The organism is Pandoraea thiooxydans, from assembly GCF_001931675.1.
Taxonomy (GTDB): Bacteria; Pseudomonadota; Gammaproteobacteria; order Burkholderiales; family Burkholderiaceae; genus Pandoraea; species Pandoraea thiooxydans.
Map to the genome: position 1 here is coordinate 1822182 of NZ_CP014839.1, position 56940 is coordinate 1879121.

Annotated in this window: 52 protein-coding genes (2 of these 52 running past the window's edge); 27 read left to right on the plus strand and 25 right to left on the minus strand. The window is 64.6% G+C overall.

Annotation, left to right across the window (positions count from 1 at the left end):
- A protein-coding gene (locus PATSB16_RS08400) for a hypothetical protein (RefSeq protein ID WP_062551263.1) crosses the window boundary here: on the plus strand, positions 1-58 show its 3' end. The gene continues 602 nt to the left of window position 1, outside the view; 58 of the gene's 660 nt are visible here — the last part of the coding sequence; its start codon lies beyond the left edge, outside the window; it ends in the stop codon at positions 56-58.
- 105 nt (positions 59-163) lie between these two features.
- A complete protein-coding gene (locus PATSB16_RS08405; protein WP_047213742.1) occupies positions 164-400 on the plus strand; it encodes an Hpt domain-containing protein in 237 nt (78 codons plus the stop codon).
- A gap of 48 nt (positions 401-448) precedes the next feature.
- On the opposite strand, the gene PATSB16_RS08410 is transcribed toward PATSB16_RS08405, so the two are convergent.
- On the minus strand, positions 449-1018 hold the full coding sequence (locus PATSB16_RS08410) for a peroxiredoxin (protein WP_047213743.1): 570 nt from the start codon (positions 1016-1018) through the stop codon (positions 449-451).
- Between the two features lie 91 nt (positions 1019-1109).
- Positions 1110-1583 carry an Lrp/AsnC family transcriptional regulator gene (locus PATSB16_RS08415; protein ID WP_047213744.1) on the minus strand — a complete coding sequence of 158 codons (474 nt, stop codon included), beginning with the start codon at positions 1581-1583 and terminating at the stop codon, positions 1110-1112.
- Positions 1584-1743: 160 nt separating this feature from the next.
- Here PATSB16_RS08415 and ilvB point away from each other — a divergent pair, with 160 nt between their 5' ends.
- Positions 1744-3504, plus strand: a complete 1761-nt coding sequence (gene ilvB, locus PATSB16_RS08420) for a biosynthetic-type acetolactate synthase large subunit (protein ID WP_052892627.1) — start codon at positions 1744-1746, stop codon at positions 3502-3504.
- Positions 3505-3724: 220 nt separating this feature from the next.
- Entirely contained in the window at positions 3725-4138 is a 414-nt protein-coding gene (locus PATSB16_RS08425) for a type II secretion system protein (RefSeq protein ID WP_047213745.1), read from the plus strand.
- 82 nt (positions 4139-4220) lie between these two features.
- Here the strand turns inward: PATSB16_RS08425 and PATSB16_RS08430 are convergent, their stop codons facing one another.
- The 7 genes from PATSB16_RS08430 to PATSB16_RS08460 form a co-directional block, all read right to left on the minus strand.
- Entirely contained in the window at positions 4221-4943 is a 723-nt protein-coding gene (locus tag PATSB16_RS08430) for an SDR family NAD(P)-dependent oxidoreductase (RefSeq protein ID WP_047213746.1), read from the minus strand.
- 34 nt (positions 4944-4977) lie between these two features.
- Complete coding sequence (locus PATSB16_RS08435) at positions 4978-5460, minus strand: aromatic-ring-hydroxylating dioxygenase subunit beta (RefSeq protein WP_047213747.1); 483 nt, start codon at positions 5458-5460, stop codon at positions 4978-4980.
- Complete coding sequence (locus tag PATSB16_RS08440; protein WP_047213748.1) at positions 5457-6791, minus strand: aromatic ring-hydroxylating dioxygenase subunit alpha; 1335 nt, start codon at positions 6789-6791, stop codon at positions 5457-5459. Before PATSB16_RS08440 ends, PATSB16_RS08435 begins: the two co-directional genes overlap by 4 nt.
- A gap of 40 nt (positions 6792-6831) precedes the next feature.
- Complete coding sequence (locus PATSB16_RS08445) at positions 6832-7821, minus strand: PDR/VanB family oxidoreductase (RefSeq protein ID WP_047213749.1); 990 nt, start codon at positions 7819-7821, stop codon at positions 6832-6834.
- A gap of 149 nt (positions 7822-7970) precedes the next feature.
- Positions 7971-9293: an aromatic ring-hydroxylating oxygenase subunit alpha gene (locus PATSB16_RS08450; protein ID WP_047213750.1), complete on the minus strand. Its 1323-nt coding sequence runs from the start codon at positions 9291-9293 to the stop codon at positions 7971-7973.
- Positions 9290-9808 (minus strand): V4R domain-containing protein, encoded by a 519-nt coding sequence (locus PATSB16_RS08455; RefSeq protein WP_052892628.1) that lies wholly within the window; start codon positions 9806-9808, stop codon positions 9290-9292. The genes PATSB16_RS08450 and PATSB16_RS08455 overlap by 4 nt, the downstream gene beginning before the upstream one ends.
- Entirely contained in the window at positions 9805-11139 is a 1335-nt protein-coding gene (locus PATSB16_RS08460) for an MFS transporter (RefSeq protein WP_047213751.1), read from the minus strand. Before PATSB16_RS08460 ends, PATSB16_RS08455 begins: the two co-directional genes overlap by 4 nt.
- A gap of 156 nt (positions 11140-11295) precedes the next feature.
- Between PATSB16_RS08460 and PATSB16_RS08465 the strand changes: the two genes are divergently transcribed.
- The 4 genes from PATSB16_RS08465 to PATSB16_RS08480 all read left to right on the plus strand — a co-directional run bounded on the left by PATSB16_RS08465 (position 11296) and on the right by PATSB16_RS08480 (position 16691).
- The gene (locus PATSB16_RS08465; RefSeq protein ID WP_047216397.1) at positions 11296-12207 is read left to right on the plus strand and encodes a LysR family transcriptional regulator; all 912 of its coding nucleotides are present in this window, start codon (positions 11296-11298) and stop codon (positions 12205-12207) included.
- 239 nt (positions 12208-12446) lie between these two features.
- Positions 12447-12932, plus strand: a complete 486-nt coding sequence (dps, locus tag PATSB16_RS08470) for a DNA starvation/stationary phase protection protein Dps (RefSeq protein WP_047213752.1) — start codon at positions 12447-12449, stop codon at positions 12930-12932.
- Positions 12933-12986: 54 nt separating this feature from the next.
- A complete protein-coding gene (locus tag PATSB16_RS08475) occupies positions 12987-15671 on the plus strand; it encodes a bifunctional acetate--CoA ligase family protein/GNAT family N-acetyltransferase (RefSeq protein ID WP_047213753.1) in 2685 nt (894 codons plus the stop codon).
- 42 nt (positions 15672-15713) lie between these two features.
- A complete protein-coding gene (locus tag PATSB16_RS08480) occupies positions 15714-16691 on the plus strand; it encodes a magnesium and cobalt transport protein CorA (RefSeq protein ID WP_047213754.1) in 978 nt (325 codons plus the stop codon).
- A gap of 32 nt (positions 16692-16723) precedes the next feature.
- On the opposite strand, the gene PATSB16_RS08485 is transcribed toward PATSB16_RS08480, so the two are convergent.
- From PATSB16_RS08485 to PATSB16_RS08500, 4 genes are read right to left on the minus strand one after another with little or no spacing between them, the layout of a single operon-like run.
- Positions 16724-17515 carry a metal ABC transporter permease gene (locus PATSB16_RS08485; RefSeq protein ID WP_047216398.1) on the minus strand — a complete coding sequence of 264 codons (792 nt, stop codon included), beginning with the start codon at positions 17513-17515 and terminating at the stop codon, positions 16724-16726.
- A gap of 17 nt (positions 17516-17532) precedes the next feature.
- Complete coding sequence (locus PATSB16_RS08490) at positions 17533-18396, minus strand: metal ABC transporter ATP-binding protein (protein ID WP_047213755.1); 864 nt, start codon at positions 18394-18396, stop codon at positions 17533-17535.
- Complete coding sequence (locus PATSB16_RS08495; protein WP_047213756.1) at positions 18393-19292, minus strand: metal ABC transporter solute-binding protein; 900 nt, start codon at positions 19290-19292, stop codon at positions 18393-18395. The genes PATSB16_RS08490 and PATSB16_RS08495 overlap by 4 nt, the downstream gene beginning before the upstream one ends.
- A gap of 18 nt (positions 19293-19310) precedes the next feature.
- Positions 19311-19772, minus strand: a complete 462-nt coding sequence (locus PATSB16_RS08500; protein ID WP_047213757.1) for a Fur family transcriptional regulator — start codon at positions 19770-19772, stop codon at positions 19311-19313.
- Positions 19773-20053: 281 nt separating this feature from the next.
- Here PATSB16_RS08500 and PATSB16_RS08505 point away from each other — a divergent pair, with 281 nt between their 5' ends.
- Entirely contained in the window at positions 20054-20902 is an 849-nt protein-coding gene (locus PATSB16_RS08505; protein WP_047213758.1) for an N-acetylmuramoyl-L-alanine amidase, read from the plus strand.
- Here PATSB16_RS08505 and PATSB16_RS08510 read toward each other — a convergent pair.
- The gene (locus PATSB16_RS08510; protein ID WP_072628625.1) at positions 20835-23780 is read right to left on the minus strand and encodes a transglycosylase domain-containing protein; all 2946 of its coding nucleotides are present in this window, start codon (positions 23778-23780) and stop codon (positions 20835-20837) included. The two genes, PATSB16_RS08505 and PATSB16_RS08510, sit on opposite strands and share 68 nt — an antisense overlap.
- 373 nt (positions 23781-24153) lie before the next feature.
- On the opposite strand from PATSB16_RS08510, the gene pip reads away from it, so the two are divergent.
- Positions 24154-25146 (plus strand): prolyl aminopeptidase, encoded by a 993-nt coding sequence (pip, locus tag PATSB16_RS08515; protein WP_047213759.1) that lies wholly within the window; start codon positions 24154-24156, stop codon positions 25144-25146.
- Positions 25147-25171: 25 nt separating this feature from the next.
- On the opposite strand, the gene PATSB16_RS08520 is transcribed toward pip, so the two are convergent.
- Positions 25172-25573, minus strand: a complete 402-nt coding sequence (locus PATSB16_RS08520; RefSeq protein ID WP_047213760.1) for an SRPBCC family protein — start codon at positions 25571-25573, stop codon at positions 25172-25174.
- 101 nt (positions 25574-25674) lie between these two features.
- Here PATSB16_RS08520 and PATSB16_RS08525 point away from each other — a divergent pair, with 101 nt between their 5' ends.
- Positions 25675-26571 (plus strand): LysR family transcriptional regulator, encoded by an 897-nt coding sequence (locus PATSB16_RS08525; RefSeq protein WP_047213761.1) that lies wholly within the window; start codon positions 25675-25677, stop codon positions 26569-26571.
- On the opposite strand, the gene PATSB16_RS08530 is transcribed toward PATSB16_RS08525, so the two are convergent.
- The 5 genes from PATSB16_RS08530 to PATSB16_RS08550 form a co-directional block, all read right to left on the minus strand.
- Positions 26568-27536, minus strand: a complete 969-nt coding sequence (locus PATSB16_RS08530; protein ID WP_083566734.1) for an alpha/beta fold hydrolase — start codon at positions 27534-27536, stop codon at positions 26568-26570. The genes PATSB16_RS08525 and PATSB16_RS08530 overlap by 4 nt on opposite strands.
- Positions 27537-27663: 127 nt before the next feature.
- The gene (locus tag PATSB16_RS08535; RefSeq protein ID WP_047213762.1) at positions 27664-29403 is read right to left on the minus strand and encodes a ClcB-like voltage-gated chloride channel protein; all 1740 of its coding nucleotides are present in this window, start codon (positions 29401-29403) and stop codon (positions 27664-27666) included.
- Positions 29404-29423: 20 nt separating this feature from the next.
- Positions 29424-30362 (minus strand): dimethyl sulfoxide reductase anchor subunit family protein, encoded by a 939-nt coding sequence (locus PATSB16_RS21005; protein WP_047213763.1) that lies wholly within the window; start codon positions 30360-30362, stop codon positions 29424-29426.
- A gap of 32 nt (positions 30363-30394) precedes the next feature.
- The gene (locus PATSB16_RS08545; RefSeq protein ID WP_047213764.1) at positions 30395-31117 is read right to left on the minus strand and encodes a 4Fe-4S dicluster domain-containing protein; all 723 of its coding nucleotides are present in this window, start codon (positions 31115-31117) and stop codon (positions 30395-30397) included.
- Positions 31114-34032 (minus strand): molybdopterin oxidoreductase family protein, encoded by a 2919-nt coding sequence (locus tag PATSB16_RS08550; protein WP_047213765.1) that lies wholly within the window; start codon positions 34030-34032, stop codon positions 31114-31116. The genes PATSB16_RS08545 and PATSB16_RS08550 overlap by 4 nt, the downstream gene beginning before the upstream one ends.
- A gap of 347 nt (positions 34033-34379) precedes the next feature.
- On the opposite strand from PATSB16_RS08550, the gene PATSB16_RS08555 reads away from it, so the two are divergent.
- Positions 34380-34586, plus strand: a complete 207-nt coding sequence (locus PATSB16_RS08555) for a DUF3955 domain-containing protein (RefSeq protein ID WP_047213766.1) — start codon at positions 34380-34382, stop codon at positions 34584-34586.
- A gap of 64 nt (positions 34587-34650) precedes the next feature.
- Here the strand turns inward: PATSB16_RS08555 and PATSB16_RS08560 are convergent, their stop codons facing one another.
- From PATSB16_RS08560 to PATSB16_RS08570, 3 genes are all read right to left on the minus strand, one after another.
- A complete protein-coding gene (locus PATSB16_RS08560) occupies positions 34651-36033 on the minus strand; it encodes an FAD-binding oxidoreductase (protein ID WP_047213767.1) in 1383 nt (460 codons plus the stop codon).
- Positions 36034-36115: 82 nt separating this feature from the next.
- Positions 36116-37087: an isopenicillin N synthase family dioxygenase gene (locus tag PATSB16_RS08565; protein WP_047216401.1), complete on the minus strand. Its 972-nt coding sequence runs from the start codon at positions 37085-37087 to the stop codon at positions 36116-36118.
- Between the two features lie 103 nt (positions 37088-37190).
- Positions 37191-38147, minus strand: coding sequence for a LysR family transcriptional regulator (locus PATSB16_RS08570; protein ID WP_047213768.1), 957 nt, complete (start codon positions 38145-38147; stop codon positions 37191-37193).
- Between the two features lie 169 nt (positions 38148-38316).
- Between PATSB16_RS08570 and PATSB16_RS08575 the strand changes: the two genes are divergently transcribed.
- The 15 genes from PATSB16_RS08575 (at position 38317) to PATSB16_RS08645 (ending at position 54014) form a co-directional block, all read left to right on the plus strand.
- Complete coding sequence (locus tag PATSB16_RS08575) at positions 38317-39543, plus strand: CaiB/BaiF CoA transferase family protein (RefSeq protein ID WP_047213769.1); 1227 nt, start codon at positions 38317-38319, stop codon at positions 39541-39543.
- Position 39544: 1 nt separating this feature from the next.
- Positions 39545-40759: an acyl-CoA dehydrogenase family protein gene (locus PATSB16_RS08580; protein WP_083566735.1), complete on the plus strand. Its 1215-nt coding sequence runs from the start codon at positions 39545-39547 to the stop codon at positions 40757-40759.
- A 140-nt stretch (positions 40760-40899) separates the two neighbouring features.
- Positions 40900-41742, plus strand: coding sequence for a transporter substrate-binding domain-containing protein (locus tag PATSB16_RS08585; protein WP_047213770.1), 843 nt, complete (start codon positions 40900-40902; stop codon positions 41740-41742).
- A 79-nt stretch (positions 41743-41821) separates the two neighbouring features.
- Positions 41822-42472 (plus strand): amino acid ABC transporter permease, encoded by a 651-nt coding sequence (locus PATSB16_RS08590; protein WP_047213771.1) that lies wholly within the window; start codon positions 41822-41824, stop codon positions 42470-42472.
- A 13-nt stretch (positions 42473-42485) separates the two neighbouring features.
- Positions 42486-43148 carry an amino acid ABC transporter permease gene (locus PATSB16_RS08595; protein ID WP_047213772.1) on the plus strand — a complete coding sequence of 221 codons (663 nt, stop codon included), beginning with the start codon at positions 42486-42488 and terminating at the stop codon, positions 43146-43148.
- Between the two features lie 19 nt (positions 43149-43167).
- Positions 43168-44019 (plus strand): amino acid ABC transporter ATP-binding protein, encoded by an 852-nt coding sequence (locus tag PATSB16_RS08600; protein ID WP_047213773.1) that lies wholly within the window; start codon positions 43168-43170, stop codon positions 44017-44019.
- Positions 44016-45185, plus strand: a complete 1170-nt coding sequence (gene hisC / locus PATSB16_RS08605; RefSeq protein ID WP_047213774.1) for a histidinol-phosphate transaminase — start codon at positions 44016-44018, stop codon at positions 45183-45185. Before PATSB16_RS08600 ends, hisC begins: the two co-directional genes overlap by 4 nt.
- A complete protein-coding gene (gene hutC, locus PATSB16_RS08610) occupies positions 45182-45952 on the plus strand; it encodes a histidine utilization repressor (protein WP_047213775.1) in 771 nt (256 codons plus the stop codon). Before hisC ends, hutC begins: the two co-directional genes overlap by 4 nt.
- A gap of 32 nt (positions 45953-45984) precedes the next feature.
- Positions 45985-47529 (plus strand): histidine ammonia-lyase, encoded by a 1545-nt coding sequence (gene hutH, locus PATSB16_RS08615; protein WP_047213776.1) that lies wholly within the window; start codon positions 45985-45987, stop codon positions 47527-47529.
- A 40-nt stretch (positions 47530-47569) separates the two neighbouring features.
- Positions 47570-49279, plus strand: coding sequence for a urocanate hydratase (gene hutU, locus PATSB16_RS08620; protein WP_047213777.1), 1710 nt, complete (start codon positions 47570-47572; stop codon positions 49277-49279).
- Positions 49280-49294: 15 nt separating this feature from the next.
- Entirely contained in the window at positions 49295-49906 is a 612-nt protein-coding gene (locus tag PATSB16_RS08625) for a HutD/Ves family protein (RefSeq protein ID WP_047213778.1), read from the plus strand.
- The gene (gene hutI / locus PATSB16_RS08630) at positions 49903-51141 is read left to right on the plus strand and encodes an imidazolonepropionase (RefSeq protein ID WP_083566736.1); all 1239 of its coding nucleotides are present in this window, start codon (positions 49903-49905) and stop codon (positions 51139-51141) included. Before PATSB16_RS08625 ends, hutI begins: the two co-directional genes overlap by 4 nt.
- Positions 51138-52523 carry a formimidoylglutamate deiminase gene (locus tag PATSB16_RS08635; protein ID WP_047213779.1) on the plus strand — a complete coding sequence of 462 codons (1386 nt, stop codon included), beginning with the start codon at positions 51138-51140 and terminating at the stop codon, positions 52521-52523. The genes hutI and PATSB16_RS08635 overlap by 4 nt, the downstream gene beginning before the upstream one ends.
- A gap of 56 nt (positions 52524-52579) precedes the next feature.
- Complete coding sequence (gene hutG / locus PATSB16_RS08640; protein ID WP_047213780.1) at positions 52580-53374, plus strand: N-formylglutamate deformylase; 795 nt, start codon at positions 52580-52582, stop codon at positions 53372-53374.
- Positions 53375-53480: 106 nt separating this feature from the next.
- Positions 53481-54014: a cytochrome b gene (locus PATSB16_RS08645; RefSeq protein ID WP_047213781.1), complete on the plus strand. Its 534-nt coding sequence runs from the start codon at positions 53481-53483 to the stop codon at positions 54012-54014.
- A 20-nt stretch (positions 54015-54034) separates the two neighbouring features.
- Here the strand turns inward: PATSB16_RS08645 and PATSB16_RS08650 are convergent, their stop codons facing one another.
- Together PATSB16_RS08650 and PATSB16_RS08655 are read right to left on the minus strand one after the other, a co-directional pair.
- Entirely contained in the window at positions 54035-55363 is a 1329-nt protein-coding gene (locus tag PATSB16_RS08650; RefSeq protein ID WP_047213782.1) for an MFS transporter, read from the minus strand.
- 99 nt (positions 55364-55462) lie between these two features.
- On the minus strand, positions 55463-56940 hold the 3' portion of the coding sequence (locus PATSB16_RS08655; protein ID WP_047213783.1) for a sulfatase-like hydrolase/transferase. 88 nt of this gene lie beyond the right edge of the window; only the last 1478 of its 1566 coding nucleotides appear in the window; its start codon lies off the right edge, out of view — the gene reads right to left on this strand; it ends in the stop codon at positions 55463-55465.

Here is a 56940-nt window from a genome sequence, read left to right on the forward strand (position 1 = left end):
TAGATTGCTGCCGGGCCAACGGCATCGACGAGGTGATCGTCAAGCCGGTGTCGCTTGAGCAACTGCGTCGGGTTTTGAACAAATGGCTGGCGCCGGCCCGGCCTTGGGCGGGGTCCCCGAGCAAGGTGGAGCGCCTGCTGGACGGTGACGGCCGGGCGATACCATGCAAGCTGATCTGCGTGCACTCGAGGCGGCCTTGTCGCAGGGCGATCGCTGCGCGCTGCTCACCAGGCTGCACCGCATGAAGGGTGCGTTCGCCGCGTTGGGCGAGCGTACGCTGGCAGATCGCTGCCATGCCTTCGAGACGCTTGCGCAGCAAGCTTCAACCGCGCAGTGGCCCGCAGCCTATGAAGCCTTTAGCGCACAGGTGCGGGGTTTTCTGAAGCAGTGGCAATCGTGATGCTACCGTCATCCCGCTGGTTGTCGGCAGGTTCGCGAGGTGCTTGCTTCATTGGGCGCCGCCGGCTTTTTGCGTGGCGTGCCACTTCTGCAGCGCCGTGAGGGTGTTGGCAACGTGCTGGTCGGGATTCAGACTGCTGTATTCATACAGCACCCTATCGTCAGGGGTGATGACGTATGACACGCGATTGGCGTATTTCGTCTGCATCGGCAACACCGCATGATAGGACTTCATGATCTGTCCATCGGTGTCTGCGGCCACCGGAAACTTGCTGCGGCATTCGCTGACGGAAAAACGCTTGAGCGTCGCTATGTCATCGTGCGATACACCGATGACCGTGGCGCCCAGTGCATGGTACCGCTCGATGGCCTCGGCGAAGTCGTGCGCCTCGATGGTGCACCCCTTGGTGAATGCCGCCGGATAAAAGTAGAGCACGACCGGCCCGCGTTTGAGAGCGTCGGCGAGCGAGAAAGTGAAGACCTTGCCGCCGAGTGACGCCTGGGCAGTAAATTCCGGCGCTTTGTCGCCGGGTTTGAGGGCGGCATGGGCGGGAATGAAGAACCAGACGCCTATCAGCACGGCGAGCAGCGTGCCTGCGCCAAGGAAAATTCGCTTCATGGATCGTTTCATGTTGGCTCCCGTAGGGTGGTCGAGCGCTGCGCCAGACAGGGTAAGCATAGCGGCTGCCTGGCGTCGTGTCAGTGGCCGGTTATCGCTCGGTCGTTTCGATGGGTAATACTGTTGACGCCTTGATTTGCGAGAGCGCGATCATCGAATTGACTTCCTGGATCATCGGCAACTGCGAGAGCCGCTCGAAAAAGAACCTCTCATATGCCTCGACATCGCGCGCCACGATGCGCAGGAGAAAATCGACGTTCCCCATCAGTACATGACACTCCATGACTTCCGGGAACGCCTGGATCGCACGCGAGAACTCGGGCAGCGCATTGCGGCTGTGGGCGGCCAGCTTGACATGGGCGAAGAGCATGACGTTAAGACCGGCCTTTTTGCGGTCGACTACCGCGACCTGCCTGGTGATAACTCCCTCCTGATGAAGGCGGTCGATACGCCGCCAACATTGCGATTGCGACAGACCCACGCGCTCGCCGACTTCCGCCGCCGAAAGCGAGGCGTCCTCCTGCAACAGCAGTAGAATTTTTTTATCGAATTCGTCTATTTGCATAATTTATTCGTCAAAAACTTGTTTTACGAATCGATCATGTATTTACGGCGTGTATTCGTCAAGCAAAAGCGAAGCAATTGCAGCGGTGCGCGCCTACACTGAGGGTTCCCTGCACAAGGCCGGCCGTTAGCCGGCCGTCATTCCAAGAAGGCGTCCCCCCATGAATTCCGTACTCGAACTGGACTCGCTGTCCGCGAATTGCGCTCCCTCCGACGCGTCGCGAGGCGCCGATGTGATTGCACGCACGCTGTGCGAGATCGGAGTTTCCACGGTGTTTTGCTACCCCGGCGGTGCGAATCTGGAGATGCTGGACGCGCTATCGCGTGTCGATATTGTGCTGATCCGCACCGAGCATGAACAGGGCGCGGTATTCGCCGCGCAAGGCTACGCCCGTGCCACCGGGCGGCTCGGGGTGTGTCTGGCGACGTCTGGCCCCGGCGCAACGAATCTGGTGACCGGCATTGCCGACGCCAATAGCGATTCGATTCCGATAATGGCCATTACCGGCAATGTGGCAACGCATTGGCTCGGCAAAAATGCATTTCAAGAGGTCGACATCGTTGCCGTGACCCGGCCGATTACCAAGCAAGCCCGACAAGTGCGGCAGTTGGCGGAGATTGGTCCGGCCTTGCGCGACGCCGCGACCTTGGCGTTGGCCGGCCGGCCAGGCCCGGTCTTGCTGGATTTTCCCAAGGATGTTCAGCAGGGCCGCACACTCGCCGTCGAGCCGGTGCGAGCCCGAGACGCCGAGCCTGTGGCCATGGCGCTGAGGCCCGAGCAGGCTGAGCGGATCGCCCGACTGCTGGCTGCGAGCCGCCGGCCGGTTATCTATGCCGGCGGCGGCATTGTGGCGTCAGGCACCGGCGCGCTGCTCTCGCAGCTTGCGGAGCAGTTGCAATGCCCGGTGGCGCTCACCATGATGGGGCTGGGGGCCCTGCCGGACGGGCACTCGCTGTTACTCGGGCCGCTCGGTATGCATGGCGCGTACTGCGCCAATGTGGCCGTCAATGAGGCCGATGTCGTGCTGGCGCTGGGCGTGCGTTTCGACGACCGTGTTATCGGCGATCCGGCGTCTTTCGCGCAGGGCGCAGCGATCGTTCACATCGACGTCGACGCTGCGGAAATCGGCAAGAACAAGCCCGTGCACGTCGGCGCGCAAGCCGATTTGCGCGCCGCGCTGCCTCAGTTGCTGGCGTTGGCGAAGCCGCTCGAGACGGCACCGTGGCTGCGCTATCTGCGCTCGGTTGCGGAGGCTCGCCCACTCCAGGCCGTGAAAGCAGGGGAGCGGCTTAGCGGCCCTCAGGCGATTGCCATGCTGGCCGAGCGCCTGCCGGCCGAGGCGGTCGTCGCCACCGGCGTGGGTCAGCATCAGATGTGGGCCATGCAGTATCTCAGGGCGCGCCAGGCACGGACTTTTCTGTCGAGCGCCGGGTTCGGCACGATGGGCTTCGGCCTGCCCGCCGCGCTGGGCGCAAAAGCTGCGCTGCCGCAAGTGCCCGTGATCGATATCGACGGCGACGGCAGTCTGAACATGACGATCAATGAACTCAGTACGTGCCGCCGCTACCGTTTGGGCGTCAAGATCTTCGTCGTGAATAACCAGTGGTTGGGCATGGTGCGGCAGTGGCAGGACATGATCTATCAGGGCAACCGGGTGCTCAGTGCACTGGGTGACGACGAGCGGGGCGCCAGATCGCTGGGCAGTGCGCCGTATCCCGATTTTCTGGCGATCGCTGCAGGCTATGGGGTAGCGGCCGAGCGCGTCGAGCGTGCCGAAGATTTGCCGGCAGCGCTTGAGCGCATGTTGGCAGACCCGAATCAGCCGTACCTGCTCGACGTGATGGTTGAGCGGGAAGATAACGTGTTTCCGATGATTCCGGCCGGCAAAAGTTATCGAGACGTGATTTTCGCGCCAGTGTGACCGTCAGGTGCCGCGCTCTGCCTGGCCGAGTTCATCGCGATAGCGTTGAGCCAGCGCTCTTACGCGGCTGAGAAAATCTGCCTATACATCGCTCGCGCGAGCGAGTCCGGCGTCGTCGACACCGGACTGTAGAACGCCGAGGGTCTCGACCTGCGCGTTTTCGCCGAGCATCGGCAAGGCTCCTTTGATTTTGTGCGGGCGCCGCGTTGGCAGAGCCGGCATGGTACACGTGGGGGTGCTCGTAGCACTCGCTATCGTCGGCGTCTGGCTCTACCAGGTGGCCGGCGCGAAGACGGTTGGCGTGCAACGCGAGAAAGAGGCGCAATTGCTGTTTGCCGGCGATCAGATCGCCCGTGCCATTGGACGCTATTATGCGGGCGAGCCAGTGCCGGGCTGCTATCCATCGGACCTGCAGGCGCTGCTCGACGATCACCGCCTGGGCGGTGTCACGCAACGGCATTTGCGCCATGTCTATGCCGATCCGATGACCGGTAAAACGGCCTGGGGCGAACTGCGCGACGAGTTGGGGAATCTGCGCGGGGTCTGCAGCACGAGCGATGCCTCGCCGCACCGGCAAGCCGACTTTCCCGCCGCGTACCGAGCCTTTGCGGGCAAGCGACATTATCGGGAATGACATTTCATGCCGGCCGACACGCACGTGCAGCCGGCGCCGCCCGAGGCATGCCTGAACCGGTTGCGTTGAGTGCCGCTGGCGCTCAGAGCGCCAGGCTGCCGACGCTCGTGCCGCCGCACACGTAAAGCACCTGTCCGGTAACGAAGCTGTTTTCCGGCGCGGCGAAGAACATCACCGCACGGGCCACGTCGTCGGCTTGCCCGAGGCGCTTGACAGGGATGCCGGCCGCGATTTGCGCGACTTTCGGGCTGCCCTCCGGGATCACTTCGTGAAACATGTCGGTCTGGATCGGCCCCGGAGCCACCACGTTCGACGTGATGCCGTAGGGTCCCAATTCGAGGGCCCAGGTGCGCGCCATGCCCAGCATGCCTGCCTTGGTGGCGGAATAGGCGGTGCGCGTGGCCAGCCCGAGCGCGGCGCGCGACGAAATCAGCACGATGCGCCCGAATCCCTGCGCTTTCATGGCCGGCAGTGCCGCTTGCGCGAGCGTGACGGCCGCGCCCAGATGCAAGCGATTGAGGGCGGCAAGATCGTCTTGCGACACCTCCGGCAGCAAGGCCGGGCGGATCACGCCGGCGTTGTGCACGAGCGTCGAGACGTCGAAGCGTTGCGTGACGTGCTCGGCCGCCTCGCGTGTGGCGGCCGCGTCGCTCAGGTCGACCTCGATCGAAAGCAGCTTCGGATGAGAAAAGTCGGTGCCGCGGCGCGCCAGCGAAACCACTTGGTAGCCGGCGTCGAGCAAGTGGTGGCAGATCGCTTTGCCGATGCCGGCGCTGCCGCCGGTGACGATGGCAACGCGGCTCATGAGTGGAATCCTGTCGATGACATAACGGTTGGTCTCACATGAAAAGCTGGATGGAGGGCAGGGCGGCGTCCGCGTTGAGCAGGTTGACGCGCTTGCAGCGCATCATCAGCTTGCCCTCGCGCTCGACGATTTCGTGCAGCACCGTCGCGGCGAACATCAACTGTTCGTCACCGCGCGTCTCGGTGTAGATCATCGGCGTGCGCAGTCGATAGCAACCGGGTTCGGCGCCGTCGAGGTGGGGGCGCTGCAGCACATGCAGGCTGCGGCTGGGCGGCTGTTGCGAAAATGCGCGCGGCTGCTTGAGCCGTTCGATGCGCAGTTTCAGCAACAGCCGATCCTCGTACATCAGCGACACGTGATTCAAGCCGTCCTGCTGCTCGGCGGACAGCGGAATCCAGTACAGCCCGTCGTCGGTGAACAGCTCGTACCAGGCATCGAAATGCTTTTCGTCGAGCAGGCGCGCTTCGTCGTAGACGAAATCGACCAATGCGTCGCGCATGGAAGCGGTGATATTCATGCGGATTTTTCTCCGGAAACAGCACCCGGCGCCATATAGCGGGCCCAGGCGCGGAACTGGTTGCGCATCGAAAGTTCGCTGGTGCCGTTGACCGTGCATGGCATTTCCCGAGTCTCGTCGGCCCGGAAATCGCGGTGCAGGCTGACCCACTCGTTGCCGTCGGCGTGCAGGCCTTCCTGGATCGCACGGTACGCATGCAGATCGTCGTGTCCGACCACCGACATCGGCGAATTGATCAGGCGCGAGTAGTTGACGGTGCGCTGCAGCAGTTGCTCGGGAGCCCCCTTGAGGCGGAACGTCCATGATTCGATCAGCGTCTGTTCGGGGCCGAGCGGGCGCACCACGCGAATCGCCTGGATCGCGCCCTTGATGGTCAGGCTCGGGTAATAGACGGTGTTATGCCGCGCGGTGCCGAGCACTTCGCGCGCCTTGGCCTCGCCCCAGGCCCGCGTGAGCTGGTCTTCATAGCCCGGCATTGCCGCGTAGTTGGAATGAATCGAGAAGTTCACGCCGGTGTAGCTGTGCCCGTTGTCGAACACGCGCAGACCCATGCCGTCGAAGAACTGGTAGTCGGACACGAACGGCACGAATTGCTCGATGGCCATCGGCTTGGGCGCATCCGGCGGCTGGCCGTCCCACAGCTGTTTGGCGGTGCCGGCCGACGACTCGTGCGCGACCATCGGATGCATCGTGTCGTTGAGATTTTCGACGAACATCTTCCAGTTGCAGTTGTGCATATAACGCAGGCAACCGCCCGCGATTTCAAGTTCACCCTCGGGCGAACGATCGGCCATGTTGTCGATCGAGGAAAGCGACTCGCCGAAATATTCGCTGAACGCCGGACCGTCGTCGGACAGCCGGGCGAACACGAACCCTCGGTAGACCTCGACGTGCTCGAGCGCCGTGAGCCCCTTGCCCGACGGGCAGGCCGACAGGCGCGTGCCCTCGTAGCCCGCCTTGAGGGGAATCGCCAGCGGTTTGCCGTCGGTCTTGTAGGTCCAGGCATGATAAGGGCACCGAAAGAACTTGCCGGTATTGCCGCTGGGGCTCGACACCAGTTTGGCGCCCTTGTGCGCGCACCGGTTCATCAGCACCCGAACACCGCCGTCGGGCTGACGTACCATCAACAGCGGCCGGCGCGCGATGTCCACGCTCAGATAGTCGCCGGCACTCGGGATCTGACTCGTGTGGCCGAGGTAAATCCAGGTGCGCGCCCACAGGCGCTCCATTTCAAGATCGAAAATCTCCTGATCGATATAGACGTCGCGATGCACTTGATCGGGCTCCACCAGTGCGGCAAGCGCGCGATCGTCGTCTCGGTAATGCGGCATGACTGTCACCTCGTGGTTCGGTTCGGAATGGGGCAGTGGCTCACGCGTCAAGCACCAGGCGTGCCCCGCGTGCTCGCGAGACGCAGATCTGCATCACTTGCCCGGACTGTTTCTCGCGCTCGCTCAGGCAGTAATCGCGATGCTCGACCGCACCCTCGAGCACGCTTGTCTGGCATACGCCGCATTCGCCGCGCTTGCAGTCGTAGAGCGGGTCGAGCCCGGCATCGAGCATGGCGTCGAGAATGGTTTGTTCGGGCCGCACCGACAGGACCACACCGGATTGACGCAGCTCCACCTCGAAGCCGGTGTCGCCGGCCTGGGGTTCGGCCGCAGTGAACAGCTCGACATGAACGTCCTCGCGCGCCCAGCCGAGCGCGCACGCCTGGCCGATTGCCGCATCGATCATCCCCTTCGGGCCGCAAACATAAAGCGGTTGCGTGGGGCGCAGGGTAGCGAGCAAGCGCGCCAAATCGAGGCGATGCGCAGGGTCGTCGTCACCGTATAGATGCAGCCGGTGTGCGGCCAGGGCGCGCAATTCGGCCGTGAAGGCCAACTGCGCGATGCTGCGCCCGCTATAGTGCAGCGCGAAATTGTGCCCGTCGGCCACTAGCGCCGCGGTCATCGAGGCCAGTGGCGTAATGCCGATGCCGCCGGCGATCAGTACCGCATCGTGGCAGTCCGTCAGGGCAAAGTCATTGTGCGGCGGGCGCACGCGCAGGATGTCGCCGGCGCGCACGTTGGCGTGCAGCCAGGACGATCCGCCACGGCCCTGGTCCTCGCGCCGCACGGCGATCAGATAGGTCCCGGGCGCCTGCGTGACATGCGCGGCGGTGTCGAAATTGACCAGCGAATAATGCCGCCATTGCGGCACGCCGCCAGGAGCGACCTCGACCTGTACATGGGCGCCTGGGGTGAACCCGGGCAGGGCGGCGCCATCGGCCGCGCGAAGTTCAAAGGCGGTGATCTGCGGACTCAGCGCGCGGACCCGGTCCACGCGTAACTCGAGCGGGTTCTCAGGATTGGTCGTCATCAAACTGCTCCATCTTTGTCTCCGGGCGATGTGCTCGACGCCGCTGAATAAATGTTTATGTCAATATATATGAATATTCATGCAAACATTCAACAGCAAATGCCTGCGCCTGTCAAGCTGCGGTAATTACGAGGCGGCTGGCGAAGCGCCTAGGCGTCGGTGCTCGAGACCAACGCATCGAGCCAGGCGCGGAACTGATTGCGCATGAGCCCTTCACTCGTGCCGCTGATGTCTGGGCAGGCCGCTTCGGTTTGCTCCGCCCGATGCTCGCGATGCAGGCTGACCCACGGATTGCCGTTGCCGGCCAGGGACTTTTGCAGGGTCTCGAACACGTGGATGTCATCGTGGGCGACCATCGACATCGGCGAAAACGTCAAGCGGTTGTAGGTAAGCGTACGGTGCAGCAGTTCCGCAGGCGCGTCGCGCGGCGCCAGCGCCCAGATTTCCACCAACGTCCTGTCGACCGCGAGCGGCCGGATCACACGCAGTGTCTGAGGCGAACTCTTGAGCGCCAGGGTCGGGAACAGCACGGCGTTTTGCGGCGTGAAGCTCAACACTTCGTGCGTGCGCTGCCGGCCATGTGCCTGGCGCAATGCATCTTCGTAGCCGGGCAATGCGTCATACCCTGAATGGATGCTGGCCTGGGTGCCGAGAATGCAGTGCCCTTGCGGGTAGACGCGCGCGCCAGCCTGCTGGAAAAAATCGTAGCCGGCGCCGAATGGCAGCAATTGCTCGAGTGCCATGGGACGTGGCAGGTGTGCCGGCCACTCGCTGGCGGCGTCGCGCGCCGGCTGCCAGGCCGACTCGTGGGTCGAGACCGGGTGCACGGCATCGATGACGTTTTCAAGGTAGATCTTCCAGTTGCACTGCATCACGCTGCGCAGGCAGCCGCCGCTCACGCGCAATTCACCGGCCGGCGAGCGATCGGCCAGGTTGTCGAAAACGGGCAGCATGGCGCCAGCGTAGTCTTCGAAAGAGCGGCCCTCGGGCGCCAGGCGCGCAAATACAAAACCCCGATAGACGGCGGTGGCGACGTTGGTCAGCCCGGCACCGGCCTCGCACTCGTGCAGCCGCGTGCCTTCATAGCCGTTGCGCAACGGCACGCCCAAGGGCTTGCCGTCGATCTTGTAAGTCCAGGCGTGATAAGGGCAGCGCAGAAATTTTCCGGCGTTGCCCGAGGCGCACGAGAGCACCATCGCCCCCTTGTGCGCGCAGCGGTTGAGCAGCACGCGCACCGTGCCGTCCGCCTGCCGGATCAGGATGACTGGCTGATCGGCCAGCGTGGTGCTCAGATAGTCTCCGGCCTCCGGAATCTGGCTGATATGCCCCACGTATAGCCAGGCGCGGGCGAACAATCGTTCGTTTTCCAGCGCGAACAACTCGGCGTCGAGATAGACGTCGCGATGCACGCGGTCGACGTCGATCAGGGCCCGAATGGCGTCGGGGCGGTCGCGATACGAGATTGAATTCATGATTGCGTTGGGAGTGAGGCGCCGCTTTGCGCGCGCGCGACGAAGCGGCAAACAGGGCCGGCGACATGCGCCGCGCAGCCGGTTTCTTCGACCCGTACAGGACCTTCGAAAAGCATGGCGGCGACGCTGCCGAGCATGCCGGCAATAGGAGCGCACACCGCACGCGCGGCCTTGCCGTGCCCGTGCGCGAAGGGACTGTTGTGCACGGTCAGGTCCAGCCGGTCTGCACCGAGGCTCATGTGCCAACGCCCCCAGCCCAGACCGGCGGCCGTGTCGCATATCGTGTCGAGCAAGGCTGTGCCTCGGTCGATGCTTGCATAGGCGTGCACGCTTCGCCCGCCGTTGCGTTCGGTGGAGGCCGCAAGGGCCTCCAGCACGCGTTGCCGGGTCGCGCCGTCGAGCTCGTGCAGCGCGCCCATCAGAACATCGGGACGGATCAGGACGTAGCGTCGCTGGCCATCGCGAATTTCGCCTGCCGCGACGTCGAACACCAGCCGTTGCACGATGGCGCTCATGCAACCTGCTCCACGATGCGCTGTTTGCGGGGCAGGGTCTCGGGCGTGAAACATAGCGACAACGCCGTGATGCCGCCGAGCAGCAGCAGATAAACGGCCACCGGCCAGGCGTGACGATAATGGGCGAGTAGCGCGGTAGCCACCACCGGAGACAGGCCGCCGCCCAGCACGGACGACACTTCGCGCCCGAGTCCGAGGCCGGAATAACGCACGCCGGTCGGGAACAGTTCGCTCATATAGGCCGGCTGTGCGCCCTCGAGCGCGCCAAGCACGACGCCGTTGGCCAGCACGAACGCCAGCACGATCAGCCACGGATGGCCAGTGTGAATCAGCCGGAAAAATGGAAAGGCCACGGCCATGATGCCAAGCGCGCCGAACGCATAAACCGGGCGCCGGCCGATGCGGTCCGACAGATGGCCGAACCACAGCGCGGCAGGTATCAGCAGCACCATGGAGGCAGTCACTGCGCCGAGCAGCAAGGTGTTGGGCAGACCGAGGAATTTGCCGTAGGCCAGTGAAAACGCAAAGAAAACATACGACGCGCCGCCTTCACCGAAGCGCAAACCCATCACCATCAGCAGTTGCCTGGGGTGCCGCCGGATCACTTCGAGCAGCGGTGTGCGCACGCGCTCGCCCGCGTCGGCGACCTTGACGAATTCCGCGCTCTCGGGAATCCGCTTGCGCACGTAGATACCGAGCACGATGATCAGCACACTGGCCAGGAACGGCAGGCGCCAGCCCCACGCCATGAAGGCCTCGTGCGACAGCGACTGGGTCAATAGAAAGGCAAACGACGACAGCACGAACCCCAGCGTGGCACCGGCCGGACTCCAGGCGGAGAGAAAGCCGCGCCGCGCGGGCGGGGCGTTCTCGCTGATCACCAGGATGCTGCCGCTCCATTCGCCCCCGGCGGCCAGACCCTGCACGACTCTCAATGCAATCAGCAGGGCCGGCGCCCAGAGCCCGATGCGCGCATAGGTGGGCAGCAGGCCCATGGCGAAGGTGGCGCAGCCCATCGCAATGAAAGTCAGCATCAGCACACGCTTGCGGCCGATGCGGTCGCCCAGGTGCCCGCACACGACGCCGCCGATGGGGCGGGCAATGAAGCCCACGGTGAATCCCCCAAACGCGAGGATGGTGCCGATCAGCGGATCGGCGCCGAGCGGAAAGAAAAGCTTGCCGAACACCAGCGCGGCGGCCGTGCCGTAAAGGAAAAAGTCGTACCACTCGAGCGCCTGGCCTACCACCGAGGTGAGCACGGTTCGCCGCAATGCGGCGCCGGGCACGGGGACGGGGGTCGGGACGGATGCAACCGCTGTTTCAAAACCCATCTTTGTCTCCTTGAGAAAGGGCAATGCTGAAAATGCACGGCAGATCACTGAGTCCGGTATGCCTGGCCGACGGCCGGCATCGGTTGTCTGTTTTATTGATGGCGACGATAAATTTGGCGTGGTACATTTGTCAAATGAATGTTAAAAATGATGAACATGAACGAAAAGAATCTGAATTCAGTCGATTTGAATCTGCTTCGCGTGTTCCTCGCGATCTGGGAGTCGGGCAGCCTCACCGTCGCCGGCGAGCATTTGGGCCTGACCCAGCCGGCCATGAGCCATGCGCTGGCGCGTTTGCGCCGCTTGCTCGACGATCCGCTGTTCGTGCGCACGCCCGCCGGCATGGAGCCGACAGCCACCGCCGAGCGGCTGTTCGAGCCGATCGACACGGCGCTGGCCTTGATTCGCACGACGCTGCATGCCCAGGAACATTTCGATCCGGGCACGGCTGAGCGCACTTTCCGCCTGGCGATGTCCGATATGTCGGAGTTCTTCTTTTTGCCGCCGTTGCTGGCACGGCTGGAGCGGGAAGCGCCGGGCGTGAAGCTGGAGGTCGTGCAAGTGCCGGTGGACAAACTGGCCGACGCGCTGCGCTCGCGCGAGATCGATCTGGCGATCGGCTACTTGCCGGGGCTCGAGCGCGATTGCTCAACCCAGCATCTGTTCAGCGACAGCCATGTTTGCCTGGTGCGGGCGCGCCATCCGCAAGCGGGCCGCAAACTGACATTGGCTGCGTTATTGACAATGAAGCACGTATTCGTGCCCTCGAATGCGACCGGCCATCGCATGGTCGAGCAGTGGCTCACGGAAAGCGGCGTGCATCGCCATATCGTGTTGCGCCTGCCGCACTTCACCGTCGCGCCGGAAATCGTCCGCGGCACCGATCTGGCGGTGCTCCTGCCGCGCAGCATTGCCGAGCGCTTCAATCGGGGGCGCGCCTATCGCTTGCTGGAAATCCCGGTGGCGCTGCCCAGCATCGACGTCAACGTGTATTGGCATGCGCGCTTCGATGCCGATCAGGCCGTGCGATGGCTGCGCGATATGTTGCTCGGGATGTTTGGCAAGTGATTGGCGGGGCTCGCTGGCATCGCCTGGCGCGATTGCCGCGCCCGGAGTGTTGGCGTTCTTCCCGTGAAGATGTTCTGGCGGCCTGATCGGCCTGCTAGAATGATCCATCGCCCGTCGGGATCGGCTCGCTGGAGCCACCGATCCCGCACCTGTGACTTACCGCTCGGCGGCGCTGCTCAATGGCGCCCGCCAGGTTTGCCGCCGGCACATCGCCGGCGTTCTTTATCAGGAGAGACAGCATGGCGCTTTATCCCACCCGCAACACTCTGCCCGAAGAAATTCGCGTGCAATCCATCAATTTGCTGGGCCAATCGCTGGCCACCGCGATCGATGTGCAACGGCATGCCAAACAAGCTCATTGGAACGTGCACGGGCCAAACTTCATCGCCTTGCATCTGCTGTTCGACGAAGTGCATGGCGCGTCGCTCGAGTGGGCCGATCTGTGTGCCGAGCGCATCGTCGCGCTGGGCGGCACGGCCGATGGACGCGTCGAGCAAGTGGCCAGGACGACCCCGCTCAACCCGTATCCGCTGCAAGTCAAGGACGGTGCCGAGCACGTATTTGCGCTGGCCGCCGCGCTGGCCGCCTTTGGTGAACAGGTGCGCATCGCCATCAAGGCATCGGCCGATTTCGACGACCCGACGACTTCCGATTTGTTCACCGAAATCTCGCGCGGCGTAGACGAGTATTTGTGGAAAGTCGAAGCGCATCACCGCTCCAATTGATCCATCGCTGCCGGGTCGACACCCGGCGGCTGACTCGCCGGCGAGGAAACCGCAATGACCGTCCGGAATCTCGATATTCTGTTCAAACCGCGCTCGGTGGCTGTGATCGGGGCGTCCAGGCGAGCGCAAAGCGTGGGCGCAACGGTGCTGCACAACGTGTTGCATGGCGGCTATACCGGAATGGTCTATCCGGTCAATCCAAAATACGACCGTCTGGCAGAGCAGAAAAACTACCGCAGTGTCGCCGCGCTGCCCGAAGCTCCCGATCTGGCGGTCATCTGTACGCCGCCGGCGACAATCCCGGGCCTGATCGCCGAGCTGGGCCGGCGCGGCACGCGCTCGGCGGTGGTGCTCACCACGGGCCTGGCGCGCAACAAGGACGGTCCCGAGCGCGAGCTCCAAACGGCGATGCTGGCGGCGGCCAAACCTCATCTGCTGCGCATTCTCGGGCCGAACTCGGTGGGCATGCTGGTGCCCGGCATCGGCTTGAACGCCAGCTTTGCTCACACCAATGCGTTGCCCGGCAAGCTGGCATTTCTTTCGCAATCCGGTGCATTGACTACGGCGATGCTGGACTGGGCTCGCACCAAGGGCATCGGCTTTTCGCATTTCGTCTCGCTGGGCGATCTGGCCGACATCGATTTCGGCGACATGCTCGACTATCTCGCCAACGACGCCGGCACCAGCGCGATTCTGCTGTATATCGAGTCGATCCGCGACGCGCGCAAATTCATGTCGGCTGCGCGGGCCGCCTCGCGCAACAAACCGGTCGTGGTGGTCAAGTCGGGCCGCGGGCCGGAGGCGGCTCACGCGGTCGCTTCGCACACCGGAGCCTTGACGGCCAGCGACGACGTCTACGACGCGGCATTCCGGCGCGCCGGTATGCTGCGCGCCAATACGCTCGAAGAATTGTTCTCCGCGGCGGAAATGCTCGCGCGTCTCAAGCCGCTGGCGGGCGAGGGGTTGGGCATCATGGCCAACGGCGGCGGACCGGGCGTGCTGGCCACCGATGCGCTGGTGCTCGGCGGCGGCAAGCTGGCCGCTTTCGATGCGTCCACGCTGGCGCGCATCGACGCGCTGCTGCCGCGATCGCTGGCACGCGCCAACCCGATCGACATGGGCGGCGACGCTTCCGTGGCCCGGTTTTCGGGGGTACTGGAGGCACTCTCGCAAGACCCGAACACCGGCGCGGTGCTGCTGATTCATGCGCCTTCGGCGCTGCTCGACAGCGATGCGCTGGCCCAGTCCCTCGCGCCGATCATTCGCAACGCACGCCGCAATATCTTTACCAATTGGCTGGGCGGCGAAGCTGCCGAGACGGCCCGAAGAATCTCGCGCGACGCAGGCGCCCTGACATTCGATACGCCGGAGCGGGCGGTACAGGCGTTCCAGGCCGCCGTCGATTATCGGCGTAACCAGCAGATGCTGATGGAAGTGCCGCCGTCGGTCGCGCAATCCTTCGTGCCGGATACCGAAACCGTTCGCAAGCTGGTCGGGCAGGCGCTGGCCGACGGTCGCGAGGCGCTGGGCGAGCCCGAAGCGATGGCGGTGCTGGCCGCCTATGACATCCCGGTGGTAGAGGCGCGTGTGGCCCGCACGCCGGAGCAGGTTGCGGAGCTCGCGCAGATGATTGGCTTTCCGGTCGCGGTCAAGCTGATCTCGCCAGACCTGGCACACAAATCCGATGTCGGCGGCGTGGTGCTGGATATCCGTTCGCCCGCGCAGGCCAGCATGGCGGCGCGGCAGATTGCCGAGCGCGTGCACCTGCATCGCCCGGGTGCGCGGCTGGCCGGCTTCAGCGTGCAGCGCATGGCCGGCAGCGAGAGCGGGGTCGAATTGATCTTGGGCATGGCAACCGATCCGGTATTCGGGCCGGTGATTCTGTTCGGGCAGGGCGGCGTGGCGGTCGAAGCGATCGGCGATCGTGCCATCGGCCTGCCGCCGCTCAATCTGCCGCTGGCGCGCGAACTGGTCTCGCGCGCGCGTATCAGCAAGTTGCTCGCCGGCTATCGCCACTGGCCGGCGGCCGATCACGAGGCGATCTACCTGACGCTGGTCAAACTCTCGCAACTGGTGTGCGATGTGCCGGAGATCGTCGAGCTCGATATCAATCCGTTGCGAGCCGACGCGCATGGCGTGCTGGCGCTCGACGCGCGCATCGTCGTGCGCGAGGCGCCCGCGCCCGCTCAGGCGCGTCTGGCGATCCGGCCCTACCCGAAGCAATTGGAGAGTCGCCTCGAGTCGAATGGGCAAACCATTGTTTTTCGGCCGATCCGCCCGGAAGATACCCAGGCCTATAACGATCTGTTCTCGTCGATGACGGCCGAAGACGTGCATTTCCGCTATTTCGGGCTGATCCGCTCGCTGTCGCGCTCCCAACTGGCGCGCACCACGCAGATCGATTACGATCGCGCGATGTCGTTTGTCGCCATGACGCCCGGCGACACCCCGGGCACGGAGGAGCGCATGCTGGGCATCGCGCAGGCCATCGTGGACCCCGATAATTTCTGCGCCGAATATGCGATCACGGTGCGCTCCGACCTGCAGGGCAAGGGCCTGGGGCGCATTCTGACGACCAAGATGATCGACTATTGCCGCCAGCGCGGCACGGCGGAAATGGTCGTATACATCCTCTCCGACAATCGGCGCATGCTCACGCTGGCACGTCACCTCGGGTTCGGCGAGGCCGAAAGCGAAGGCGATGGCGTCTTGCGGCTTACGCTGAGACTGCAGCATTGATATGCCGCGGATAATGAACCGCCCCCCAAGGAGAATCCGACAATGCTGGTGAATTGCGCGGCCTATCAAGACGGCCGCAAGCTCGCTGATATTCAGCCCGATGACATCAACACCTATCTGACCCGGCCCGGCTGCTTCGTCTGGGTCGCACTATGCGACATCGAGCCCGGCGAGCTGACACATATGCAGCGGCAATTCGGATTGCACGACCTGGCGGTCGAAGACGCCACGCATGGCCATCAGCGCGCCAAGATCGATGAATACGGCGAATCGCTGTTTACCGTGCTGCACGTGATCGACCGGCAGGACAACGGCGATCTGACGCAAGGCGAAATCGACATTTTCACCGGACCCAACTACGTGCTGACGGTGCGCCACGGCACCCGGCAAAGCTTCAAGGACGTACGCGCGCGTTGCGAGCACGATCCCGAGTTGCTGAAGCAGGGCCCGAGTTTCGTGCTGTATGCGCTGATGGACAGCGTGGTCGATCGATACTTTCCATTGCTCGAAGATCTCGGCGCCGAAGTCGACGACATCGAGGACCGCCTGTTCGTCAAGTCGGACACGCGCGCCTCGCGTGCCATGATCGAAGACATGTATGCGATCAAGCGCCGGCTGATGATCCTGCAACATACCTGCGCGCCGCTGCTCGACGCCGTCGCCAAGCTGTGCGGCGGCCGCGTGCCGGCGATCTGTCATGGCATGCAGGATTACTTTCGCGATGTGCAGGATCACCTGCAACGCATCAGCAAGGTCGTCGAGGGGCGGCGCGATATGCTGACCACGGGGTTGCAGGTCAATCTGGGCATGATCTCGCTGGCCGAGAGCGAAATCACCAAGCGGCTGGGCGCGTTCGCCGCGTTGTTTGCCGTGCCGACCATGATCGCCGGCATCTACGGCATGAATTTCCGGGACATCCCGGAGCTCCACGCGAGGTACGGGTATCCGTTATGCCTCGTGGCAATGCTGGGAATCGATTTGTTCCTGTGGTGGCGTTTCAAGAAGGTGGGCTGGCTGTAGCGGCGGCGCCGTGCCGGCCCAATGGCTTGGCGTCAGTGTGCGCCACGCCGCCAGGCCACGCTCAGGCCGTAGACGAGGGCCGAGAGCAGGGTGATCCAGAAGCTGCTCGGCCAGTCGGTGTAGAAGGCGAACGTGATGCCCAGCCAGGCCTCGAACACGGCCAGCAACGCCGCGCAGGCGACACCGCTGCCCAGACGGGTGGTGAAGTTCTGAGCCGCCGCGGCCGGCCCGACCATCAGCGTGAACACCAGCAGCACGCCGACGATCTGCGTGCACTCGGCTACCGCCAGGGCGACGATCGCCAGGAACAGCACCGACACCAGACGCAGCGACACGCCCTTGGCCTCGGCCAGTTCCGGCTGCAGCGAAGCAAACACCAACGGCCGCGCAATCACCGCAAGCGCCAGCAGGCTCACGATACCGAGCAGTGTCAGGATGCGCAGCGTCGATGCGCTCACGCCAAGCACGTTCCCGAACAGCAAGCTGGTGACCTGGGTCGCGTAAGACGTAAAGAAATGCAGAAACAGCAGCCCGAAACCAAGCGAGAGCGAGAGTATCAGCCCGATCGCGACGTCCCTGCCGACCAGCCGCTCGCCAAGCAGCCCCATGCCGACGCCGGCCGCGAGCGTAAAACCGATCAGGCCCCAGATCGGTGAGACGCCGATGAGCACCGCACCGGTGGCGCCAGTGAATCCGACATGCGAGAGTGCGTGCCCGGCAAAGGTCTGCCCGCGCATGACCAGGAAGAAGCCGACCGTGCCGGCGACCAGCGCGACGATGCCCGCCGCGGCAAACGCGCTGATCATGAAGTCATACTGAAAGATGCTGGGCATGGCGCGTGTCAACCTGCTTCGTGATGGTGATGGGCGTGAGCGCCTGATTCGTCATGCGCGTGGCCGTTTTCATGCTGATGATCGTGCTTTTCGATCTCGACGCCGCCGGACATGACAAAAATCCGGCCGTTGACCCGCATCACGTCGATCGGTGCGCCATACAGGCGCGACAGCACGGCAGGCGTAATGACTTCGGCCACCGGGCCGAGTGCGGCGTCGCCATTGCCCAGATACAGCACCCGGTCCAGCGCACCGAGCAGCGGGTTGAGTTCATGCGCGCTGAACAGCACGGTGATATTCAGCTCACGCTGGATGCGCCGCACCAGCTCGACCACGCTGGCCTGATGGTTCGGGTCCAGGCTGATGAGCGGCTCGTCGAGCAGCAGCAGCTTCGGTTCGCCGAGCAAGCACTGCGCCAGCAACAGACGCTGCCGCTCGCCGCCCGAGAGTTCGGCCAGCGGCCGGTCGGCCAGATGCTGCGCGCCCACGATTGTCAGCGCATGCTCGATCGCTGCATGTGCGGCGCGGTCCAGATGCGGCACGCCCCAGCGGTGACCGTCTGCCGCGCAGGCGACAAAATCGCGCCCGCGCAGCCGGCGCCCGGCCAGCGTGCTGCGCACCTGGGGCATGTAGCCGATGTCCGGGTTGCCTCGCGCAACCGGCTTGCCCAGCACCCGAATCTGGCCTGCGTCCGGCACTATCAGACCCAGCAATGCGCGCATCAGGGTCGTCTTGCCGGCGCCGTTGGGCCCCAGCACGCCAATGAATTCGCCCTGGCCGATCGACAGACTCACGTCGCGCAAAATGATGCGCCGGCCATGCGCCAACGTGACGTGCGTCAGCTCGATCGCAGCGGGTTTGCCCTGGCTCACCGCGCCGCTCCGTGCAGCGCCGCGTCGAGTTCATTCAGCTGCTGCAGCATCCATTGCTGGTAGGACAGGCCGGCCGGCTGAGTCTCGGTGACATGCACCGCCGGCACGCCGCTTTGCTCGGCCAGACTCAGCATGCGGCGAGTCAGGTCGTCGCTTGCCTGGCTGTTGTAGATAAGCGCTTTGACACGCCGCTGGCGCAGATCCTGTTCGAACGCCGCGATGTCGGCCGCGCTGGCCTCGGTTCCGTTCATCGCCGCCATCTGGAAACGCATATTGCGCATCGTCAGGCCCAAGGCGCCGGCCATGTAGCCGAATACCGGCTCGGTCGCGGTAATCGGCGTGCCACGATAGCGGGCCCGCATCGCGGCGATCTTCGCATCGAGCGGCTTGAGCGAATCAAGGAACGCGCCCAGGCGCTGATCGTAATCGCTCGCATGCGCCGGATCGGCTTGCCTGAGGTAAGCGGTAATGGCCTTGGCCACGGCCGGCATGGTCTCGGGCGAGTACCACAAATGCGGGTTGTCGCCGGGCTTTTTGCCGAGCAGAGCGGCGGCCACGATGCTCACACGCCGCGGCGCCTTCGAGGCGGCCAGCAGCTTTTTCATCCAGGGGTCGTAAGCCGCTCCGTTGTACACCACGAGCCTGGCTTGCGACAGCGCACGTGCGGTTTTCGGGCTGGCCTCGAACAGGTGCGGGTCTTGATCCGGGTTGCGCAAAATGCTGGTCACGGTCACATGAGTGCCGCCCAACTGCTGCACGACGTCGCCGTAGAAATTCTCGGCGGCGACCACCGGCAAGGGGCTCGGCGCATCGTTTGCACGGCCGGGACCGGGCGCACAGATCAGTAGCGTGGCGAAGAGCGCGGCAAATATTTGTTTCAGGTGAATTCTTTGCATCGGAGAAGATCCGGACGATCAGGGTTTGTGATGCGCGTGGCTGTGCTTGCAGTCGCCGCAGATGCCGCTCAACTCGACCACCTGGCGATGGACCTCGAAGCCGTGAGCGGGTTGGCTGTGCGAAAGTTTGTCGGCCAGTTCGGTGCCGGGTATCTCCAGCGCGTGCCCGCATTCCTCGCAAATCAGGAATTGCCCCTCATGCGGCTCGCCCAGCTCGCAGCAGGCGAAAAACGCGTTTTTGGACTCGATTCGATGAATAAATCCGTTCTCGACCAGGAAATCGAGCGCGCGGTACACCGTGGTCGGCGGGACCGGGCCGCGCTGCGGCGCAAGCGCCGCCAGCAATTCATAGGCGCCGATCGGCCGCTCGGCGGCCAGCACCAGTTCATAGACTTGCCGGCGCAATGTGGTAAAGGCAAGCCCGCGCTGCGCGGCGATGGCTTCGGCGCGGGCAAGACGATCCTCGATATTCGCGGGCATGGCGACTCCCAGGAAGACATGACGACAAGAATCGACATGATATAACGTATCAAATGGAATCGCAAAACTTGTTTTCCTCGCCAAGGCGAGGTCCCGCGATTTTTCCGAAATCGGGCTGGAATTCGCGAATTGGATGTGCGGATATTTCCAACCAGAACTCGTCGCCATCTGAAAATCACGCTCAGCGCGTATCGGCGCCCCCAAAGCCCCGCATTGACACAACCAAAGCGCAGCCAATTCCGTCGAACGGCGCTCGTCAATTCGCATGCCAAGGGGCTGCCATGAAGAAATCAATCGCCGTATCCGCAGGACTGGGAATCATGTTGAGCGGATGCGCCGGGCTCGCGCCTGAAATCGTCTGTGTCGAGGACCGGGGGCAATACAAGGCTGACACCGCCTCCTATCGGTCCGTGGGTCAAAACGAAAGAATCCGCTACCTCGTTTTGCATTACACCGCCGTCGACGATGAGGAGTCGCTCCGGTTGTTGACCGCCGGCGGCGCCAGCGCCCATTATCTCGTCACCTCGAATCCAGGCGCGCACGGCGGCAAGCCGGTCGCGCTGCAACTGGTCGACGACGACAAGCGCGCGTGGCATGCCGGCGTGAGCTATTGGAATGGACGCCACAATCTGAACGACACGTCGCTGGGCATCGAGATCGTCAATCTTGGCTATACCGACGAAACATCGGGGCGCCGCTGGCATCCCTATCAGCCCGCGCAGCTCGACCTGATCGAGCGTCTGGCCGCTGACCTCGTCAAGCGCTACGGCATCAGCCCCGACAATGTCGTCGGCCACAGCGATATCGCGCCGCTGCGCAAGTCCGCCCCAGGCCCGCTGTTTCCGTGGCAAGCGCTGGCGCAGCGCGGGATCGGCGCCTGGCCCGACGCCGGCACCGTCGACAAATATCTCGCCGGCAGAACCCCCACCGAGCCAGCCTCGGTCGCACGTATCCAGCAGGCCTTGGCCAAGTACGGTTACCGGGTCGAGCAAACCGGCACGCTCGACGAGGCCACGCGCCAGGTCATCAGGGCGTTTCAGATGCACTTCCGGCCGGACGATATCAGGGGCGAGCCGGATGCCCAGACCGAAGCGATCGCACTTGCGCTGGTCGACAAGTATCGGTCTTGATGCCTGCCGCTGACTCAGCCCCATGGCAGGCCAATGGCGTGGGCGCGTCAGGCGGCCCCGCCATGGTCTTGATGATCGGCGCGAGAGCTCGCAGCAGTTGCACCGCCATCGCGCTGGTGAAGGTGTAGCGCGACGCATATGGCTCGTGCACATAGGCAGTGATGCTGCCAAACATACGATGGCCGACGAAAAACACGAAGGTCGCGCTGCGATTGATGTCGTGCGTGGCGATCAAGCGGCCGCCGGGCGCGTAAACCGAGAAAGTCTGCGTGCCCGTGCCGGTCTTGCCGCCGGCGGCCTGGAACACACCCTTTAGCCCGTCGGCGGTGCCGCTATCGACGACTCGCACCAGCGCGCGCTGCAACGTGTCGGCGACGGCAGCCGGCAACAGGCGCGCGCCCTGGGTCGGGCGCCGCGCAAAATCCGTCTCGTAGGGCGTGCCGCGGGCAAAATTCAGGGCACGCACCGACCCGGCCGGCCATTGCACGCCATCGTCGAGAATCAGCCCGATCAGCTTTGCCAGCGCGGCTGGCCGATCGCCCGAGGCGCCGATCGCGGTAGCCAGCGAGGGCGTCAGCGTGCCGAATGGATATCCCAGCCGCCGCCAGTCCCGATCGATGCGCTGGAACGCCGCGATTTCTAGCAGGTGCCGGATCCGGTTCGTCTGACCGGCACGGCTGCGCGGTCTGAAGAGCCATGCGTAGGCTTCTTCACGCTGCGCATGGCTAACCTGCAATACCTGCGCCAGACCGGCCGCCGGATGCGCGCGCAGGTAAGCGGCCAGCCACAGCTCGAGCGGATGCACCCCGACCAGATAACCGCGGTCGTTCAGGGAAAAGCGGTCGACGCCATATTTGGTGTAAAGCGTTTGCAGATCGCGATCGGACAGTCCGCGATAGGTCGCCGGCAAGCGGCGTCGCATGGCTCGCGCGAACTGCGCCTCGCTGGCCGACGGCTCGACGGTGCGCAGCGCCGTCGCCAGGCGCACCGGGGTGATCCATTTGTTTTGCAGCAGCAGATCGAGCATCTGAGCCGGCGTCTTGCCATGGTATGCGTGGTAGAAGCGCCGCAGGAATTCGCTGCCCTCCATATCGGCGAAGCGAGCCAGATAGGCTTGCCGCTGCGGCGACTGACGGGCCGCCAGCCACTGGTCGACCGTCGGGTCGATCCGCAGAATTTCGTAGCGCACGATATCGCGCATCAGCCGCACGAACACCAGATTCACCGAGTTCTGGAATGCCGCCTGAACCGTGAACCTTTGCGAGTTCTCCCACTTGGCGAAGTTGTGAAAGCGCTGCAGGCCGCCGCCAGTGGCGAACGCTTCTCCCGGGTCGGCGGAATACTTGCGTTGCATCGCGGCGCGCAGCATCTGCGGCAAACCGGCATTGGGGGTGTGCATCAGATAATCGACTGCCCAGCGGCTCAAGGCATCTTCGGGCGCCAACTTCAAGTGGCGCAGCGCGGCTGGCGAAAGACCGGCGTAGCGCCGATGCAGCGCGGTGACGATTTCCAGATAGGTCGTCAGCGTGCGTAGTTTGGCGGTCGAACCGAGGTTCAGGCGAGCGTCCCGATTCAGGTCGAACGGCTCGTCCACGGTATCGGCCTGCACACGCAGCCAATTGGTGTCGCCGCGATGCTCGTACAGCATAAAGCTGATCCGGAGCCGGCCGGGATCATCGCCCGAGCGCAGCATTTGTACGCCATACATGCCGGCCGCCCTGGCGCCCGCTGGCGTGCGCACGCGCATCAGCGCGGCGGTGATGGCCTTTTGCGCCGCACGATCGATACTGGACGCGGCGCTCAGATCGAGCCGATCGAGGTCGTATAGCGAATCGACGCCCAGCAAGGCCGACAGCCGGGTCCGCAAGTCGCTGACCGCCTTGCGCGTCACGTACGATGGGGTGGGGCGCCGAGGCACTGCCGGCGCCAATCGCAATGGCACCGCCAGTGCCGCATCGCGCAGTTGCGGCGCAATCACGCCAGCCTTGGCCAGTCGTTTGAGATACTGGTCGGTCAGCTCGCCCAGCGCCGACAGATTGTGCTGCAGGTAGAACGATGGCCCGCGCTGCGCGATGATCAGCGATAGCGCTTCCTTATAGACGCGCGCCTGCGCGACGGTTGGCCGCTGCGTCGCGGACGACATGCCAGGCACGCGGCGCAGCAACTGATTGGCGCGATGAAAATCCTCCCCGTACCAGAGCGCCAGGCCGTCGCCGATTCCTTCTACCGCGCCATGACCGGCGCGCGCGGCCAACGGGACCGTATCGAAATAGGTCAGCACGATGTGCCGGCGGTAGGGCAGCGTGTTTTCTCCGTCGAGATAGGCGCGCACCGAGGCGCTGGCCATTTGGCGCAGCTTTTCCATTCGGGAAACGGTCCGCCCGCCGGGCGAATGGCGATATTTCTCGATCTGGGTTGCCAGCGTGCTACCGCCCGGCGTCGGATGGTCCCGGTCGAACAGATGCAGGCCCTGGTCGAGCACTGCGTGCGAGAAGCGCCGCCAATCGATGGCGGGATTAAGCATGGGATGCGCCGCATCGAGCAGGTCACGGTCTTCGATAAACAGCAGGCTGCCGACCAGCACGGGTGGAATGGCCTGGAAATCGGCGTAGGCAAAGTGCGGAAAGTGCTGGCGATACAAATCGAACCCGTCGCAATCGAGCAAGCGCAGGCCGGCCTGGTTTTTTTCGCGATATGGCGTGAACAGACCCTGGTCGATCAGGCGGGCCATCTCGGGCGAGATGCGTGCTTGCGAGGCAATCCTGAAACCCTCGCTGGCAAGTCGGTGAGCGAAACCCGGCAATTCGACATAACCGAGACGCATGTCGTACGGACCATGGCTCGGAAAGCGGATCGCGCCGCTCGGGCTGGCACTCACCCGATACGCCAACTGCCTGTCGAGCCTTGCGAGGTAGACAGCCTGGAAGCGCGAGGACCGAATTTCCGAGGCGACCAGAGCGACAGCAAGGCAGACCGCCCCACCCACGGTGGCGAATAAAAAGTATTTACCCCAAGGACGTCGCGACACTTTTTCGGATCGATCAGTGAAACGTCTGGGCGGTCTCGCTCGGCGGTGCTTGCATCGCGCGAAATCGTCAACAGTTGGATAAAGCAACCGATGCTTTAGTTTCGCTCCAATCGCATCTGCCGCGGGCACTTGGTGCAAAATGACGCATGGAGGCGGCGAGCCCGGAACTTCGGCCGAGCTCGTCTTGCCGCTGTTTTCCGCAAGATCATGCCAAGGATGAACGATGACCGAGCGCACCGACGCAAAATCCGCGGGCAGCACCGCGCCAAGAGGTTTTTATCCGCCGCTGGAGCCATTCAAGACCGGTTTTCTCGACGTCGGAGACGGGCACCGGGTCTATTGGGAGTTATGTGGTAATCCTAATGGCAAGCCGGCGGTGTTCCTGCATGGCGGGCCCGGCGGCGGATGTTCGGCGGATCATCGGCGCCTGTTCAATCCGCAGCGCTACTGCGTGCTGTTGTTCGACCAGCGCGGCTGCGGCCGCTCGACGCCGCACGCCTGTCTCGAGGCGAACACCACCTGGCATCTGGTGGCCGATATCGAGCGGCTGCGCGCCATGCTGGGCGTCGAGCGCTGGCTGGTGTTCGGCGGCTCGTGGGGCAGCACGCTGGCCCTGGCCTATGCGCAGAAGCATCCGGAGCACGTCAGCGAACTGATCGTGCGCGGCATCTTCACGGTGCGCCGAGAGGAGCTTCACTGGTACTACCAGGAGGGCGCCTCCTGGCTGTTCCCGGATAAATGGGAGCAGTTCATCGCGCCGATTCCGCCGGCCGAGCGGCACGATCTGATCGCCGCCTATCGGCGCCGCCTCACGGGCGAAGACGAAGCGCAAAAAATGGCTGCCGCCAAGGCCTGGAGCGTGTGGGAGGGCAGCACCATCACGCTGCTGCCGGACGACGCGCTGGCCGCCGCGTTTGGCAACGACGAATATGCGCTGGCCTTCGCACGGATCGAAAACCACTACTTCACGCACGGCGGATTTCTCGAAGCGGGGCAATTGTTACGCGACGCGCCGCGCCTGGCCGGCATTCCGGGCGTGATCGTGCAAGGCCGCTATGACGTCGCCACCCCGGCGCGCACCGCGTGGGACTTGCATCGCGCCTGGCCCGAGGCACAATTTCATCTCGTCAGGGATGCCGGACACGCCTACGACGAACCCGGCATTCTCGACCGGCTGATTCGGGCCACTGATGAATTCGCGGGGATCGCAGGCTGATCGGAAATTGCGCCGGCAATCCGGATCAATCCGTGAACAGCCGCTTGAGCGCCTGCAAATCGCGCTCGACCCATTGGGCGTCGCGGGCGAACGTTGCCTCGCTCATGCCAGGCGAGCGCAATAGCGTGAACATCACTGTGCAGCCGTCGCCGTTGGCGACGACGCGCATTGGCACGTAGATTTCCTCGCCCGAGGCGAGCCTCACGTAATGATCGAGCACACCGAAATCGTTGCGCTCGGCAAAACGTATCGTCACGCGACCCTCGGGGCCGTCCGCGAACCACTGTTGCCCGACGCGCTGCAACGACTGTCCCAGGCCCGACGCCCATCGCTTGAAACTTTGCGGGTCGGCGGCAAAATCGTAGACTTCACGCCAGGGACGATCGATCGAAACGGTGAGCGTGCGTAACTCGGCGGTGGGTTGCATTTCAGCTCCTCGGCAGGGACGCCGACCAACGGGGTCGGGCATCATTGTGGCACGCGGCGCAGGCAGCCGCGTCGCCGGTATCGCAAACAAGGGGCTTTCGTATGCTTGATGACTATCGCGCCTATGTGGCGATTGTCGACCAGGGCAGTCTATCCAAGGCGGCACGCGTGCTGGGCCGCTCGCTGTCATCGGTGAGCCGTTCGCTGATCGCCGTCGAGCAGTCGCTGGGGGTTTCGCTGGTGCGCCGCAGCACCCGCAGCCTGGTGCCCACCGACGCCGGCCTGCGCTTTCACGCGCAGCTCAAGGCCGTGCTCGACGCGCTCGACCAGGCAACCGCCGAGCTCGCCCAGGACGCGGCGGCCGTCTCGGGCCTGGTGCGCATCGGCGCTTCGCCGCTATTTGCCGCATCGCATATCGTGCCATTGTTGGCCGCCTGCCAGGTGCGGTACCCGCAACTGAGCATCGATCTCGACGTGTCCGATCGGCATACCGATTTGTTCGCGACCGGGCTCGATTTCGCCATCCGCATCGGAGACTTGCCAGATTCGACGTTGCGGGCCCGCGCGCTCGGGTCACTGCGCCGCGTGGCGTTCGCCGCACCAAGTTATCTCGCCCGGCACGGCACGCCGGCGGCGCCGGCCGAATTGCGCGAGCATGCCTGCGTGATCCGCGCCGTCGACACCGATGGAGGCTCGGTCTGGACATTTCGTCATGCCGACGGCAGCACCGAAAAAGTCACTGTCGAAGGGCGCTTCCGTTCCGGCAGCGCGCTCGCGTGCAACGCCGCGGTGCTGCACGGCGCGGGCATCGGCCAAGCATTTCTCTGGCAAATACGCGAGTGGGTCGAGCGTGACCAGGTACGCCTGGTGTTGACCGATTTTGAAATGCCGCCGGTTGCCGTGCAAGCGGTGTGGCCGGGTAGCGCGGTGCTGCCGGCCCGTGCCCGGGCGCTGGTCGATTTTCTGGCCGAGCATATGGCGCTCGATCCAGCCGATTAGTCCAGGATATTCACCCGCTCGGCCGCCACGGTGCCTCGCACAAACCCTGGCGCCCGGCGTAAGAGAAAATCGTTGATCAGACCGGCAATTTCCGCGCCGCGATCTTCGAGAGCGAAGTGCCCGGCCTCCAGCAAATGCAATTCCGCCCCCGGCGCTTCATTTGCGATGGCATGCGCGCCGTCGAGCGTAAAGATCGGATCGTGCCTGCCCCAGGTCACCAGCACGGGCGGACGATGTTCTCGCAAATAGCCCTGCCAGGCAGGATATGCAGCGACGTTGGACTGATAGTCGTAGGCCAGGTCGAGTTGAATTGCCGCCTGCTCGGGCCGCCGCAGGAACGCGATCTCGTCCATCCACGCGTCGGGGTTGAAGGCCTCGAGCGGCTCACGGCCGCCCACGTGGCGCGCGATGCCGGCGGCCTCCGACAGCAGTGCCGATCGCATCGCCGGCTCGTGATCGGCCCGCTGCGCCCAGTAGGCACGCCGCTTTTCCCACACCGCCGATAACCCGGCCTCGTGAATCACCGCGTTCTGAATCACCAGCGCCGCCACGCGTTCAGGATGCGCCTGGGCCAGCCTGAAGCCGATCGGGCCGCCGTAATCCTGCAGGTAAAGCGCATACTCGCGCAAACCGAGCGCCTGGGTGAATGCGTCGACGATCTGCGCCAGATGCGCGAAGGTATAGTCGAAACGGTCCGCCGGCGGCGCATCGGAATAGCCGAAGCCAGGGTAGTCCGGCGCGATCAGCCGATAGCGCTCGCTCAGATGCGCGAACAGCGGCTCGAACATGCGTGACGAGGACGGGTAGCCATGCAGCAGCAACAGCACCGGCCCATCCTTGGGGCCGGCCTCCCGGTAAAAAATCTTGAGGCCTTCGACGGCAATCGTGTGATAAGTCGTGCCGGCGCGCGGTGCTGCGGCGGCACCAGAGCTGGCGCAGTGGATGGTTGGCGAGAGGGATTTCATCGGCGTGCATTCGGTGAGTTGAAGACACGCCCAGTATAGGTTTGAGGCCCACGCGCCGGTAGCCGGGCGCGGTGGCAAGGAGATTCCCGCGGCGCGCAAGAATCGGCCGCGTGGCCCCGAAACCCGCCTAGCCGCCCGCTTTGTTCAGCTTGAAATAGGCGTCGAGCAACGACGACTTATAGACGACTCCGAGCAGCGCGCGCGTTTCTCCGGTCTCGTCCACCGTCGGCAGCCGCTCGCCCTGATGGCCGAGGAAGTGCTGCAGCGCCTGTCCAAGCGACATCCCCGGCGTGATCACCGGCAGCGCGTCGCGGCGCAGGAAATCGGCGGCCCGCTTGGCGCTCATGTCGCTCTTCTCGAGCAGCGCGGAGGTGACATCCTGCAGCGACACCACACCCTGATACCGATTCTCGTCATCGACGATATAGATGTATTTGACCGGGTATTCGAGAAACATCTTCGACAGTTCCTCGAAACTGGCGCTCAGCGGCAACACCGTATCGGCCGGCTTGATCAGCTCGCGCATTTGCGTGCTGCGCAAACGCAACCGTGCCTTGGCGTCCTCATTGCGCTTGATGGTGATCTCGTACATCGACGTCTCGTCGATCGAGCGGGCGACGAAATAACCGACCACGCAGGCCAGCATCAGCGGCAACACCACCTGATAGCTGAGGGTCATCTCGAAGATCATCAGGATCGCCATCAGCGGCGCGCTGGTGGCCGCCGCCAGAAACGCGCCCATGCCGACGATGGCATATGCGTAAGGCTGCGAGGTTCCCACCGGAAACAGCGCGTGCACGCCGAAGCCCACCAGATAGCCGATCGACGCGCCGACGAACAGCGTCGGCGTGAAAACCCCGCCGATCGCGCCCGAGCCCATCGTGAACGACGTCGCCAGCACCTTGAACAGCAGCACGCTCAGGACCGCCGTCCAGGCCCAGGGCGAGTGCAGCATCGAGTTCACGACGCTGTAACCGTTGCCCCACACCTGCGGCTCCCACACCGAAATCAGGCCGACGAACAAGCCGCCCAGCGCGAGGCGGGCGGGCAGGGGGAAATTGGTTTCCTTGAGCTTGCGCTTGACGAAGGCCAGCAGCCGCAGGTACTGGGGCGAAGCGAAGCCGCACAGGATGCCGAGCCCGACGAAAAATATCACCTCCCACCCGAAGATGGCCGGAAACGGCGGCATTTCGTAGGTCGGTTGATAGCCTGGGAATTCGCGCATGGTGATGTTTGCCACCACCGAGGCCACCAGCAGTGGGCCGAAACTTTCCATCGCGATCGACCCGAGCACGATTTCGGTGACGAAAAACGCACCGGCGATCGGCGCGTTATACGCCGAGGTCAGGCCGGCGGCCGCGCCGCAGGCTACCAGCAGCCGCAAACGCGGTGGATCGAAGTGAGTGATGCGGCCGATGAACGAAGCGGCCATGGCGGCCAATTGCACCATCGAACCTTCTCGCCCGATCGAGCCGCCGGTCGTGATCGTGCCCAGCGAAGACACGCTGCGCAGCAGGCTCTGCCGCACCGAAATATGGCCGTCGCCGATCGCCACGGCTTCCATGTAGTCGGACGCGGCGCCAGAAGCAAAGCGTTTGGACAGCACCAGGAACACCCCGGCCACCAGCCCGCCGAGCGGCGGCATGATCAGCCGCACATACCAGGGCAGGCTCTCGGCGATGCCCACCAGCGAGCCGGTCTTGCCGGTCAGCAGCCATTGCACCGCATGGATACTCTCGCGAAACGAGATCGTTGCCAGCGCCCCCACCAGGCCGACCACGCCGGCCCACAACAGCATCGTGTGATCTTCGGAAAAATGGAATAGTCGCTGAATGCGAATTCGATATTTGAGAAGCGTCGTCAGCACGGTCTGAAGGGGGAAAAGAACTAGGATACGCCGCGGTAATACATATTCTGCGGATGATGCGCCTCGGCGAAGAAAAACCAGCGCTCGGCCAGAAGCCCGGCGTATTGTATCGCGAACGCCGCTGCCAGCAGCGCTGCCGAGGCATTGGACAGACCGGCGGCGAGCAATGCCAGCGGCACCGGGAAGGTCAGCACCAGAAAGCTCCACTTGATCGCGCGCATGGTCTGCTCGCTCTGACCATGAAAGAACTCCTTGAGATTGAAGGCGCCGCCGGTGAAGCCGCGCGACTTCTGCACCACCTGGCGATGCTTGATACCGGTGGCGCTTTGCAGTGTCGCCTTGGGCTGCAGCCGGGCGTTGCGTACCAGCGAGGCTACGCGCGTGGCGCAGCCGATGACGGTCAGCACGACCGCGGCAGTCGCCAGGAAGCGGATGTCGTCCGGCGCCGTCCAGGCCGAGAGTCCGGCCGCCAGCGTGAAACCGGACGCACAGCCGAGAAAAATGAAATTGGTCGTGGTCAGCGGGCTGGCCCATTCACGCAACACCTTGATGCACGTGTAGATCATGCCGGTACTGACGAACAGGCCAAAGCAGCACAGCGTGGCGAGTGCGCCGACGGCCAGCGTCAGGCCCGAGCCGAACCAGTGCAACAGCCCATAGGCGAACACCGTGGCCATGAAAGCCGGCAGGAAAATGCATTCGCGCGACAGCCACGAGGTGCGCCACATCGCGATCGCCCGCCAGGCGCGCTCAGGATGCCCGAGGTGAAAAAACGACGCCAGCAGCCCCAGGCCGGCGAGCACCACCGCGAGCACCGCGCCGGCCACGAAGAACGTCGTGCCGGGGCGGGCGAGCACACCGAAGCGGGCCAGCAGCTCGGTGGCGAACAACGCCAGGAAAAGCCCCTGGGCCGCGCCGGTCAGGGTGGTGAGAAAGACTACCGAAAATGCCGGACGCATAGCCCGCTCCTCTTGTTCTGATGACTGGGTGGTTACTGCCTGGCCATCGCCGCCAGATTGATCTCGCCGCGCTCGAATTGCCGCTCGAGCTGCAGCGCGTTATCGGCCCGCTCGACCTCCTCGGCGCGCACCTGCACCTGGGTCTTGCGACGGGGCAGGTAGTGGTTGGCCGGTTGCGTGCCCCATTCGGGCATCAACTGGTAGCCGCCGCGCTCCTGAATCGCTTTCGAGACCTCCGACTCGGGATCGTGAATATCCCCGAACAGGCGCGCCGAGGTCGGGCAGGCCAGCACACAGGCGGGCTTGCGGTCGCGCTCGGGCAGCGCCTCGTTGTGAATGCGGTCCGAGCACAGCGTGCATTTGGTCATTTCCTGGCGCTTTTCATCGATCTCGCGCACGCCGTAGGGGCAGGCCCAGGCGCAGTACTTGCAGCCGATGCATTTGTCGTAATCGATCAGCACCAGCCCATCTTCCTTGCGCTTGAAGCTCGCCCCGGTCGGGCAAACCGGCACGCACGGCGGATCCTCGCAGTGCAGGCACGATTTCGGGAAGTGAACCGTTTCGGTGTCCGGAAACTCGCCGGCCTCGAAGGTTTGCACGCGGTTGAAAAACGTGCCGCACGGATCGGCGTCGTAGGGGCTGAAGTCGGCCAGGCTGCCGGCCTCGCCCGACGTATTCCACTCCTTGCAGCTCGTCACGCACGCGTGGCAGCCCACGCAGACGTTCAGGTCGATTACCAGTGCGAGTTGGGTCATGATTGCGTCCCTTTCAGGCGTTTCTTGAATTCACCGCGTCCCGCGAAATAGGCCTGGAACACGCGCTTGACCGTATGGGTCGAGCCGGGCATCGGCTGCATCGGCTCGAATTGCGGCAGCGTGAAGCTGGCGTTGGCCTCGGCCGGGTAAATGCGCACGCGCACGTCATACCAGCCGGCCTGGCCGGTGACCGGATCGGAGTTCGATACCGGGCCGTGGCTGGTCGGCAATTCGTCGGAAATCAGATGGTTCAGCAAAAAGCCGCGCTGCGCCTCGTTGGCGCCGGGGCCAAGATTCCAGGCACCGGCGGCCTTGCCGATCGCGTTCCAGGTCCAGACCGTGCCGGGCTCGACCGCCTCGCTGTAGCGCGCCAGGCAGCGCACCTTGCCCCAGGGCGACTCGACGTACATCCAGCCGCCGTCGGCCACGCCGCTCTCGCTGGCCGTGCGCGGATTGACGTACAGGTAGTTCTCACCGTGAATTTGCCGCAGCCAGGCGTTTTGCGAATCCCACGAGTGATACATCGCCATCGGGCGTTGCGTGACCGCGGCCAGCGGAAAGCGCTCGCTGTCGGTCACCGCGCGCTCGAGCGGCTCGTACCAGAACGGCAGCGGATCGAAGTACTTCTCGATGCGCTCGCGCAGATGATCCGGCGGCTGGCGGCCCTCGGTCTTGCCCTGCGCGGCCAGCCGGAACTTCTGCATCACCTCGGAGTAGAGCTGGATGACGATCGGTTCCTTGAATTTGCGCATGCCGGTGGCCTGGGCCCATTCGAGATAATCGCGATTGCAGTTGCGCATGTATTGCTGCGACTCGGGCAGCGTGTAATGGAACACGCAATTGTTCTTCGCGTATTGCTCCCACTGGTTCGGGTTGGGCTCGCCAACCACCGACTTCTCGCCATTCTTGCCGCGCCAGCCGATCAGGAAGCCGGTGCCCGAGTCGGGTGCGGTCTGGAAGTTGACGATGAAATCCGGGTAATCCTTGAACTTGCGCGACCCGTCCTCGCGCGTGAAGGCCGGGAACTTGAGCCGGCTCGCCAGTTCGATCAGCACCTCCTGGAACGGTTTGCACTCGCCGGTCGGCGGCAGCACCGGTACGCGCACCGAATCCACCGGCCCGTCGAACTCCGAGATCGGGCGGTCGAGCACCGACATCGCATCGTGGCGCTCCAGGTAGGTCGTATCCGGCAGAATCAGGTCGGCATACGCGGTCATCTCCGACTCGAACGCGTCGCACACCACGATGAACGGGATCTTGTATTCGCCGCGCCGCTCACCGTCCTGATGCTTGTCGTTGAGCATCTTGCGGATTTCCGAGGTGTTCATGGTCGAATTCCACGCCATGTTCGCCATGAAAATCATCAGCGTATCGATCGGGTAGGGATCGCCCCGCCATGCATTGGTGATCACGCTGTGCATCAGGCCGTGCACCGCCAGCGGGTATTCCCACGAAAACGCCTTATCGATGCGCACCGGGCCGCCCTGGTCGTCGACGAACAGGTCGCCGGGCTCGGCCGGCCAGCCGAGCGGGCCGGTCGCCAGCGGCGTATTGGGTTTGACCGCATCCGGGCTGTTGGGCGGTTTGGCCGACGGCGGCACCGCGCGCGGGTAGGGCGCTTTGTGACGAAAGCCCCCTGGCCGGTCGATGGTGCCCAGCAACGACATCAATACCGCCAGCCCGCGAATCGTCTGGAAGCCGTTCGAGTGGGCCGCCAGGCCGCGCATTGCGTGAAAGGCGACCGGATTGCCGGTGACGGTTTCGTGGGTCACGCCCCAGTGGTCGGTCCAGCGAATCGGCAATTCGATCTTATGGTCACGCGCGGTCACGCCCATCTCGTAGGCGAGCCGGCGGATCGTCTCGGCGGCAATGCCGGTGATGCCTTCGGCCCATTCGGGCGTGCATTCTTCGACCTGCTCCATCAGCAACTGGAACGCCGGCTTCACGGGGGTGCCGTCGGGTAGCGCGAATTCACCCAGCAGCACCGGGTCGGCGCCCTCGGCGTGGGTCTTGACCGCGCGTCGCGTGTGACGGTCCCACCACATCTTGTTTTGCGGGTAAAGCGGATTGCCCACCGGGCTCGCTTCGTCATGCACGAACAGGCCGAACGTGTCGCTGTCGGGGTCGGTGTTGACCAATTCGCCGGCATTGGAAAAGCGCGCGATGAACGAGCGGTCGTAGAGGCCCTTGGCAATCAGTTCGTGAATCAGCGCCATGAACAGCGCGCCATCGGTGCCGGGCCGAATCGGAATCCATTCGTCGGCGATCGCCGAATAGCCGGTCCGCACCGGATTGATCGAGATGAATCGGCCGCCCTCGCGCTTGAACTTCGAGATGGCGATTTTCAGCGGATTGGAGTGATGATCTTCGGCCGTGCCGATCATCACGAACAGGCGCGCGCGATCCAGGTCCGGGCCGCCGAACTCCCAGAACGAGCCGCCGACCGTGTAGATCATGCCGGCCGCCATGTTCGACGAGCAGAAGCCGCCGTGCGCCGCGTAATTGGGCGTGCCGTACTGCTTGGCGAACAGGCCGGTGAGCGCCTGCATCTGGTCGCGCCCGGTAAACAGCGCGAATTGCTTCGGGTCGGTGGCGCGCAGTTTGCCCAGGCGCTTTTCCAGGATATCGAACGTCTCGTCCCACGAAATCGGCTCGAATACCGCCGCGCCGCGCTCCGTACCTGGCTTGCGTCGCAGCGGCTGGGTCAGACGCGCGGGCGAATACTGCTTCATGATGCCCGACGCGCCCTTGGCGCAAATCACCCCCTGATTGAGCGGATGATTGGGGTTGCCGTCGATATAGCGCACCTCGCCCTCACGCAGATGCACGCGGATGCCGCAGCGGCAGGCGCACATGTAGCAGGTGGTGGTTTTGACTTCGAGCTGCTCGTTCTGCTCGCGGACCGTGTGCTCCATGCCGGGGTCTCCTGCAACGCTGTCAACCGCGCCGTCGGCGCCGTTGCTCGATTTTGGGGGGCAGCCGGCCAGATTCTTGGTTTTCGTCGGCTGTTTCGTCCGATGATAGCGACGCGGCCGTTTAACGAAAAATCATGATTTCCGATTGAAATATAGATTATTCTGATATTTACGTTGGTCGAGAATTCGCAAACGGCGCCTCGCGCAGCACAAACCGGACGCATGGCGGGGCTTCGTCGGCGCAATGGCATTTACCTTGATAGGGTCCCGAAATCGGTGTAACAATGACTGTCGCACGCCGGGCTGCGAACCACCCGGGCAGTAATCACGACTGCATCAGCCACGTTATGAAATACATCCCTGTCCTGTTGTTCGTCATCGGTGCGCTGTGCCTGGTGCTGTTTGCAGCGTCCGGAAGCGAAGTTGCACCGAACGGTCAATTGCACGAGCCATTCGCGTTGTTGCCGCTCGGCTGGTTATGCATTGCGCTTGGCACCTGCGGCCTGATGGCCGGCGCCATCGGCCGGCTCTGGCGTCGCATCGCCCGGCGGTAGGCTGCTCCGGGCAGATCGTCCCGGGCACGGCAAGGGTGCGTCACCCGGCCATTTGAGGCCAATGCTATTCGAACAGTTTGCCTGGATTCAGAATGCCGTTAGGGTCGAGTGCCTGCTTGATGCGCCGCATGCAGGCCAGTTCCTCGGCAGTCCGGGAATAGGGCAGGAATTCGCGCTTGAGCAAACCGATGCCATGCTCGGCCGAAACCGATCCGCCGTACCGGCGCAGCAGCGAATACACCAATTGATCGACCGCCTCGTGAGTGACGCCCGGCACCGTATTGCCGTCGACCGTCACATGCAGGTTCGAGTCGCCGATATGGCCGAAGAACAGCGACAGATGCGGTCCCCACTGCGCATCGAACAGCCGCTGGCATTCGTCGGCGAAGGCGCCGATTTTGCCGATCGGCAGGCTGATGTCGAAGTTGATCGGCGCCAGCCGTTGCGGAAATTCGGCGGTGCATTCGCGAATCGCCCACAGGGCGTTGGCCTCGCTGCCCGATTGGGCCAGCACCGCGTCCGACAGCCAGCCCGCCTCCAGCGCCTCGCTCAATGCGGCGCCGAAGCGCTCGGCATCGGCCTGCTCGGCGAAGCCGCGCTGCTCCACCAGGGCATATAAGGGGTGGCGTTCGGCAAACGGGCTTTTCCTGTCACGCGTGAGCGATACGCCCAACTCGAAAAACGACGGCCACATCAGCTCGAACGCGCTGACGTCGCCCCCGAGGTGGCGGCGCAACTGGTGCAGAAATCTCACCGCGGTGTCATAGTCGGGCAACGCGCACAACGCGGTCTGGCATGAGGTCCGTTGCGGTTGCAAGCGCAGCACCGCCCGCGTGATCACGCCCAACGTACCCTCCGAGCCGATGAATAGCTGCTTGAGATCGTAACCGGTGTTGTTCTTGATCATCTTGTTGAGCGAGCTGAGCACCGTGCCGTCGGCCAACACGACCTCGAGGCCGAGTACCAGGTCACGCGTCATGCCGGATTGAATCACGCGCGTGCCGCCCGCGTTGGTGGCGATGTTGCCGCCGATCTGGCACGAGCCGCGCGCACCGAGATCGAGCCCGAACTCGAAACCCGCCTCCCGCGCGGCCTCCTGAATCACTTGCAGCGGCGTGCCGGCCAGCACCGTCATGGTGGCCGCGGCCGGATCGATCTCCTCGATACCCGCCATCTGCTCGAGCGACACCACAATGTCGGCCGTGCCGGGAATGGCGCCGCCTGCCAGCCCGGTCATGCCGCCTTGCGGCACCACGGGCTGCCCGTGCGCATTGCACAAACGCAGTACCGCCGCGACCTGTTCGGTGCTGCGCGCAAACACGACGGCCAGCGGCTGTGCCGGCGCGTGCCGTGTCCAGTCGGTGAAATGCTTGGGGTTGATTGCAGCGCCGGTCCGAATGGCCTGTTCGCCCACGGCATCGCGCAGGGCGGAGAAAATGTCGCTCATGAATATAAACCTTTTAGCGGGCAACCGAAGCGGCGCCACGTCGAATCATCCATTTGTCCGAGCTTCGTCTGCGGCCCGGCGCTTAACCGGCAGCTGCTTTCTTGCGGTACCCCATCGACGCGTTGATACGCCCCAGGATGTAATCGCCCGCGGCCACCGGCTCATAGAGCGAGGCACCCGGCGCGACGCCAAGATCGCGCGGATCGACCACTGCGGCATAGGTCGGATCGTAGAACGTCGCGATCGAGTATCGCTCCTGCCCGGAACGGTTGATGACACGGTGCAGCGTCGAGCGAAAGCGATCGTTCGACCAGCGCGCCAGCAGGTCGCCGACGTTGATCACCAGCGTGCCTTCGATCGGCGGCGCGTCGATCCACGACTGGCTGGCCAGTTCGCGCACCTGCAGCCCGCCGATATTGTCCTGCCACAGCAAGGTGATGCAGCCATAGTCGGTATGCGGCGCCACGCCGAACTGGTCGGCGTCGGATTGCGGCGGCTGCGGCGGGTAATACACCATCTGGGTGCGTTGCATGCGCTTGGCATAGCGCTGCGCGAAAAAATGTTCATCGACATCCAGACTGATGGCGATCGCACGCAGCAAGTCGGCGCCGCACGCGCCCATTGCCTCGTAATAACCGTATAGCGCAGGGCGCAGCGATGGCATGAAATCGGGCCAGTTGTTGGGCCCGCGCAGCGCTTCGCCGGCCATGACATTGGGATCGTCCTCCGGCAGTTCCAGCCCGATGCTGAAAAACTCCTTGTAGTCCGGTTTGGTCGCCTGGTACATCGTCGCGTCGCCCAGCGAGTTGAAGCCGCGATGGCGGTGATTGACCGCCACCCGGCGCTTGACGTCGATCGGATGAGCGAAAAATTCGCGGGCGGCCCGCGCGGCGCCGTCGATCGCCGCCTGCGGCACGCCATGGTTTTTAATGTAAAAGAAACCGATCGTCGTGCACGCCTCGCGGATTTCGCGCGCTGCCCGTTCGAGCCCGTCGCGGCTGCCTGCCCTGACTGCCGCCATGTCGATCATAGGAATGCCAGCCAACTGCGCCATGATGCTCATCCTCCAGGTGATTGCCGCAATGCGCAAGAGAAAGGCCGAATCCGCCCAAATGCGCCAGCTCAGTGGGGCGATACGGTGTTTGTACCGGTATATACTACTTCGGTTGCCCTGGCGCGGCTATTGGCGTTTCCCCGGTGCGCGGGCGCCCGGATCGCCGCACCAGGGTTTCCTGCACCGCCGCGTGAATGCATTCTGCAACCAATTGCGACGCGCGCGTGTGCAAAGCCTGCGCGGCGCGCGCGATGACCAGCGGCTGGCGCACCGTCTCTTCCCGAATCGGCCGCTCGACCAGCGTCGGCGTATGCATCGTTGCGCTTTTTTGCGTAATCAGCAAGGCCACGCCCAATCCTTCCGCCACCATGGCCCGCGCCAGTTCAATCGACGCGACCCGATATCGGACCTCGGGCGAGAGGCCGTACTGCCAGAATGGCGCCAATAAAAATTCCCGGCTATACGGCAGGTCGATCAGAATAAACGGCTCCTTGACCAACTGGCGCAACGATACCGGCCCGCGGGTCTTGCCCAGGCGCGAACCGGCCGGAATCAGCGCGTGCGGCTTGAGGTCGGCCAGGCACTCGCGCTCGATGCCAGCAGGCAGCCCGACATCGTAGGTCAGCGCGAGATCGATGCGATGGCTCTGAAGACGGCTTTCCAATTGGGCCAGATCGCCTTCTTCGCAGCGGATCGAAAGCTTGGGGTATCGCTGTTGGGCAATCCTCAGCAAGGACGGAAGATAAACCGGCGCGATGGTCGTGAAAACACCGAGCCGGACCTCGCCGGCCGCTGCGTTTCCGCCATCGTCCGCCTCGAACGCCGCCGCCACCGCCAGCAGTTGACGTGCCTCGCTCAATTTGCGCTCCCCGAATTGCGTAGCAATCAGGCCAGCGCCGAGCCCGCGCGTGAACAATGCCTCGTTGAACACAGACTCCAGCTCGCGGATCGCCACCGAGATCGACGGCTGCGACACATTCAGCGCCCTGGCGGCGGCCGTGGTGCTGCCGGTCTCGGCCGCCGCCACGAAATACCGCAACAACCGTAGCGAGATATGCATTAAAAAATCCTATATCGATTAAATGAATTCCATATTTTACCTAATAGCTGCGCGCGCTCAGAATAGCCTGACGGATGTGGCATGAAGCTGCCTCGGACATCGAGGGCAGTGGGCCGTGAGCCGCATGTTCATCGCTGCTTGTGCGTTATTTCTGCATGGGAGGTAAACCTTGATTGCACAACGACTGCCCCTGGCCGGCATTCGCGTAGTGGACTTCTCGCGGGTATTGGCAGGCCCTTTTTGCACCGCATTGCTGGGCGACCTTGGTGCCGAGATTTTGAAGGTCGAACCGCCCGGCGGCGACGACTATCGCGCGGTCGGCCCCTTCGTCAATGGTCGCAGCGGCCTGTTCGAGGCAATCAACCGCAATAAGCAGAGTATTGTCGTGGATCTGAAATCCGACGACGGGCGCGCGCTGGCGCAGCAACTGGCCACGCATGCCGACGTGGTGGTCGAGAACTTTCGCCCGGGCGTGGCCGACCGCCTCGGCATCGGGTATGCCGCGCTCGCCGCTTTGAACCCGTCGCTGATCTATGCAAGCGTGTCCGGATTCGGCCAGACCGGGCCGGAATCGCACCGGCCGGCTTACGACATTGTCTTGCAGGCAATGTGCGGCCTGATGGATGCCACGGGCTCGCCGGACGGGCCGCCGACGCTGGTCGGCGAGTCGATCTCGGACGTTGTCAGCGGCCTGTTCGCGTCGTGGGGGGTGCTGGCCGCGTTGTTTGCGCGCGAGCAGACCGGCCGTGGAACCCAGGTCGACGTTTCCATGTTCGATGCCACGCTCAGCCTGATGGCTACGCTGGTCGCGCGCTACGCGGCAACCGGTTTGACGCCGCAACGCGTCGGCAATCGACACCCGTGCTCGGCGCCGTTCGGCGCATACCGCGCGGCCGACGGATTCTATGTGGTTGCCGTGTTGAACAACCGTCTGTTCGAAACCTTTGCGCGCACCATCGGCCGGGCCGACCTGGCGACCGATCCGCGCTATGCCGATGACGACGCCCGCAGCCGCTTCGAGCCGGAATTGCGGCGCTGCATCGAAGCGTGGTCCGCCGCGTTGCCCGTGGCCGAAGTCAACCGCATCCTGGGCGACGCACACATTCCGGTGGCGCCGATCTGGAGTGTCAAGCAGGCACTCGAGAGCGAGCACGCGGCGTTTCGTGCGCTGCTCACGGAAGTGCCGGCACCGCACGGCCCGGCCGCGCGCGTGCCGTCGCAACCGGTCAAATTCTCGGGCTATGCAGCCAACCGGGTTGGGCGTGCGCCCGGCCTGGGCGAGCACACCGAACCCATCCTCGCAGACTGCCTGCGCCTGAGCCCGGAGCGCATCGCGCAATTGCGCGCCGCCGGGGCGTTCGGCCCGGCCCGCGCGACCGCTTCACAGGAGCCATGACATGTTGCCCAGACTCGGCATTGAACACGACGACATCGAAATCGCCAGCGCCATCGAGCGCTTTGCACAACACGAACTGGCGCCACACGCCCGTCAGGTGGACGAGGAGGAGATAGCCACGACACGCTACGTGCCGGCCTTGGCCGAACTCGGTGTGATGGGCATGAATCTGCCCGAGCGCTGGGGCGGGGTCGGTGCTTCGCCCACCGGCGTGATCCTGTCACTGGTCGAGATCGCCAAGGCCTGTGCCGCGACCTCCTCGATGGTCGGCGCGCATTACCTCGCCACCGATTCGGTACTGATCGGCGGCGACGACGCCATCCGCGACCGCCTGTTGCCTGCCGCGGCAGCCGGCGCCCGACTCGGGGCATTCGCCCTGACCGAACCGCGCGCGGGCTCGAATCCGGCCGATATGGCAACGCGCGCCACCGCGCACAGCGATGGCTATCGGATTCAGGGGGTCAAACACTTCATCTCGAATGCGGGCGACGCGGACTTTATCGTCGTGTATGCAAAAACCGACCCCGCAGCCGGCGTGCGCGGTATCAGTGCATTCGTGGTGGAGCGGGGCACGCCGGGCCTGGTCATTTCGCCGCCGGAAAAATTGATGGGCATTCGCGGCGCGCCGGCGCACGAAATCGTGCTCGACTGCGTCGTGCCGCGCGCCAACCGGTTGGGCGAGGAGGGGAGCGGTTTTCGTACCGCGATGCGAGTGCTCGACAACAGCCGCCTCGACGTTGCCGCGACCTGCATCGGCATCGCCGAAGCCGCGCTGGCCGCCGCGCTGGACTGGGTTGCGCAGCGCATCGTCGGAGGCGAGCCGCTCGCCTGCAAGCAGGGCATTCAGTGGATGCTGGCCGACATGAAAGTGCGTCTGGAGGCCGCCTGGCTGCTGACGCTGCAGGCCGCCGCCAGGCGCGGCGCCGCGCAGCCTTTGACGGAGGCTGCCGCGATGGCCAAATGGTACGCCTCCGAAGCGGCGGCTTACGTCACGGACATGGCCTTGCAGATTCATGGCGGCTACGGCTTCACGCGCGACATGCCGCTCGAGCGCTTCGCGCGCGACGCTCGCATCATGCGCATCTATGAAGGCTCGTCGGAAATCCAGCGCACGGTCATCGCCAGGCACATGCTGGGTCGCCCTTCAAGTACGCCATCGTTGCCGGGCAACGCCCCGGCAAGCGCCATGCCGGAACCGGCGCGGGGGGCTGGTTAACACCTACAAGAAACTGATTTTTAATTTAAGCGAGTTGTATATACTGGTATGGTCAGCATCGTTAGCGTCGTTGGGCAATCGCTCCACCAGCCTCCGGACCGAGGTCGGTTTTGTCAGTCTACACACTAGGAGAAGCGTCGATGAAATCTTTTTCCATCTTCAAACGGGGTGCTCTATCGCTGTGCGCATGCGCAGTGACGCTGGCAACGCTGACGGTGACTGCCCACGCCGAGGATTTGCTCGCCAAGGTCAAGCACGACGGTGTGCTGACCATCGGCACCGAAATGCAATTCGCGCCGTTCGACTTCCTGCAAAACGGCCAACATGAGGGCTTCAACAAGGATTTCTTTAACGAAGTCGGCAAAGAACTCGGCGTGAAGGTGAAATTCCTCGATTTGCCGTGGCCTAGCGTGCTCCCGGGACTTGAAGCGGGCAAGTTCGAATTGGTGGGCGGACCGGTAACGATTACCAAGGCGCGCATGGCGCGCTACGCGTTCACTTTGCCTATCGCCGATGCCACCACGGCGCTGCTCAAGCGCGCTGATGACAAGAGCATCAACAAACCTCAGGACATCGCCGGCAAGCCGGTCGGCGGCGGCAAGGGCTCCGCGCAACTGGCGCAGTTGCAGGCCTACGTCGCCCACTTGCCCGGCAAGGCCGATATCCGCGAGTACATCGACAACAACCAGGCCTATGCCGATCTCGCGGCCGGCCGCATCGACGCGGTGGGCAATTCGCTGCCCAACCTGGCTTATGTGGCCAAGCAACGCCCGAAAGTCTTCGCGGTGGTGCTGCCGACCTTTGGCGCCAAGACTTACTTCGGTTTTGTCGGGCGCAAGGACGCCGATAGCCGGGCGCTGATCGACGCGGTCGACAAAATCATCATCGAAATGGACAAGGACGGGCGCATGGCCGCGCTGCAGAAGAAGTGGTTCGGGCTGGCAATGGATATGCCGCAAACGATGCCGGCAATCAATTTCTGATCGCGTGCGGACTGCCCGGCGCAGCGGCGCCGGGCCTCGTATGCGACAGATTTTTCAGCGTCTTGTCGAGAGTGTTCCTATGTCGGGTTTGACTACCTTCGTTCAAAGCATGCCGTTGCTCGCGCATGCCGCGATCAGCACGATCTGGATCTCGCTGCTGAGTCTCTTCATCGGTTTTTTCATCGGCACCGGGGTCTGCGCGGCGCGTCTGAGCCGGCATGCAGTGCTGCGCTGGATTGGCGGCGTCTACGTCGGCGTGTTTCGCGGGGTGCCGATGCTGGTCCAGCTGCTGGTCGCCTATTACTGCCTGCCGTTCATCGGCATCAACGTACCCCCGCTGGTCGCCGCGGTCGGTACCGCCTCGCTGTGCACCGCGTCGTATATCGCGGAAATCATGCGCGGCGGGTTTCTCGGCATCCCGGCCGGACAACTGGAGGCGGCCCGCGTACTGGGGATGTCATGGTTCGATATGCTGGTGCGCATCCAGGTCCCGCAGGCGCTGCGCCTGACGTTGCCGGCGCTGGTCAACGAGATGATCCTGCTGCTCAAGGCTTCATCGCTGATCTCGGTGGTCGGGGTCGAGGAGCTGACCCGCACCGCCCAGAATGTCGCCGCCAGCACGTTCGAGCCGTTGCCCGCTTATCTGGGTGCGGCGGTGATCTATCTGTGCATCAACGGCGTGCTTGCGCTGGCCGGCCAGGCCGCCGAGCGGCGTCTGAAGATCGCTTGAGGGGAGCGCGATCATGCATATCAATCCAAGCGTCATCACCAGCAATGCGGGCCCGATACTCGACGGACTGGGCATTACCGTTTTTACCTGGACCGCGGGCATCGCCATCGGCATCGCCCTGGGATTTTTCATCGCCGTGCTGCAGATCTTTTGCGGCCGGGTCGTCCGCGGGGCGCTGCGCGTCTATATTGAAATCATCCGCGGTACGCCGTTCTTGCTGCAATTGTTCCTGTTGTACTACGGCGGCCCGTCGTTCGGCCTGCGGCTCGAGCCGATGACCGCCGGCATATTGGGCCTGGGCCTTTATGGCAGCGCCTATTTTGCCGAGATTTTCCGCGCCGGATTTCTCTCCGTTCCGTCCGGGCAGCTGGAAGCCGCCGACGTGCTCGGCATGGCGCGCTGGCAAATGATCCTGCGCATCCAGGTACCGCAGATGCTGGTGATCATCGTGCCGGCCCTGGTCAATCTGATCATCGTCCTGAGCAAGGAAACAGCCGTGTTGTCGATCGTCACGGTGCCCGAGCTTACCTTTGTGCTCACCGCGATCGGCTCGGCTTCGTTTGCCTTCGTCGAGACGCTGCTGACGCTGTGCCTGTGCTACCTGGCCCTGGTCGAACTGACCGCGCGTGCCGGACGCTGGATGGAATCCCGCGTCGGGCGCTTCATGATTCGCTGAAATACCGGAAAAAGCCGTTATGGACCTTATCAATCAAAACCCGGCCAGCGCCGATGCCGCACCGCTGATTCAGATCAAACAGCTCGCCAAGCATTTCGGCGCGACACAGGTGCTGAAGGATATTTCGCTCGACATCCGGAAATCGGAGGTGGTGTGCATCATTGGCCCGTCGGGCTCCGGCAAAAGCACGCTGCTGCGCTGCCTGGCGTTCCTCGAGGAATACTCGAGCGGCCAGGTGCTGATCGAGGGTGAACTGCTGGGCTATGTCGATCAGGCCGACGGCCAGCGTGCGCGCGCGCCGCAGCGCGAGATCAACCGGGTGCGGCGCAACGTCGGCATGGTGTTCCAGCAATTCAATCTATGGCCGCACATGACGGCGCTGGGCAACGTCATGGAAGCGCTGCTGCGGGTACGCAAGATGCCGCGCGACCAAGCCCGCGAGCATGCGCTGGCGATGCTCGACAAGGTCGGGCTGAGTGCCAAGGCCGACGCCTATCCGGCGCGCCTGTCGGGCGGCCAGCAACAGCGGGTTGCGATTGCCCGGGCGCTGGCGATGGAGCCGCACATCATGCTGTTCGACGAGCCGACCTCGGCGCTCGACCCGGAGCTGGTCGGGGAAGTGCTGCAGGTCATGAAGGACCTGGCCCGCGAGGGCATGACGATGGTGGTGGTCACGCACGAAATGGGTTTCGCCGCGCAAGTGGCCGACACGGTCGTGTTCATCGATCATGGCACTATCGTCGCGCGCGGCACGCCGCAGCAAGTCTTCCACGACAACCATCATCCGCGCCTGTCGCAGTTCCTGCAGAACTATTTCGACCGCAATGCGTTCTGGACGCGCGAGGACGCCTCCAAGGAAGACGCCGCATGAGCACCGCGCCTTTGCTCGAACGCGTACGCCCGGCGGTGCGGGACTTGCCCGCCTATAACGCCGGCCTGTCGGCCGAATACGTGCGCCGCACCTATGGCGTGGCACACGTGGCCAAGCTCGGCAGCAACGAAAACCCACTGGGCGCCAGCCCCGCGGTGGCGACAGCCCTGGGACAAATCGGCGCCGAACTGGCGCAGTATCCCGATCCGGCCTGCGGCGCGTTGAGCGAGCGCCTGGCGGCCGAGCTCGGGATTCATCCCGCGCGGCTGATTTTCGGTAACGGCTCGGAAGATCTGATCGCGATCGCCGCGCACACTTTTCTCGCGCCCGGCGACGAGGTGGTGACGATGACGCCGGCTTTCGGGCTGCACACGATCTATCCGGCCGCCGCCGGCGCCCGTGTGGTGACGGTGCCGCTCAGGCCCGATTTCACCATCGACGTCGAGCGTCTGATTGCCGCGGTCTCGCCGGATACCCGGATGCTGATCCTGAGCAATCCGTCGAATCCGGTGGGCTCCGCGCTTTGCCGCCAGGACATGCAGCGCCTGCTGGCGGCACTGAGTCCGGCCACGCTGGTACTGTGGGACGAAGCTTATTACGAGTACGCGGCGACCGATGCCGATTACCCGGACGGCCTGCAGTTGCTGGGCGCCACGTCGCTGCCGTGGCTGTTGCTGCGTACTTTCTCGAAGGCATACGGGCTGGCCGGGTTGCGCATTGGTTACGGCGTGGCCGCCGACAGCGCCATGCTCGAACTGATGCACCGGATGCGTACGCCGTTCAACGTCAACCGGTTGGCGCAAAGCGCCGCGCTCGCGGCACTCGACGACCGAGCGCATCTGCGCGCGAGCGTGCGCCATGCCACCGATGAGCGCGAGCGCATCGGTGAGGCGTTGCGCGAGCGCGGTTATCGCGTCGCGCCCTCGCGCGCCAATTTCGTGTTTTTCGATACCGGCGAACATGCGCTGTCGCTGGCCAGACGACTGCTCGAGCGCGGCGTCATCGTCAAGCCCTGGCTCGAGCCCGGCTACCAGCGCTGCATGCGCGTGTCGGTCGGCAGCCGCGCCGACAACGACCTGTTTCTCGCCGCGTTGCACGCCTGCGCCAGCATCGGGCCGGCGCAGCATCCCATTGACCGCTCTTGCGAATCCTTGTCCAAGCCATGAAACCCAACGCCCGATCACACATATCCTCGGTTCGGGAACCGGCCGCGCCCGCTGCGTTGTACGAGCAGGTGAAGAATTTCATTCGTGAGCGTGTCAGCGCTGGCGAGTGGAAGCCCGGCGACCGCATCCCGTCGGAATTGAACCTGGTCGATACGCTGGGCGTCTCGCGCATGACGATCAATCGCGCGTTGCGCGAACTGACCGAGCAGGGCGCGCTGGTGCGGCTCTCCGGCGTCGGCACGTTTGTGGCGGAGAGCAAACCGCAATCGACGCTGCTGATGATCGCCCACATCGGAGACGAAATCCGCGCGCGCGGCCACAGCTACGACTACGAGATCCTGCTGCAGGCCCGCGAGACGGCGTCCGTCGAGGTGGCCGCCGCGCTCGATTTGCCGGTCGGCAGTTCGGTGTATCACGTCATTTGCGTGCACCGTGAGGATGGCCTGCCGGTGCAGCTCGAAGACCGTTACGTCAATCCGGCCAGCGCGCCGGACTTCCTGCAGCAGGATTTCACGGCGATCCGCCCGTCGCAGTATCTGCTCGATACCGTGCCGGCCCACGAGATCGAACATGTCGTGGAGGCCGAGTTGCCGACCCCGACGGAAGCCAAGTGGCTCGACATCCGTGCCGACCAGCCGTGTCTGACGCTGGTGCGCCGGACCTGGGCGCGCGGCCTGCCGGTCACCTTCGCCCGCTTCGTCCACCCCGGCTCGCGCTATCGGCTGGGCTGCCGCTTTCAACCCGACACCATGCAGCAACAAAGCTGACGGCCAGTGACGGTTCAAACCAAGAGGACATGATGAGTAATTTCGGTGACATTTTGACGCTCGTGCCGGGCTCCGTGAGCCTGGCTCAACTGCGCCGCATCTGGCGCGGCCGCACGCCGCTGGCGATCGACACCTCGGCGCTGGTCGAGGTCGGCCGCGCGCAGGCGGTGGTGGCCGAGGTGGTGGCGAGCGACGCCGTCGTGTACGGCATCAATACCGGCTTCGGCAAATTGGCGCAAACCATCATTCCGGTCGACCGTCTGGCCGAGCTGCAGCGCAATCTGGTGCTTTCGCACAGCGTGGGCACCGGCGCGCTGCTGCCCGAAGCCACGGTGCGCCTGGTGATGGCGCTCAAGGCAATCAGCCTGGCGCGCGGGCATTCGGGCGTGCGGCCTGAGGTGGTGCTGGCGCTGGTGCGCCTGATCAACGCAGGCGTCTACCCCTGCATCCCCGCCAAGGGTTCAGTGGGCGCCTCGGGCGACCTGGCGCCGCTGGCCCACCTCGCCGCGACCCTGATCGGCGTGGGCGAGGCGATGGTCGACGCACAGCGCATGCCCGCGCTCGACGCGTTGCGCCAGGCCGGGCTCGAACCGCTCGTGCTGGGTCCCAAGGAGGGCTTGGCGCTGCTCAACGGCACCCAGGTCTCGACCGCGCTGGGACTCATTGGGCTGTTCGGCGCCGAAGATGTGTTCGCCGCCGGCGTGATGGCCGGGGCGCTCTCGCTCGAGGCGATCAAGGGTTCGATCGTGCCGTTCGATCCTCGCATTCACGCCGCGCGCGGGCAGGTCGGGCAAATCGACATCGCCGCCGTGTATCACGAACTGATCGCCGGTAGCCAGATCCTGGCCTCGCATCGCCACTGCGGACACGTACAGGATCCGTATTCGATCCGCTGTCAGCCGCAAGTCATGGGGGCGTGCCTGGATCAGATCCGGCACGCGGCCGGGATCCTGCAAATCGAAGCGAATGCCGCGTCGGACAACCCGCTGGTCTTCAGCGATGCCGGCGATGTGCTCTCGGGCGGCAATTTCCACGCCGAACCGGTGGCCTTTGCCGCTGATGCGCTGGCCGTGGCGATCGCTGAAATCGGTGCGATCTCCGAGCGGCGCCTGGCGCTGCTGCTCGACTCGAACCTGAGCGGTCTGCCGCCGTTCCTGGTGACCGACGGCGGCATCAATTCGGGCTTCATGATCGCGCAGGTGACTGCCGCGGCGCTGGCCTCCGAGAACAAGTCGCTGGCGCACCCGGCCAGCGTGGACAGCCTGCCCACCTCGGCCAACCAGGAAGACCACGTCTCGATGGCCACCTTCGCGGCGCGCCGGCTGGGCGACATGGTCGAGAACACCGCCGTGGTGGTCGGCATCGAGGCAATGGCCGCCGCGCAGGGTATCGAATTCCACCGCCCGTTGCGCTCGACCGACTTGATGGAGCAGGCGCTCGCCGAGATCCGTTCGCGCGTCGCGTTCTATGAGCAAGACCGCTATTTCGCCCCCGACATTGCCGCGATGAAGGACTGGGCGCTCACGCCCGGCGCGCCCGCCGTACTGGCGCGCACGTTGCCGAGCGCGGCCCGTTGAGGCCGTTTCCCTTTCACCCGATTGCTGTTAGGAGTCTGTCATGAATGCCCCACAACCTCTCGACCTGCTGCGCACCGATCCGTCCCGCGTGATCCGTGCGCCGCGCGGCAGCGTCAAAACCTGCAAGAGCTGGCTTACCGAAGCCGCCTATCGCATGATCCAGAATAACCTGGACCCGGAAGTCGCCGAGAACCCGCAAAGTCTGGTCGTGTACGGCGGTATCGGCCGCGCGGCGCGCAACTGGCCTTGCTTCGACCAGATCCTCGAGAGCCTGAAGGCCCTGGAGGAGGACGAAACGCTGCTGGTGCAATCGGGCAAGCCGGTGGGCGTGTTCAAAACGCATGCGGATGCGCCGCGCGTGCTGATCGCCAATTCGAATCTGGTGCCGCGCTGGGCAACCTGGGCGCATTTCAACGAACTGGACCAGAAGGGCTTGATGATGTACGGCCAGATGACCGCCGGCAGCTGGATATACATCGGCTCGCAAGGCATCGTGCAGGGTACCTTCGAAACCTTCGCCGAGGCAGGGCGCCAGCACTATGGCGGCGATCTGGCCGGGCGCTGGATCGTCACCGCGGGCCTGGGCGGCATGGGCGGCGCGCAGCCGCTGGCGGCCACGCTGGCCGGTGCGGTATCGCTCAATATCGAATGCCAGCAGTCGAGCATCGACTTTCGCCTGCGCACCCGCTACCTGGACAAACAGGCCAGAGACCTCGACGACGCACTGGCGCTGATTGCCCATCACTGCGCACGCAAGGAAGCGGTATCGATCGGCCTGCTGGGCAATGCGGCCGACGTTCTCCCCGAGTTGGTCAAACGGGCGCAGGCGGGCGGCCCGCGACCCGACCTGGTCACCGACCAGACCTCGGCACACGACCTGATCCATGGGTATCTGCCGCGCGGCTGGAGCGTCGAACGCTGGAAGGCCGCGCAGCAGGATGCGTCCCAGCACGCCGCACTCACCGAGGCGGCGGCGCAGTCGTGCGCGGTGCACGTGCAGGCCATGCTCGCCTTCCACGCAATGGGCGTGCCGACCGTCGACTACGGCAACAACATCCGCCAGGTGGCGCTTGAACAGGGCATCGCCAATGCCTTCGATTTTCCCGGTTTCGTGCCGGCCTACATTCGCCCGCTTTTCTGCGAAGGCAAGGGTCCGTTTCGCTGGGTCGCCCTCTCTGGCGACCCGAGGGACATCTACAAGACCGACGCTAAAATCAAGGAGCTTTTCCCGCACAACCGCCATGTGCACCGCTGGCTCGACATGGCGCGCGAGCGCATCGCCTTCCAAGGGCTGCCGGCGCGCATTTGCTGGCTCGGCCTGGGCGAGCGCCATGTGGCCGGGCTGGCCTTTAACGAAATGGTACGCAATGGCGAGCTGAAAGCGCCGATCGTGATCGGACGCGACCACCTCGATACCGGCTCCGTCGCCAGCCCCAACCGAGAAACCGAATCAATGCGCGATGGCAGCGACGCCGTATCCGACTGGCCGCTGCTCAATGCCTTGCTCAATACCGCCGGCGGCGCAACCTGGGTCAGCCTGCACCATGGCGGCGGGGTCGGCATGGGATTCTCGCAGCACGCCGGCGTGGTGATCGTGTGCGACGGCACCGAGGCGGCGGACAAGCGCATCGGGCGGGTGCTGTTCAATGATCCGGCCTCGGGCGTCATGCGCCACGCCGACGCCGGTTACGATGAGGCAAGGGCCTGCGCGCGGCGCAATCATCTGAACCTGCCGTTTCTCAAGGCCTGAGCCGCTGGAGGATCCATGCCTGAATTGACGGTGCTTCGTGTCGACGCCTTGCCCGCCGTGCCGTGGAAGAACGGCGGCGGCACGACGCGCGAGCTGGCGGTGTTCCCGGCGGGCGCGGGATTCGATGACTTTGTCTGGCGAGTGAGCGTGGCCGACGTAGCGCAAAGCGGTCCCTTCTCGGCGCTGCCCGGCGTCGATCGAGAGATCGTCTTGCTCGAAGGCGAGGGGATGCTGCTGCATGGCGAGAATCTCACCCACCCGCTGGTGAAGCCGTTCGAGCCCCACGCATTTGCCGGTGAGACGCCGGTCGAGGCGACGCTGTGCGGCGGCGCCACCCGGGACCTGAATCTGATGACCCGCCGTGGTGCCGCACGCGGCCGGATCGCGGTGTGGCGCGGTGCGCAGCCGCAAGCGATCGCGCTCGAGTCCGATGCCCTGCTGGTGTATTGCGCGGCCGGCAGCACGACGTTGCGGCTGGACGACGGCCCGTCCTGGCAGTTGCGCGCCGGCGATATGCTGCACGTGCCGGCACCGACGGCGGCGTGCCGGGTGCAGGGCGGCAGCACCGACGCCGCGCTGGTGGCCGCGGTGATCCAGCTGGCGCCGGCTGGCGAGGAGGCTGCATGACGCACGGCACTCTGAGCGTGTGGCGCAATGCCCGGCTATGCCCGCGCGGCGATCCCGCCGACGTGATCGAACAGGGCGCCCTGATCGTGCAAAATGGCCGCATCGACTGGCTCGGCGCGGAGGCGGCCTTGCCGCCGGAGGCCGCGAACTTCGCATTGCAGCACGATGCCGGCGGACGCTGGATTACTCCTGGACTGGTCGACTGCCACACCCATCTGGTCTATGCCGGACAGCGCGCCGACGAGTTCGCGCAGCGTCTGGCCGGAGTCGGTTACGCCGAGATCGCGCAGCGCGGCGGCGGCATCCTGCGCACCGTGCGCGCCACCCGCGACGCCAGCGAAGATGCCTTGTTCCATCAATCGGCCCGCCGCCTCGAGGCGCTGCTGGCCGAGGGCGTCACCGCGCTCGAGATCAAATCGGGCTATGGGCTCGATCTGGCCAGCGAGCGCAAGATGCTGCGGGTCGCGCGCCGCCTGGGCGCCGCCTATCCGGTCAGCCTCTACACGACCTTCCTCGGCGCGCACGCGCTGCCTCCCGAGTATGCCGGCCGGGCCGACGACTATATCGACGAAGTCTGCGAGCGCATCTTGCCGACCCTGCACGACGAGGGACTGGTCGATGCGGTGGACGTGTTCTGCGAACGCATCGGGTTCACTGCGGCGCAGTGCGAGCGCGTGTTCCAGGCGGCCCAACGTCTGTCGCTGCCGGTCAAGATTCACGCCGAACAATTATCCAACGCTGGCGGCACGCGCCTGGCGGCGCGCTACGGGGCACTGTCGGCCGACCATCTGGAGTATCTCGACGAAGCGGGCGTGCAGGCGATGCAGGCCGCCGGGATGGTCGCCGTTCTGTTGCCCGGCGCCTTCTATTTCATTCGCGAGAAGCAGTTGCCGCCGCTCGACCTGCTGCGCCGTCACGGCGTGCCGATCGCACTGGCCACCGATAGCAACCCGGGCACTTCTCCCACCACCTCGCTTTTGCTGATGATGAACATGGGATGCACGCTGTTTCAAATGACCGTGGCCGAAGTGCTGAGCGGCGTAACCCGCCACGCTGCGCGCGCGCTGGGTCGATCCGACACGCACGGTGAATTGGCCCCGGGGCGTGCGGCCGACTTCGTGCTGTGGGACGTCGATTCGCTGGCCGAACTGCCGTATTGGAGCGGCCTCGACCGCTGTCATGCGCGGGTGCGCCAGGGCGTTCTCACGCATGGGCCAAGCGGAGCGCGCCCATGACGCCATCGACACTTTTTGCCTCTCACGCGCTGTTGCCCGACGGCTGGCAGCATGATGTCGTGCTGGCTTGGGACGCCGCCGGACGCTTCACTTCGATCGACGCCGGCGTGCCGGCGCCGCGGGGTGTTCCGCGCGCCGCCGGTCCCGTACTGCCGGGCCTGCCGAACCTGCATTCACACGCGTTCCAGCGCGCCATGGCAGGCCTGACCGAATATCGCAGCGACCCGGCCGACAGCTTCTGGAGCTGGCGTACCCTGATGTACCGTTTCGCGGCCGCGCTGACTCCCGAGCACCTCGAAGCGATCGCGCGCCAGCTCTATATCGAAATGCTTTTGGCCGGATACACCTCGGTGTGCGAGTTCCATTATCTGCACCATGATCGTCATGGCCAGCCCTACGCCAATCGCGGCGAACTGGCGCAGTGCCTGATTCGCGCGGCGGCCGACACCGGCATCGGACTGACGTTGCTGCCGGTGCTCTATCAATACAGCGGGTTCGGCAACGCGCCGCCGTTGCCCGAGCAGGCCCGTTTCATTCAATCTCCGCAGGCGCTGCTCGATCTGCTGGTGGCGTTGCGTCGTGCCGATGCGCCGCATGACGGCCTGGCCTACGGCGTCGCGCCGCACTCGTTGCGCGCGGTGTCGCCCGAGTCGTTACAGGCGCTGTTGCAGGGCGTCGATGCGATCGACCCGCGTGCCCCGCTGCATATTCATATCGCCGAGCAGATCGGCGAAGTGCAGGGATGCATTGCCGCCCTGGGCGCACGGCCGGTGCAATGGCTGCTCGACCATGTCGAAGTCGATGGCCGCTGGTGCCTGGTGCATGCAACGCATACCGACGAGCGCGAGCGCCGCGCCATGGCGCGCAGCGGGGCGGTGGTCGGCCTGTGCCCGAGCACCGAGGCCAATCTCGGCGACGGCATTTTCGAAGCGGCCGATTACCTGGAGGCGGGTGGGCGCTGGGGCATCGGTTCCGACAGCCATGCCAGTGTCAGTGTCGCCGAAGAACTGCGCCTGCTCGAATACAGCCAGCGCTGGCGCGATCGCCGGCGCAACGTGCTGGCCGACGCGCGGCAGCCGTATGTGGCCGACGCGCTGTATCTTGCCGCGCAACAAGGCGGCGCGGCCGCCAGCGGGCGGCCGATCGGCGGTCTTGCGCGGGGGCAGCGCGCGGATTTCCTGGTGCTCGACGGCACCGATCCGGCGATCAGTGGCGTGAGCCCGTCGCAAGCGCTGGCCGGGATGGTCTTCGGCAACCATGGCGGCAACCCGATTCGCGACGTGGTTGTGGGCGGACGCTGGATCGTCGACAATCGTAGCCATGCGATGCAAGCCCATGCCCGGAAAGATTTTCTCGCGGCGCGCACCGCGCTGCTGACGTGAACCGGCCGGCGCCTGTCGCGCCGCCGGGCCCCATCAAGAAGCCGAGGAAGCCCCCCATGAAAACCCCAACCTTCAGCCTGCGGCGCGGCCGCGTTCCGATGCTGGTCTCGATGCCGCATGTGGGCACCGTGATTCCGTCCGCGCTGGCCGCCGACATGACGCCGGTCGCCGCCCGCGTCGACGACACCGACTGGCATCTCGAACGGCTCTACGATTTCCTCGAAAGTCTCGGCGTTTCGATTCTGGTGCCGTCTCATTCGCGCTACGTGATCGACCTGAACCGTCCGCCCGACAACGTCAACCTCTACCCGGGCCAGGACACCACCGGGCTGTGTCCGATCGACACCTTCGACAAGGAGCCGCTGTATGCGCCGGGCCGCGCGCCCGACGAGGCAGCCATCTTCCAGCGCGTGGCGACCTACTGGCAGCCTTATCACACGGCGCTGCAGGAAGAGTTGGCGCGGATCCATGCGCAGCATGGCCGCGCCTTGCTGTGGGATGCGCATTCGATCCGCTCGCAAGTGCCGCGCTTTTTCGATGGGCGGCTGCCGGATTTCAATTTCGGCACTGCCGGCGGCGCGAGCTGCGGGCCTGGGCTGGGCGAGCGGCTGCGCGATATCGTCGCCACCCATGGCGTGTATTCGACCGTGCTCAACGATCGCTTCAAGGGCGGCTATATCACGCGTCAGTACGGCCGGCCGGCGCAGCACATCCACGCCGTGCAGCTCGAACTGTCGCAAATCACTTATATGCAGGAAACGCTGCCCTATGGGTTCGACGAGACCCGCGCGGCAGCCGTGCGACCGGTGCTGCATGCACTGGTGGAGGCCATGCTTGCCTGGCCGGGTTGAAGCCGGTCGGGCAGGTAAAAATTTGTCGCACCGGGGCGTTGCCTAAGTCAGGGCTAAGCCTCGGCCGGCACAATCGAGTCTCCACATCCTGCCCGAAGGGAAATGTATGTCGTCGACGCACAAATACGATTCTGTCGCCAGAGCGTTGCACTGGCTGGTGCTGATTCTGCTGGTGGCCCAGTATGCGGTCGCCTGGACCATGCCCGATATTCGCAAGGACACCTTGCCGGTCGGCCTGGTTGCCTGGCATCTGTCGCTGGGCACCGCCTTGCTCGCCGCGATGGTTCTGCGGCTGGTCTGGCGCATCGGCCACCCGGCGCCGCCCGCCACGGATGTATCGCCGCTGTTGCATGGGCTTTCCCGTCTCACGCATGCGGCACTGTATCTGTTGCTGTTCATCGTGCCGGTGATGGGCTGGATCAACGCGTCGGCGCGTGGCTACGCGGTCAAGCTGTTCGGCAACATCACGCTGCCGGCGCTGTCTTCCACCGGCTCGGCGCTCGGCCACGAGATGGGCGACATCCACCAATACGCGGCCTATGGCCTGCTCGCCCTGATCGGCTTGCATGTGGCCGCTGCGCTGTATCACCACTTCGTGCGGCGTGACAGCACACTGCGGCGCATGCTGCCGAACGTCTGAGCCCCCTGCGACCGGCGCGCTCAGACGGCTTGTCCGACCTGCGCCGCGGCCGAGCGCCGTGGCGCTGGCACAAAGCAAAGCAGGGCAGCCATTGCCGCGGCAAGCAGCGCCGCGACAACCGCCAGGCCTGGATAGACGCTGCCGGTATGCGCCTTGAGGGTGCCGACCAGCGCCGGGCTGACCGCGCCGCCCAGGGCGCCGATCGCGGTGATGGTGGCAATCCCGCCGGCCGCCGCGCCGCCCTCGAGGTAGGCGGTCGGAATGGTCCAGAAAATACTCAGCACCGAATAGATGCAGGCCGACGCGACGACCAGCAGCACCGTCGTCAGCGCGACGCTGTGCGCTGCCAGCGGCAGCAGCAGGAAGCTCGCGGCGGTTGCCAGACCGCAACCGGCGACATGCCAGCGACGCTCCATCCGACGATCGGAACTGCGGCCGATCAGCACCATGCCGATGGCCGTGAAAATCGAAATCGCGCCGCTTAACCAGCCGATATTACCGACCTGCTGCACGCCGACCTGGCGCAGGATCGTCGGAATCCAGAATCCCACCGCGTTCAGGCCCATGAAAATCGCTACGTAAATCAACGACAGCAGATAAATGCGCGGGTTGCGCAGCACGTCGATCAGCTTCGCCGGCACCGCGCCTTGCTCGCTGCGGCGCCTGGCGTCGGCTTCGAGCGCGGCGAGCACGCGCGCCGTCTCGGCACCGTCGAGCCACTTCGCGTCGTGCGGACGATCGGTGAGCAGGAACATCGCCAGCAGGCCGAGCACGATGGCCGGCACGCCTTCGGCGATAAACAGCCATTGCCAGCCGCGCAAGCCGAGCGCGTCGTGCAAATGGCCCATGATCGCCCCCGAGACGGGCCCGCCGATGACGCCCGCCAACGGCACCGCGACGATAAACAGGCTGGTGATGCGGCCGCGTCGGTTGTCCGGGAACCAGTAGGTCAGATACAGGATGATGCCGGGGAAAAAGCCCGCCTCGGCCGCGCCGAGCAAAAACCGCAGCACGTAGAGCATCGGCGCGTTTTTCACGAACATCAGCAAGACCGTGATGACACCCCACGAAACCATGATGCGCAGCAGCGTCTTGCGCACCCCGATGCGCGCCAGCAGCAGATTGCTGGGCAGCTCGAACAGCACGTAGCCGATGAAGAACATGCCGGCGGCCACGCCGAACACCGCATCGTTCAGATGCAGGTCGTGCAGGAATTGCAACTTGGCGAAACCGATATTGACGCGATCGATAAAGTTGACGACGTAGCAGACGAACAGAAATGGCACGATGCGCCAGGCGATCTTGCGATAGATCGCGTCGTCTTGCGAGCGGGCGGGCGAGATGAACATGGATGTCTCCTGGATAACCCGCCGATGGAGCGCCAGCGGGTCCTGCTTTTATTGTGTGAGTCGATAAAACGGAGTGGCTGGCACGACGGCCGGGGCGGCCTACCACTCGCCAAAAAACACCCCCCACTGCTTGTGCGTATTGGTTTTGCTCTCCACGCTCGGATGGTCGATGGTCACGCGCCGTTTCAGCGTGCCGTACCAGTCGGCCAGCTTGCCGTGCATGCGCACGCGCACGGCCTCATGGGCGGGATCGGCACCGAGGTCGACGAATTCGCCGGGGTCGGCGCTCAGATCGAACAGTTGCGGACGGTACCCCAGCCAGTGCACATATTTCCAGCGCGCGTCGCGCACCATCCAGCCCCGGCACTCGTCGGGCCTGCGGCCCAGCGCCAGACGCGCGCCGCGAAAGCTGTAGTCGAGCTCCGACACCACGCAGTCGCGCCAGTCCGTGACCGCCTCGCCGCGCGTGAGCGGCAGCACCGAGACGCCTTCGATACGCTCCTCGTAGCCGGGCAGGCCGAGCGCGCCGAGCACGGTCGGAACTACGTCGATGCCCGACATGAAACGCGTCTCGGTGGTGCCGCGCGTGGCGTCTGCCTGAGGTGACGGGTCGTGAACGATCATCGGCACGCGCTGCACGGTGTCGTAGAACTGCTCCTTTTCGCCCAGCCAATGGTCGCCCAGGAAATCGCCATGATCGGCGGTAAAGATAATCAGCGTGTCCCGCCAGCGGTCGAGCCGCTCGAGCGTCTCCCAAAGCCGGCCGAGATGGTCGTCGATCTGCTGGATCAGGCCCTGATATACCGGCCGCACCGTGTTCGATACTTCTTCGCGAGAGAAATTGATGCATTCCTCCTGCGTTCGGTACGCGGCCAGCACCGGGTGGGCGTTCTCAAGCTCCGAGGCGCGCCGCGCCAGCGGCAGGCATTGGTCGAGCGCATACATGTCATGGTAGGGGCGGGGCGCCACGTAGGGCCAGTGCGGCTTCACGTAGGACAGGTGCAGCGCCCAGGGCTCGTCGCCCTGTTGCTCGATGTAACGGATCGCCTGGTCGGTCATGTAGGCGGTCTCGGAGTGCGGCTCGGCCACGCGCGAGGGCCACCGCACGTTGCGCATCTTCCAGCCGGAGTGGATCTCGCCGGCGTCGTCCTCGACGCTGATGACGAAGTCGCTCCATGGCCTGTCGCTGACGTAGCCGTTTTGCCTGAGGAAAGCCGGATAGCCGCTTTCATTGCCCGGCTCATGGTGACCGTCGTAGCGGTCAAGCTCCACGAACGAGCCGCTCGACAGTCGCTGCCCAAGCGCGCTGTTGCGGGCTATCTCGAGTCGTTCAAAACCACCGATGTCGGTCAGCACGTGGGTCTTGCCGGCCAGCGCCAGCGTGCGGCCGTGCCGCTGCAGATATTCTCCCAGCGTGATCTCGCCGAGCGACAGCGGCACCCGGTTCCAGTTCGCGCCATGGCTGCTCATGGTGCGGCCGGTGTAGTACGACATGCGCGAGGGGCCGCATACCCCCGAGGTGACGAACGCATTGTCGAAGCGCACGCCGCGCGCGGCCAGCGCGTCGATGTTGCGGG

Bases quoted from the DNA above. Each gene is read 5' to 3' on its own strand.
- PATSB16_RS08550 (WP_047213765.1), bottom strand. From the start codon at position 34,032: ATGGAGCACACGGTCCGCGAGCAGAACGAGCAGCTCGAAGTCAAAACC.
- PATSB16_RS08555 (WP_047213766.1), top strand. From the start codon at position 34,380: ATGAAATACATCCCTGTCCTGTTGTTCGTCATCGGTGCGCTGTGCCTG.
- PATSB16_RS08580 (WP_083566735.1), top strand. From the start codon at position 39,545: ATGTTGCCCAGACTCGGCATTGAACACGACGACATCGAAATCGCCAGC.
- PATSB16_RS08475 (WP_047213753.1), top strand. From the start codon at position 12,987: ATGACCGTCCGGAATCTCGATATTCTGTTCAAACCGCGCTCGGTGGCT.
- PATSB16_RS08450 (WP_047213750.1), bottom strand. From the start codon at position 9,293: ATGAATTCAATCTCGTATCGCGACCGCCCCGACGCCATTCGGGCCCTG.
- PATSB16_RS08595 (WP_047213772.1), top strand. From the start codon at position 42,486: ATGCATATCAATCCAAGCGTCATCACCAGCAATGCGGGCCCGATACTC.
- PATSB16_RS08505 (WP_047213758.1), top strand. From the start codon at position 20,054: ATGAAGAAATCAATCGCCGTATCCGCAGGACTGGGAATCATGTTGAGC.
- PATSB16_RS08480 (WP_047213754.1), top strand. From the start codon at position 15,714: ATGCTGGTGAATTGCGCGGCCTATCAAGACGGCCGCAAGCTCGCTGAT.
- PATSB16_RS08500 (WP_047213757.1), bottom strand. From the start codon at position 19,772: ATGCCCGCGAATATCGAGGATCGTCTTGCCCGCGCCGAAGCCATCGCC.
- pip (WP_047213759.1), top strand. From the start codon at position 24,154: ATGACCGAGCGCACCGACGCAAAATCCGCGGGCAGCACCGCGCCAAGA.
- dps (WP_047213752.1), top strand. From the start codon at position 12,447: ATGGCGCTTTATCCCACCCGCAACACTCTGCCCGAAGAAATTCGCGTG.
- PATSB16_RS08460 (WP_047213751.1), bottom strand. From the start codon at position 11,139: ATGGGTTTTGAAACAGCGGTTGCATCCGTCCCGACCCCCGTCCCCGTG.
- PATSB16_RS08650 (WP_047213782.1), bottom strand. From the start codon at position 55,363: ATGTTCATCTCGCCCGCCCGCTCGCAAGACGACGCGATCTATCGCAAG.
- PATSB16_RS08530 (WP_083566734.1), bottom strand. From the start codon at position 27,536: ATGAAATCCCTCTCGCCAACCATCCACTGCGCCAGCTCTGGTGCCGCC.
- PATSB16_RS08600 (WP_047213773.1), top strand. From the start codon at position 43,168: ATGGACCTTATCAATCAAAACCCGGCCAGCGCCGATGCCGCACCGCTG.
- PATSB16_RS08525 (WP_047213761.1), top strand. From the start codon at position 25,675: ATGCTTGATGACTATCGCGCCTATGTGGCGATTGTCGACCAGGGCAGT.
- PATSB16_RS08585 (WP_047213770.1), top strand. From the start codon at position 40,900: ATGAAATCTTTTTCCATCTTCAAACGGGGTGCTCTATCGCTGTGCGCA.
- PATSB16_RS08545 (WP_047213764.1), bottom strand. From the start codon at position 31,117: ATGACCCAACTCGCACTGGTAATCGACCTGAACGTCTGCGTGGGCTGC.
- PATSB16_RS08455 (WP_052892628.1), bottom strand. From the start codon at position 9,808: ATGAGCGCCATCGTGCAACGGCTGGTGTTCGACGTCGCGGCAGGCGAA.
- PATSB16_RS08565 (WP_047216401.1), bottom strand. From the start codon at position 37,087: ATGGCGCAGTTGGCTGGCATTCCTATGATCGACATGGCGGCAGTCAGG.
- PATSB16_RS08445 (WP_047213749.1), bottom strand. From the start codon at position 7,821: ATGACGACCAATCCTGAGAACCCGCTCGAGTTACGCGTGGACCGGGTC.
- PATSB16_RS08570 (WP_047213768.1), bottom strand. From the start codon at position 38,147: ATGCATATCTCGCTACGGTTGTTGCGGTATTTCGTGGCGGCGGCCGAG.
- PATSB16_RS08520 (WP_047213760.1), bottom strand. From the start codon at position 25,573: ATGCAACCCACCGCCGAGTTACGCACGCTCACCGTTTCGATCGATCGT.
- hutC (WP_047213775.1), top strand. From the start codon at position 45,182: ATGAAACCCAACGCCCGATCACACATATCCTCGGTTCGGGAACCGGCC.
- ilvB (WP_052892627.1), top strand. From the start codon at position 1,744: ATGAATTCCGTACTCGAACTGGACTCGCTGTCCGCGAATTGCGCTCCC.
- hutH (WP_047213776.1), top strand. From the start codon at position 45,985: ATGAGTAATTTCGGTGACATTTTGACGCTCGTGCCGGGCTCCGTGAGC.
- PATSB16_RS08465 (WP_047216397.1), top strand. From the start codon at position 11,296: ATGAACGAAAAGAATCTGAATTCAGTCGATTTGAATCTGCTTCGCGTG.
- hutU (WP_047213777.1), top strand. From the start codon at position 47,570: ATGAATGCCCCACAACCTCTCGACCTGCTGCGCACCGATCCGTCCCGC.
- PATSB16_RS21005 (WP_047213763.1), bottom strand. From the start codon at position 30,362: ATGCGTCCGGCATTTTCGGTAGTCTTTCTCACCACCCTGACCGGCGCG.
- PATSB16_RS08560 (WP_047213767.1), bottom strand. From the start codon at position 36,033: ATGAGCGACATTTTCTCCGCCCTGCGCGATGCCGTGGGCGAACAGGCC.
- PATSB16_RS08430 (WP_047213746.1), bottom strand. From the start codon at position 4,943: ATGAGCCGCGTTGCCATCGTCACCGGCGGCAGCGCCGGCATCGGCAAA.
- hutI (WP_083566736.1), top strand. From the start codon at position 49,903: ATGACGCACGGCACTCTGAGCGTGTGGCGCAATGCCCGGCTATGCCCG.
- PATSB16_RS08410 (WP_047213743.1), bottom strand. From the start codon at position 1,018: ATGAAGCGAATTTTCCTTGGCGCAGGCACGCTGCTCGCCGTGCTGATA.
- PATSB16_RS08405 (WP_047213742.1), top strand. From the start codon at position 164: ATGCAAGCTGATCTGCGTGCACTCGAGGCGGCCTTGTCGCAGGGCGAT.
- PATSB16_RS08635 (WP_047213779.1), top strand. From the start codon at position 51,138: ATGACGCCATCGACACTTTTTGCCTCTCACGCGCTGTTGCCCGACGGC.
- hutG (WP_047213780.1), top strand. From the start codon at position 52,580: ATGAAAACCCCAACCTTCAGCCTGCGGCGCGGCCGCGTTCCGATGCTG.
- PATSB16_RS08440 (WP_047213748.1), bottom strand. From the start codon at position 6,791: ATGCCGCATTACCGAGACGACGATCGCGCGCTTGCCGCACTGGTGGAG.
- PATSB16_RS08625 (WP_047213778.1), top strand. From the start codon at position 49,295: ATGCCTGAATTGACGGTGCTTCGTGTCGACGCCTTGCCCGCCGTGCCG.
- PATSB16_RS08495 (WP_047213756.1), bottom strand. From the start codon at position 19,292: ATGCAAAGAATTCACCTGAAACAAATATTTGCCGCGCTCTTCGCCACG.
- PATSB16_RS08435 (WP_047213747.1), bottom strand. From the start codon at position 5,460: ATGAATATCACCGCTTCCATGCGCGACGCATTGGTCGATTTCGTCTAC.
- PATSB16_RS08590 (WP_047213771.1), top strand. From the start codon at position 41,822: ATGTCGGGTTTGACTACCTTCGTTCAAAGCATGCCGTTGCTCGCGCAT.
- hisC (WP_047213774.1), top strand. From the start codon at position 44,016: ATGAGCACCGCGCCTTTGCTCGAACGCGTACGCCCGGCGGTGCGGGAC.
- PATSB16_RS08425 (WP_047213745.1), top strand. From the start codon at position 3,725: ATGGTACACGTGGGGGTGCTCGTAGCACTCGCTATCGTCGGCGTCTGG.
- PATSB16_RS08645 (WP_047213781.1), top strand. From the start codon at position 53,481: ATGTCGTCGACGCACAAATACGATTCTGTCGCCAGAGCGTTGCACTGG.
- PATSB16_RS08415 (WP_047213744.1), bottom strand. From the start codon at position 1,583: ATGCAAATAGACGAATTCGATAAAAAAATTCTACTGCTGTTGCAGGAG.